Consider the following 57,671-nt stretch of genomic DNA (forward strand, 5'->3'; position numbering starts at 1 on the left):
GTGCGCGCGCGACGCTCTGCAAGCGTACGCTCCAGCGGCTTCTGTACCAGCACGTTGTAAGCGATCACCAGCAGAACGAAAAAGATCATGGTCGGCACGGAGCCGAGCACAAGTTCACCAAGTTGATTGAGTATTTCCATGAATTTTCTGGGTCTTGCAGAGGACGAAGGGCATAATCCCATGCCCCTTGCCGGCTCTCGCGCGGCGAGTAGAGATTGCGGCGCAAATTACTGGTGTTGTTACGTGTTAGTTGTAACAAAGCCCTACGTGGAAAGTCAAAAACGCGGTGCGATAAGCGATCATTCTGTCCGGTTAGCAACCACGCACGGAGATCAAAAGAAATCCCGATTCCAGCACTGAAATTTACGCCATCTTGACCCAGAAGGCATACACTGAGTGCACCAGCCGGGACCCGTTCCGGGTCGTGCAGGCCGCGTGACAAGGGGACACCACCTCCGCTCCCCCCTCAGGCGGCCTGTATTCTTTTAATCGCCCAACTTTTCGACACCATCAAGCTCTGCCCCATTTCGCCACAAAAACTGATGGTACCGCCGCAACAGCGTCGTTGGCCCCACCGCCGTAAGGTAAACCAGGTTCCCCTCAAAGCGCTGCCTGGTAAGGGTCGCACCACGCTCCAGAGCCGCCAGAACTCTCCCCTCCGACTGCGGAATCCGAAACCGAGCCTCCACCAAAGGGTCGGCAGTCAACGCCGCGTCGATGGCACGCAGCAGCTCATCCAACCCAGCCCCCGTAAGGCCGGAGACAGGGATCGAATCCGCCGCAAAAGGTGTATCCGGCGGCAAAAGATCGGTCTTATTCAGCACCTGCAGGGTCGGCTTGCGCCCTACATTCAGCTCAGCCAGCACCGCTTCCACCTGCGCCCGCTGCTCGTCGAGCGTCGGGCTGGCGGCATCCCGAACATGCAGCAGCAGTTCGGCCCGCTCCACCTCTTCCAGCGTGGCGCGAAAGCTCGTAACCAGTGCATGCGGCAGATTGCGTAGAAAACCAACCGTATCCGACAGCAAAACCTTGCGCCGGGAAGGCAGAGTGAGCTGCCGCAGCTTCGGGTCAAGCGTGGCAAACATCCGCTCGGAAGCCAGCACCTCCGCGCCCGTCAAGGAGTTGAAAAGGGTCGACTTGCCTGCGTTGGTATAGCCCACCAGCGCAACCGTGGGCACAGGCACAGCCTCCCGGCGGCCACGCTGCTGTCGGCGAATCCGCCGCACCGCTTCTAGCTGCTGCTTGATGCGGTCGAGCCGGAGATTGATCCTGCGGCGATCGGTTTCGAGCTGTGTCTCACCAGGACCGCGCGTTCCGATGCCGCCGCCCAGCTGCGACATCGACTTGCCTTTTCCCGTAAGCCGGGGCAGCTGATACTCCAACTGCGCCAGCTCCACTTGCAACATACCCTCACGGGTTCGGGCGTGACGGGCAAAGATGTCGAGAATCAACTGGGTGCGGTCGATGACCGTGCACGGCAGACGAGCTTCCACATTGCGTGCCTGGGAGGGCGTCAAATCGTGGTCGAAGAGCACAAGGCTCGCGCCGGTAGCGGCCACTGTAGCGACGATCTCGTCGAGCTTGCCGCCGCCGACCAGCGTGGCCGGATCGGGATGAGGCCGGTGTTGAATCAGTACCGCCGCGATCGTCGCGCCCGCCGACCGTGCCAGTTCCTGAAATTCGGCCAGCGAGGCATCGAAGTCCAGGTCCACAGGCGGGCGCGAGGAATTCGTCAGAACCTCCGAATCAGGCTCTAGCCCTGCGGTTGAACGCTCGAGAATAGCGGCCGCAGCTCGTGCCTGCTGCGCGGCCGGAGAGGGGCGGCGGCGGTCCGCGGTGAACTCGACCGCGACCAACACAGCCTGCTCTCTGGTCGCCTGCTGGCGTGCATGCAGAAGCGCCTGCTCCTGCGCTGCAACGAGACGGGAGTCCTTAATGCTCGATGAGTATCTGTTCGGCAAAGTCTGAGACAGCCTATTTCTTGATCGATTTGCCTATTGTCCGTTGCGCAGAGCCGCTTCCAACGGCACAGCACCTGTTGCTGGAACGCGATGATCGCGCACCTCGCCAGGCCGGCTCTCGCCATGCAGACCGGAACGGCCACTTACTACCGTAGAGATCGCATGCTTGAAGATGAGCTGCTCCTGCGCATTGTTTTCCAACAGCACGGAGTATTTATCGAAGGAACGAATCTTGCCCGTAAGCTTGACTCCGCTGACTAGGTAGATGGTGATGGGGCTCTTGTCCTTGCGGACCGTATTCAGAAACGTGTCCTGAATGTTCTGTGCCGGCTTTGAATCCATGTGGCCGATCTCCTTTTTGCATCCGGTCGAGCAGTTCGCCTATTCGACATAGGGCGAACCCTTGGTGTTGACACCGTTTTTCCTGAGGGAAAACGGCACTTGCAGAACTCATTCGCTCTCACGAATAGAAGAACTGCTCTGAATCACGAATGAAGGCCCGCTTCACACTCAAATTACGAGCCAAAGACGTGCAGCCCTGCAGGCCTCCACACTAACAAGCTTCCCCGAGGATAGACAAGTACTGCGGAGAAGGTTCCAACCCTTCGCAAATAGTTAGACGAGACAGCCAGGCAATTGTTCGCAATACAATATGAACGATGACTCAGGACGTTCGACGAAGCTCTCTGCAACCTGTTCCGATGCTCGATTTCTCGCGCGAGTTTGCTGTGATTCGCGAGGAAGTAATGGCCGCAATCACCGAGGTCTGCGAGTCGCAGCGCTTTATCCTTGGGCCGGAGGTCGCACGGTTCGAACAAGCCGCTGCTGCGGCCTGCGAGGTAGAGTTTGCCGCCGGATGCGCCAGCGGTACCGACGCCCTCTGGCTGGCGATGGCTGCACTTGAAATCGGCCCTGGCGATACGGTCATTACATCGCCCTTCAGCTTTTTTGCCACCGTTAGCTCGATCCTCCGCGCGGGCGCAACCCCTTTGCTGGCAGACATCGACGAGCGCACCTTCAACCTCTCGCCGCAGGCCGTCGCAGAACTCCTCGGTAAGGTTTCCGGCAAGGTAGCCGCCGTCATGCCGGTGCATCTCTACGGCCAATGCGCGGATATGGGCGAGTTCACCACCCTTGCCACAAAACACGGCTTTCGATTGATCGAAGACGCCGCCCAGGCCTTCGGGGCACGCTGGAATGGAGTCGCAGCAGGCGGTCTCGGCGACGCTGCCGCCTTTAGCTTCTATCCGACAAAAAACCTCAGCGCCTTCGGCGACGCGGGGATGATGACCACTCGTGACGCCCACACCGACGAACGCGCTCGGATGTTGCGCGCCCATGGAATGCGACAGCGCTACTTCCACGACGAAGTCGGCTGGAACTCACGACTGGATACGCTGCAGGCAGCCATTCTCAAAGTAAAACTGCAGCGCGTGGCCGCAGGAAATCAGCGCCGCCGTGAACTTGCCACCCTGTACGACCAGCGCCTGCATTCGGCCGGCTTGATCGGCTCATCAACAGCCGAAGGAGTAGTGCTTCCCTTCATCGACCCACGCGCCGAGCACGTCTTCCACCAGTACGTGATTCGCGCACCGCGCCGCGATGAACTTCGGGCCTTCCTCACCGAAAACAAGATCGGCACCGAGGTCTACTATCCGCTGCCACTGCACCTGCAGGAGAGCCTCAAGTCGCTCGGATACAAGCGTGGCGACTTCCCCATCAGCGAACGAGCCGCAGACGAAGTGCTCGCCCTGCCAATCTACCCAGAACTGCGTGAGGACGAAGTCGAGACAGTGGTGGAAGCTATTCGGCGGTTTTACTAGTTTCAATTGTCAGTTGTGAAATGCCCTTAACTGGCAACTGAGAACTGACAGTCCGTTACCGTCGCCGTCTTCCGGCATCTTTCTTTTTCTCAGGCTCAGGATCTGGATGGGCCTCCGCTGGCGGCTGAGTCCCAGGAGCGATCAGAATCCTCCGGCAGAGATTGCCTTCAAGACGATAAGTCTTTTCAATCGTCCTGCCTGGCGTGAGAAGCCCCGTTGTAGGGTCGGGCGTGGGGATAGCTGCGTCCCCTGCCAGCACACGGTAGGCGAACGCCGGAAGCTGTACCTTGGAGTTCTCCGCATGCCCATACGGGTCGATATTGGCTCCGATGACGACCGGCAGATACCCCACAATATTGTGCTCTCGGAACGCCGTCTCATAGCGGTGCTTCTTCGTATTCCAGATGAAGACCCGGACCTGGTTGAAGTCATACGGCAGGCCCGCCTTATAGGGGCTAAACACAGCCAAATACTCCGGAATACTCGTGACGGTCTGCCCATTGTTGAGAATGCCCGAATCGGGGTCATCCACCTGAGTTAGGACGTAGGCTCCGACAATCCTCTGCCCTTCGGCATAGCGCACCAGGGTGTCAGGGGCATCGACGTCGATCATGCGCGAATAGACCCAGCCTGTCTCTCCCTTCGCATTGCGGACCAGCCACCAGTCCTCCATCACAGGGGGAGGCGGCCCTTCAGGCTGGGCTGCGTCTCCGGCTCCGGCTCCGGCTTTGCGGGCGTCTCCCACAGGCTTCGCCGTCGCTGCAGATGCTCCCGGAACCACCGGTTTTACGACACTCGCGCGCTTCAACAGGTTCAGTTTGTCGCCTTCGGCAAGGAGGAAGAACCTGTCTGTCTTCAGGCCGGGAGCGGCGTGCAGGTAGACCTCATCCCGCGCCACGGCGGAGGCAATAGCGGGGTCGTGGAGATGCTTCTGCCGCAATTCCTCAAACTGGTCCGCCAATCCCTGATCGGCGGTCTTATTCTCCTCGATCCAGCCGACTTCACCGCGGGGAGTCCGCACCTTCACCCAGCGCCTGGCACGCTCCAAAACAACCAGTTTCTCGCCGCTCGAGACACTTCCCGTGCGGTTGGAGACCGCGGCGACGCGGTCGCGCAGGAACATCTGCTTCGCGGTGACATAGACATACTTATCCGCAGGCTTGACCCTGAAATGCGAGCAACCCGCCAGCCCCAGCGAAAGGACCGCGATTGCCGCAAGCAGCGCAACTGACTTCGAATTAATACCAAACATGTTCAGGTGATGCCTTTGCGCAGCGCTACGTTGTTTCGCGGAGGAGAAACGGGTAGTTCAAGGATACCGCGTGATGCCCCTCATGGCTGCGTCATTGCTATCACAGCTGGATTGGTAGTGGCTGTACCCGTCGCTGCTGTGGTACTTGCAGCTGTCAGAGCCCCTGCGGAACCAATCGTATACAGCTTGGTTCCGATGCTTGAGTTGTAGCCCGATGCAACAATGTACTTGCCGGTGTTGTCGACCCCCAGGGCACTGACTAACGTGGGAGCCGAATAAGGTGATCCGGTCAGCGGAGTCAATATTCCAGCGGAAGTGAACGAAAACCCAGAAATGGTGCCATCTGTGGCGTTTGCGGTGTAGAGGTAGCTCCCCGTCATCAGAATCGCGTGATCGCCTTGGCCCGTGTCAGAATTGGCAGTCGTATTCGTAACAGATGTCCACTTACTCCCGTCGGCAGCAACGCTATAGACAGCAATAAAGCCTGTTCGGGAGAAGTAAACGTTGTTATTACTATCGATAGCTGCCCCGAAATCAGCCTCGGCACTGGTACTGCTAGGGATTGGGATGGCTAAGGGATTAAGAGTGGTACTCAGTTGATCGTCTGTAAGCGGAACGATAACGTCCCCAGCCGAGCCAAGGGTCACAACCAAATAGTTGCTGCCAGTAGGGCCTGCCGTTATGGAAGCGCCACTGGTGGCTAGTGCCAACGTAACGGAAGGTTGGGACGCAGGGGTAAGAACGCCATTCGTGCCAATCGAGTAGAAAGAAACAACACTACCCACCGAAGTGATGTCCAGAGCGTACAAATACTCGCCATCCGGAGAAATGGCCATTGCCGTCGCAATTTGGGATGCTACTGCAGTGCCACCGGTTAAAGCGCCACTGGATCCAATGGTATAGGCGTTGATCACACTGGCAGCCTGGTTGGCAACAAACATGATGGTGTTGGCTGGGTTAATCACGATGGCACTGGGCACGTAGCCCAGGGATATGGGGGAGCTCGAAAGTGGATCCAGCGCTCCGGTTGACACATCGTAGACACTCAGATCATCAGCATTCGACGAGTTGTTGGAGATGTAGGCATAATCCCCACTGGCGGTTCCCGTTGTTCCCGTGGTTGGACAATCGGTCTTCCCTTCGCATTGGAAGAAACCGGCGCAACCCGTCAGAGAGAGTGCGCCTGCGGCACCCAAAAGGGCGATAACGAAACGGATTGGGGTTTGCCGAAGGGTGCGGGCCATGCGTCGAGTCTCCATAAAAGGTCGTTCCATTATTTTCTCAGGGATTGCTGCCGGGGCCGCCGGGACATATCCTGGACAGGATTCCAGACGACTGCAATCTCCACATAGAGATAGGACGAAGTTGCGCGGCAACCGTTTCGAACTTTCTCGTATATCAAAGAACTGTATGCTCATAGCATTGTCCTGACAGGATGCCTTCCTGCGAGGCGAAGCACGCAGGCAATGCCGTATTATCTAACTCTGTATGCCCAGTTTTTCCGACAGCATCTTTCTATTTATCCTCGCTCTTCTGCTGTTTGGGCCGAAGAAGCTGCCGGTGCTGGCCCGCGAGCTCGGCAAGTGGATCGGCGAGTTCCGCCGCGCCTCCAACGAGTTCAAGATGCAGATGGAGGACGAACTCCGCCAGGCCGAGCAGGCCGACCGCCAGAAGCAGATCGCCGCTATGGAGTCCGCCGCACCCGTTACCCCTGCGATAGCGGAACCCGAGCATCCCCACCTGCCCAGCCCTTCGGAGACCAATCCGGAGGAAACCGGTCTTGCGGTTTCTCCCACCGAAGCGGCAGAGACCCCAAAGCCGCTGCCTATCGCTACCTCCGGCGAGCTGAGCCTTATGCCTCCGTCAACCGGTCTGCCTGTACCGCAGAGCAAGAGTTCCGAAACGGGCAGCGATGCCCTGGGGGGGCTGCTGGAGTCGATCCCAGTTGCTGCAGAAAATCCGTCCACAACCGGGAATCCGGCTGGAGAACCTGCGGCAGACGCCGTTTCACCTGAAATGCTTGAATACGCCAGGGAGAGTGCCACACATGGCGACTGATCTCGTCGATCGCGCACGCTCAGCCGTGCAGGACCGCGCGGAACTTCCGGGTATGAGCCTAATGGAGCACCTCGAGGAACTGCGCAAGCGTATCTTTTGGTCCGTTGGCTACCTAGCTATTGGAATGGTGATCGCCTATGCCTTCCACGTGCGTATTATTGCCGCGCTGCAAAAGCCGCTTACCGATGTCGGTCAGAAGATGACCATGACGCATCCCACCGATTCAATCGATATCCTCATCAAGTCTTCTGCCATCGTCGGCGCTATCCTTGCCTCCCCGTTCATCCTCTATCAGATATGGCTCTTCATCTCGCCCGGCATGTATACCAACGAGAAGAAATATGTCTGGCCCTTCATGGGTGCAACCGTCGGCCTCTTTCTCTCCGGATCATGGTTTGGGTATCGCTATGTCTTGCCAGGCGCCATGAAAGTGCTGCTACTGGAAATAGGCAAGGATTACAACCACATGATCACGATCGACGAGTACACAGGGTTTTTCCTTGCTGTGATTCTCGGGCTGGGCATCACCTTCGAGTTGCCGGTTCTGATCTTCTTTCTGGCACTCTTCGGCATCGTCGACGGCAAGTTCTTGCTTAAGCACTTCCGCTACGCGATTCTCGCGATCTTTCTGATCGCCGCGATCATCTGCCCAACGCCGGAACCCATCGGCATGTGCCTCTTCGCCTCGCCGATGTTAGCGCTCTACTTCCTTGGCGTAGCCGTGGCCTTCCTCGTGCACCCCACAGCACGCAATAAACGCAAACAGAAAAAGGAAGGAGCCTAATGAGGGCCCCGGGAAGCTGGATAGTACAAGCCCGTTCAAGAGTTCTGGCGGTTTTAGTCGCACTTGCAATGAACTGCGCGTCGACAGCCTCCGTTCAAGCACAGGCCCACGGCGTCTCCGGGCAGGCCGTCTACAAGCTTACGCAGGAATACCTTGCCGCCGCTCCTAAGCGTTACATCGGTTCGCCCGGGCATGCTGCCGCGGAAAACTTTATCAAGGCCCACTTTGCCCCTGAAGCCGCTAAAGGGAACCTCATTGCGGATAATTTCTCTGCGCGCACGCCCATCGGCCAGCTCAGTATGACGAATTACATCGTCAAGTTTCCCGGCAAAAAGGATGGCGTCATCGTCTTGGCCTCGCACTACGAGACCAACTACCCGCTCAAGGACATCGACTTCGTCGGAGCCAACGACGGAGCCTGCACCACGGCCCTGCTCATTGCGCTAGGCCAGTACTACCGGGCGCATCCGCCGCAGGGCTACTCCGTCTGGCTGGTCTTCGACGACGGCGAAGAGGCCGTCAAGGAATGGTCCAGCTCCGACTCCCTTTACGGCACACGGCACCTCGCTGCCAAGTGGTCTGGCGACGGCACCATTAGCCACATCAAGGCCTTCATCGTCGCCGATATGATCGGCTGGAAGAGTATGAACATCACCAAGGAGAGCAACTCAACTCCATGGCTGCTCGATCTACTGGCAAAAGCGGGTAAAGACACAGGCCACGTGAGCTATCTCTTCCGAGATTCGCAGGCGATCGAGGACGATCATCTGCCATTCAAGCAGCGTGACGTTCCTGTCCTCGACATCATCGACTACGAATACGGAACGCCCAAAGATCCGGAAGCCTTTCACCACACAGAGAAAGACACCCTCGACAAGCTCAGCCCGGTAAGCCTGCAAGTCTCGGCTGACCTCTTCCTCGATGTGGTCAAGCTTATCGATCAGCATTAATGCCTTTGCCGACGTCGACAAAATATAAGCAGCGGCAAAAGCAGACTGATCTATTATCAGGATCACGGCTATCTTGACGCCCCTCTCCCATTGGATCTGGTTCCACGTCGCCATCGTCGTTTTATTGGCGCTTGAGTACCTTCTGCACCGTGCAGTTCCCGACACCAGACGCAAAGCCATTTACGCAACCATTCTCTGGGTCGCAGCGGCACTCTCCCTTGCGGCGATTCTGGCGCGATTCTATAGCTCTGCCGGTGCTGTGCAGTATCTCGCCGGTTATGCGATAGAAGAAGCACTCTCCATCGATAACCTCTTCGTCTTCCTGCTGCTCTTCCGTCTCTTCCGGGTGCCGGACGTGCGTCAGCCACGGGTGCTTTTCTGGGGAGTCGCCGGAGCCATTGTCATGCGTGGAGGGTTCATTGCTGCAGGTCTTGGCCTGCTGAACCGCTTTCACTGGATCAGCTATGCCTTTGGTGCGATTCTGCTGTTCGGCGCCATTCGCCTGCTCCGCCCCGAAGATCCGAACAACGACAAGCAGACTCCCGGATGGATTCGATGGCTCACCAAGCTTTCGCCTATCAGCGAGAACTATGACCACTTCTTTGTCCGCGAGAATGGGCGGATGATGGCTACCGTTCTGCTGCTGGCGCTGGTCGCTGTCGAGCTCACAGACGTCGTCTTCGCGCTCGACTCCATTCCTGCGGTTCTCAGCATTACGCGCCAGCCGTTCCTTGCCTATACCTCGAACATCATGGCGGTCATGGGACTGCGTTCGCTCTATGTATTGCTGGCGATCATGCTTGCGAAGTTGCGCTTCATCCACTATGGCCTTGCAGCGCTGCTGGCCTTCGCTGCTGTCAAGATGCTGATCAGTGCGTGGGTCGAGATTGGGCCTCTGGTATCGCTGGCCGTCATTGCGGGGCTGCTGGGGGTGACGATTGGAGCTTCGCTGCTGATGGCTCGTGACAAGGCGGTTTCGTGATCGGGTGCGAATGACATAAAGGCGCTGTCTGGCGTGGTGCAATCTGGAGAATTCTAGAGATGTGTCCCTGGGATTTCTAGAATTGTGGGCTGCAGCTTGTTGATTCTATGGTCCATCATTTTTTGAACATAACGACTTCAGTGCTTATTTCGGAGCCATCGATTTCCATAAGCCGATAGCCGAAGCTCTGCTCGTCGATTGCAATCTCGTCTGATATTTTTACTATCTGGTAGGAAGCCGCAGGGGTCACAAACTGACGTATGTTTCCGTCGATGGCATCGTCTTCCATGTGATAGTGGCCGCAAAAAATGACGGTTTCTCTTTTCGCTTCCAGAAGCGCGGCTCGTATCTTCTCTCTTGCGTTCAGGGCAGCGCCGGCTCTATCCAGTGGGGTGTCGATTTCCAGGACGGGATGATGCAAAAAGAGGATCATTTTTTTCTCGGTATTCATCTCCTGTTGCAGCCAGCGGAATTGATGGTCGCTGATGGAATTGGAGGAAGAATCCAAGTAGATGTATTTGAAAGAGCCCTCTTCGTAGGCGTACTTCAATTCATCGTCGCTGTTGGGCGAGCTGTAATGTTTGCTGACTTCCGAGAAGCTGTCGTGGTTTCCCAGAACCATTCGCAGTTTGAAGTTGTATTTTCCAATCAGGTTGAAGAACCACTCGTTACCGTCTTTTGTGCCGATATCGCCGCCGAACACCACCTCCGTAATCCCTCTTTTAGCGATGTCATCGAGAATCAGCTTCAGATTGTCTTTGTGCTCTTCGGACTCGCGCAGGTAGCGCATTTTGCCTGATTCTGCTTTTTCGCCTAATACGATTTTTTGCCCGATATGCGCGTCGGTTACATAGGCGATTGATTTCCGCTTCTCTGTCATTTTCAGATCATAGGCCGTGCATGAGGTCAGATGTTTCGGTGCGGGCCGAACTGTGGGGTGAGATGGGGCGTTGGCTTCTTCGGTAATACAAGCATCCGCAAAATACAGAGGTTTCTCCGCTCCCGTTGGTCGGTCGAAATGACAGGCTTGGGGGGGAAGGAATAGGGAGCAAGAACAGAAGCAGATTCCCTGCGGGAATGACAAAAAGAAAAGCTGAAGCAGAGGCCGCGACAAAAACCGCGACGGAAGCCGAGGCAAAAGCCACGGCAGGGGCTGCGGCAAAGTTATAGATAAACCGCAGTGTGATGACAGGCCCTAGCGCGATATCCTTATAGAGATGAGCAACAACACTAAAATTACGGTACGGGCTGCCTCCGCTACCTATGAGGTTGAAATCGGTAGTGGGTTGCTGGCGGGCGTTGGTGAGCGTGTCGATGCGCTGCTTAAGGGTGGACTGAGCGCGGGTAAGCAGCGGGTCTTCGTTGTTACCTCGCCTGAGATCTGGAAGCTCCACGGCGAGCGTCTTGCCAGCGGCTTCCCTGCCGCTCCCGCGCTGCTCAGCGTGCCGGCGGGTGAGCAGCATAAGCGCCTTGCCACGGTGGAACGCCTCGCCGAAGAGATGGCCCAGCATGGCGCGGATCGCGATAGCGTGCTTCTGGCCCTGGGCGGCGGTGTCATCGGCGACATGACCGGCTTCCTTGCCGCGATGTACATGCGCGGCATTCGATATATCGGCGTGCCGACCACGCTGCTTGCACAGGTCGATAGCTCCCTCGGCGGCAAGACTGGCGTGAACCTCGCCGCAGGCAAAAACCTCGCAGGCGCGTTCCATCATCCACTGGCGGTGTATGCCGATACCGCGACGCTCCACACGTTGCCCGCCGCAGAGATCCGCGCCGGACTTCAGGAGTCCATCAAGGCCGGGATCATCCGCGACCGTGCGCTGTTCGACTTTCTGGACGAGAACAAGGCCGAGGTGCTGAGCGACGGTCTGGATAGCGACCAGGCGGCTATCACCCACGTCGTCGCCGCCAGCGTGCAGATCAAGGCCAATGTCGTCGGCGCTGACGAGAAAGAGTCTGGCGAGCGCATGCTCCTCAACCTCGGACATACGCTGGGTCACGCCATCGAAGCCGCAACGGAGTATAAGCAGTTGCTGCATGGCCAAGCCGTCGCCTGGGGCATGATCGCGGCCATCGGCATTGCGCAGCGGCGCGGCATGGTGAGCAGCAGCGAAGCGGAGCGTATGAATCGCGTCATCCGCGCCTATGGACCTCTGCGAGGCTTCAGCGCAGACGCCGCAGAGCTCGTTGCACTAACAGCCAAGGACAAGAAGAACCGCAGCGGAGCACGTTCCTTCGTGCTGCCCATCGGCATCGGCGATGCGACGGTCGTGCGCGATGTGAGTGAAGCCGAGTTGCTCGCAGCCGCCGAAGAGATGATGGCTGAAGTGAACAACCTGCAGGTGCTGGCGTGAGTATCCTCGAACAGGAGAGCGCGCTGGGAGCTCGGCCTTCCGGCGAAGCCACCGAAACCGCAGCGGCGGAGCACGTTCGGGACATCTTCAACTCCATCGCGCCGAGCTACGACCTGTTGAACCATCTGCTCTCGATGGGACTCGACCGTCGCTGGTGGTCGCGCACCGCGCGCAGCTTCAGCGGCATTCTTATACGGCCCGAAGCCCGCGTGCTCGATATCTGCTGTGGAACCGGCGACATGACCTCCGCGCTGCTCGCACAGCGTCCTGCTAATAGTGAGCCCATTACAGGTCTCGACTTTTCCGCCGAGATGCTCGCACGCGCACGCATCAAATATGCGAGCGCCAATGCGCTTTGGGTCGAAGGAGACGCGATGCACCTGCCGTATCCGGACAACAGCTTCGACCTTGTGACCTCTGCCTTCGGCTTTCGCAATCTCACGAACTATGCGGAGGGGCTCACGGAGATTCACCGTGTTCTCAAGCCGGGCGGCCGGATCGGCATTCTGGAGTGCAACCAGCCGGATGGCCTGAGCGGTGCGCTCTACAACCTCTATTTCAAGCACATCCTGCCTATCGTCGGCGGCATGATCTCGGGCGACCGTGCCGCTTATCGCTATCTTCCGGCCTCGGTGGAACGCTTTCCACGCTCGCCACGGATGCTGGCGCTTATGGCTGAAGCAGGCTTTGCAGATTGTGCGTGGGATGGCTACCTGTTGCGTGCGGCAGGACTCTATCGAGGGGGCAAGAAGTAGATTCGTGGCGACTCCAGACGAAAAGCCTTTAACGCAGAGGGCGCGGAGGTTTCGCGGAGGCCGCAGCGGAACCCTTTTTCCTCTACGAAACCTCCGCACAGCCGGCGTTAAAAGCTTTTCTTCTGTAGCTGCAACGAATTCTTCTACGCGTGTATGCTCAGGGCAATACAGGGCGGGTCGATGACAGAACTGGAACAGCGCAGCTCTGCTAAGAGCGCGGCGGCGCTTTCGTCGCTGATGGCGGCTCTCGCCATCACGCTGCTGAAGCTCATCACCGGTGTCCTTACCGGCTCGCTGGGTATGTTGAGCGAGGCCGCGCACTCGGCCATCGACCTTATCGCCTCCGGCATCACGCTGATGACGGTACGTGTCTCCGACCGCCCCGCGGATGAAGAGCACAACTACGGTCACGGCAAACTCGAGAACCTCTCCGCTGCCCTTGAGACTTTATTGATGGTTGGCTCCTGCGTATGGATCGCGCAGGAGGCGGTGCGGCGCATTCTGTATCACCGGCATCTCGATCTTCGCTGGTCCGTGTGGCCATTCCTCGTTCTGCTGCTGTCGATGTTTGTGGACTACACGCGCTCCCGCGCCCTGCAGCGCGTAGCGGAAGAACAGCGCAGCGACGCGCTGGCAGCAGACGCCCTTCACTTCGGCACCGATCTCTGGTCGGCAGGGGCTGTCTTTCTGGGACTGCTCGCGACATTTCTCGGCGAGCGTCTGCATCTGCCGTTGCTGGAGTATGCCGATCCCGTCGCGGCTCTGCTGGTAGCCGTCATCATTCTGCGGGTAACGTGGCGACTCGCGCGGAGAACCATCGATTCCCTGCTGGATGCTACGCCTCCAGAGATCCGCGAGCAGATTCGACGTGAGTTGTTCCATGACCTGAAGTCCACGGACGGGGTCCTTGCCGTGGAACGTGTGCGAGTACGCCGTGCGGGTTCGGACTACTTTGTCGACCTCACGCTGGGCCTTCCGCGCAATCTTACTTTTCAGCGCTCCGAGCAGATTGGCTTTGCCGCAACCGCCGCGGTGCAGAAGCTGTTGCCTGGAGCCGATGTCGTCATCCACACGGTACCGGTCGCGGCCCTGGGTGAGAGCGTCTTCGATCGTGTCCGTGCCGTAGCCGCGCGATCCAACCTCGCGATTCATGACGTCAGCGTGCAGCAGTATGATGGTGCGCTGCACGTTGAACAACACCTTGAAGTGCCTGAGACGATGTCTTTGAGAGAGGCCCACGACATTGCGACACACCTCGAAGCCGGGATGCGGCGCGAGATTCCCGGCATTGCCACCGTGCTGACACACATTGAGAGCGAACCGGCAACGATCGCGCACCCGGCACCCATCGGAGCGACGGAGAACCTTACGAACCAATTGCTGGCGACAGCCCGCGTCTTCCCGGAGATACTGGATATCCACGAGATTGTCGTGACTCGCGGCCATGGAGGCGCGGCGAACAGTGTGCAGATTAACTGTCACTGCACGCTGCCTGACGACCTCCCCATGGCGAGCGTGCATGAGGTCATTACCGAGTTCGAGAGCGAATTCCGCATCAAACACCCGCAGGTCGCCCGCGTGCTGATCCATCCAGAGCCCGCGACCGACAACCGGAGATAAGTCATGAAGATCCGCATACGCTTGGAGACACGATCCTTCGAAGAGGCCATGAAGCGGTACTTCCAGCTTGCCCTCACTGCACTGTCGATGATCGCGGTCATGCTCATCACCGCAGCGCTGACGCTGCGGATTGCGCTGCATGGGCATGAACTCTCCGTACCAAACTTCTCGGGCATGACGGCGGCCGAAGCCAGCGATGCCGCGTTGCACAGCGAGCTCGACCTCACCATTGAGAACAAGTTTTACTCGACGACCGTGCCCGCCGGGCGCATGTTGTCACAAGCTCCGGCTGCAGGCTCGCGCGTGCGGCGCGGATGGCAGGTGCGCGTGACCGAAAGCCTCGGACCACAACAGGTTACGATCCCCGATGTTGCGGGTGAGCCGGTACACCAGGCTGCTATGGACATCCGCCGGATGTCGCTGGATCTGGGCACGATGGCGCATATCGACGCGCCGGGAGATCCCGACATTGTGCTGGCGCAGACGCCTCCGCCGAATGCAGGCGTGGACCAGCCGCGTGTGAGCCTGTTGCTCAGTTCCACGGCCAGTGGCGCTTCCAGCGCGTTTGTGCTGCCGTCGTTTGTGGGCCTCAGCTACTCCGCCGCGAGCAAGGCGGCGGCGGCTCTCGGCCTGCGGGTCTGGTATATAGCGGATACGCCTCCGACGCCTCCGGCTGCTACGCAGCAGACTGTAACACTCAATGCCAATGGACAGTCCATCACAGTGCCGGTACCGGCAGCGCCTGTCGTTGTTCCGCCCCCGGTAGGAGCTGTGACAGGACAGAAGCCGGAGTCGGGATATCGTGCCAATAAGGGCGATGCGGTGCGGCTGATCTTTGGCGCACGGTAGATTAGAGCGTTCGGCATCAAGAGTTCACTGCGTGGTTGAGCAGGCACGGAAGTGCTGCTAATTCGGTGAAGGTTGCTTCACATGATCGATGACAGGAACTTGAATCCGAGCTCTTGTGGGCTGCAGCTTCAGTCCGAGCTGCTCTTTCAGGGCTTCCGAGAAAGTCGGTGCTCCCGTATCAAGCTGAGCGTTTGTACTGGGAGGCGAAGGATCGTTGCGCTCAGGCACGGAATCGAGTGAGAAATCGTAAGTCCCGGCCAGCCCAGTCCGGTCCACTACGGGCCGGCCAGAATCCTGCCAAAGCGGCATGTAATTGGCAATGTACTGCATGGTGATGTCCCGGGCCCCCACCAAGAACGAATGGTGTGGCGTAATCATCAGCACGTTCGCGCCGCAAAAGCGCAAGAATCCACCCGGCGCAACAGATGGCGAAGCGGGATCTGGCGGGGATGTCCACTTCGCGTCGCACGGGAGACCCTCTGCATGGGGCCGCAGCCTTGGCCCAATCTTTCCCGGCCGATCAAGCACGAGAGCGAGCGCTGGCATCTCCTGCGTCTCAAAATGCAAAGCTAGATTAAAGCGGTCGGCGAGGAGCGACTGTATCATCAGGCGCATCTGGTCCTTGGTGGGATTGCCTTCTGCCTTGGCTTCGATGACGAAGCTATCGCTTGCGACCCACTTGGGCAGGTGCGCGAGCATCGCGTTTTGCTGCTCGCGCGTGGATATGATTTTGTAGGCAAACTCGATGAGACTTGGAAGCGTTCCCTGCACCAGCAAGCGTCCTCCTGGCGGAATAGGCTCATCATCAATGTTCAGGCCGACGTTTTGCTCGACGCGCTTGCCGGGCTCGGCGGGTTTGATGGTGGCGACCTCGAATGCCATCTTGCCGCCTGCCGCCTTTTGCCAGTTCGGCATTTCTTTCGTTGCTTGCGCCAAGCCAAATACGACTGGCACCGCTATGGTTATCAATCCAACTGCACCCAGCAGGATTTTCATGCTGAAGCCCAGCCTTAGCCCCGCGTGGCGGGCTCCAATGCGAACAATCCGTTCTTTCAGATCCGAACCCGTGACGCCAGACGCACACTCCAGCGGCGACTCTACATAAAACCTGCATACATTCAGAATTCCCTCGGCATAGACCTGCGCGTCGCTGCCAGCAGCGAGAACGGCCTCGTCGCAGGCGCGCTCGCGTTCATCGACTAACCGCGCCCCGATCCACCATACTGCGGGATGAAACCAGAACAACGCTTCCGCGATCATATGTACGGCGAAGGTTAGATTGTCGCGCCGACGTACATGGCACATCTCATGCGCGACAATTGCTTTCAATTGCTCCGGCGTGAGCCGTTCCAAAATTCCCTCCGGCAATAGCAGCACCGGCCGGAAGATTCCATAGATGCCCGGCTCAATCATCGCCGTCGACCACAGTGCGGGCACATCTGCCGCAATCTCAAGAGGCAATGCCGAGCGCACCGCAGCTCGAATGCTCCGCCATCCGCGTATCCAGCGGAGAACGATGATCAAGGCTCCGCAAACCCAAATCGTTAGCAGCAAGACCGGCAGGCCGTTCCCGTGCGTCGCCGCAGACGAGTGTTCCGTCACACCAAAGAACCGCACCTGCGGGAACGGCTGCGCCATCTGTCCCATAACGTTTGCGAGTGCAGGCTTCGCGACGATCGGCGTCGCAACCAGCGACTGGAACAGCTCGCCCACAGCCATCAACAGTGACAACGGAAGCAGAAACTTTACCGAGGCAATCATCCACAAGCAATATCGTGCTCTTGCGTGATTCTTCCTGAGCGCCAGCGCCAGTGCCCACGCGATGCCCGCTACGACGGTTGACTGCCAAAGATGATTGACGACGGCTGCGGTCCAACTTCCGTCCCAGAATGCTGGCATCATGACTGCTTCTCCTCTCCGGGGAGTTTGCGCAAGGCATTCTCCGCTTTCTTCACGTCATCGAGAGACAATTTACCGGTCTCGACGAGGCGTGCCACCATAGGCTGAGATCGCCCGCCAAAGAGATCCAGCAACTCGTCAATCAGCCGACGCTGCGCTGCGTCGCGCGAAATGGAGGCTGCAAAAACATGAAAGTTTCCTACCTTCTTGACGCGCCGCGCCACTCCCTTCGGTTCCATCCTGTACACCATGGTTTGGATCGTGTTGTACGCCGGTCTTGCTTTGGCGGGAAGTGAATCCAGAATCTCGCGGATGGAGGATTCTCCCTGGGTCCAGAGCACCTCCATGATTTGAAATTCGAGTTTGGACAATTTTGGGGTAGCCATCAGTTCTCCTACTCACGTAGGAATATCACCTACAGAAGTAGGTGATGTCAAGAAACTTTTTCACGGTGTGATTGAGACTCCTGGATTACCAGCTAACCGGAAGTTGAGTCTCAAGTGGCGAGAACAGGCCAAAGCGCTTATCCATACGAACTCCCTCGGAGACGGAATGAGGCAGGATTGGGCGGCCGCAGAGGCCGAAGCAGTGGCCTGTCTCCTTCCTCGCCACCCCACTCATGACATGAAGCTGTCATGAATGGGGCACACACCCTGTTCAGGGTACGTGTGGGCTGCGTGATCCAGTTACTTTCGCCAACTTCGTAACATGCTCTAGAAGGTGAGTTTCAGCGCCACCTGGATATTGCGAGGTATGTTTGTTTGGGTAAAGACCGTCTGTTGTCCGAAGGTGGCATCATTCACATTGGTATCGGGGCCTGGAAATACGGGAGTATTCGTCAGGTTGAAGAATTCAGCCCGAAACTGCAGATTTAATCTGTCGTGGATTGGAAAGGTCTTGAAGATCGAAGCGTCTTCTGTCCAAGGAATTGGCGACCGGAATCCACCATAGGTGGGAATCATGCGATTGAGCGTAAACGGTGGGGTGATTGCCCAAACAGGCGTTGGTTCACTGGCTGAGCAGTTTTGCAGGGTGCCGCTGGTTGTAATGGTGCAGGTGTTGAACGCGTGCGCCCACGTCGGGTGCGCCACGTGCGGATTGACGCCCGTGGCCTGGACACCCCCCGGAGCACCATAGATCTGCCCCGACGACTTGCGGGCGATGAGATTGACAGCCCAACCACCAAAAGCCTGCTTTTCGACTCTGTTCTTGCTGTTGGAGAAGAACGGCAGACTATAGCTCCCAGATATCGTCAAGACCTGAGGAAGATCATTTCCATCAACGTAGTGGGCCTGAACCGTATCCTGATCATTGAGGTAGCCAGTATCTATCGGCTTCTGGTACGTGTAACCAACCAGGAACGATAGCCCGTGCGAGACGCGTTTCTCATACCTCATTTGAAGTCCGTTGTAATTGATGCTGCCGTTTGTCACAACTTCTGTGAATGATCCGTATTGCGGATAAGGAAGCAGCGATTGTTGGAGGCTCCACGTTGCGCTGTTCAAACTGGTTCCTGGCAGAAGTCCTGCAAAAGGATTCGGCAGTTGGGTATTCAATTGGTTTCCAAGCGCTAGATCGGCGACAGAGGTGAAGTTCGGATTTCTGTAGTTGGGGAGGCGGGTGGTAAGTTGACCGACATAATGCACGTCCAATATCGATCGGAACGGCAGTTCGTATTCAATGCCCAGAGAATACTGAGTAATGCGTGGAATGTTGCGGGTATTGTTATCCCAGTATTGCCATCCGCCCTGACCATTGAGGTTGCTGCTGGCGCCTCCCGGCTGCACAAAACCTGACGGATAGGGGTTCGACACGACGGTAGGAAGGGCAGGAGTCAACAAGTTGTTCGTGGAGGCCAGGTAGTTTGTGTTGGCGCTGAAGCCCACATCGCTGGAATTATCGAAGGTTGGCGAGTAGAGCATACCCAAGCCTCCACGCACCAAAAGATTCTTGGTTGCCGCATAGGAGAATCCAAAGCGTGGTCCGAAGTTACTTCGATTCCAGTTATAGGGATCGCCCTTGCCGAAGAGGACTTGCCCTTTCAATGCTTGCCCCGCAAAGGAATAGGAGGCATTAGGATTGAAGCCTGTATTTGCCTGCCCGTGCGCCTCGGTCATGGGACTCTCCGTATCCCAACGCAGGCCAAGGGTGAGAGTGAGATGATCAGTCACGCGCCAACTATCTTGAGCGAAAAGCGCATAGTAACCGTCTCTCCAGCCCACGCGCGGATTTGTCGAAATGCCGCCACCATCGGCGTATCCCAGAAGGAAGCTGGCGACGGAGTTTCCGGAGACATTATCGCTGGCCAATGGGTTGGCCTGCGTAAAGTCTCTGCCAGAACTCAAGGATGAGTACCCCGCGTAGTAGTTGTAGTCATCGCGCATCGCGCGGTCTTCGCCGCCGAAGCTCAGATTGTGTCTCTTGAGGGTCTTGACCAGGGTTTCCCTGAGATCGTAGTTATCGTCTGTATTGAGTGCTCCCGTACCATAGCCTGAGTTACCGAATGACGAATAGCCCGCCATATTAATTTGCGGAAATAAGGTGGGCGCTGGCGAGTCAGACATGTAAGAGGGAAATCCAAGCGTGGATAGGTCGTAAACGGGTTGCTGGTTGAGGATCGCAAATCTGTGTTCGATCCAACCAACACCAAAGCTCGACACCAAAGTTGGCGAGATAACCCAGTCCCAGTTGACGTGAGCGCCATTGTTGATACGGTAGTGTTGATAGTTCGGTGTGATTGCCACCGGGTAGCCGTTCGTGCCCGAGGTTTGTTGGCGGTGGCTGTACAAGTACACGACATCGATGCGATGTGCTGGGTTGATGGTGTGATCGATGCGGGCAGTGTACGCGTTATAAACATCCAGCGTATTATTCGGACCTGCGAACAGATCGTTGGAATCACCATTTCCAGAGATGTATGCGTTTGGATCTGGAAGCAGGGAGATGATCTTCGACGCAACTGGATCGATGCGCCCCGTGGGAAGGCTGCTCCCAAACGCGGTACGCGAGTAACTTCCATCGGGATGTTGAACTGTTGTCAACGGATCGTAGAGGATTGCAGGTTGGTTGCCTGCAAGGCTTTGGCTAAAGTTTCCCTGCTTTTCGAGGGCGGTTGGGACAGTTGAATAGGTCGGCTCCGGGGTGGTGGTGCGTATGTCTTCCCAGCCGAACATGAAGAATGTCTTGTTGCGTCCGTCGTAGAGTTTCGGAATGTAGACAGGACCGTCGATCACCACACCAGGCTGGTTCCAATGAAATCCGGACTTTGGGTTGCCTGCCTTGTCGTCCGCATAATCGTTAGCGTTGAGTACCTGGGAGCGGTAGTACTCATAGGCTGCTCCGTGGAGTTCGTTGGTACCGCTTTTGAGATTAAAAGCCATAAATCCGCCGCCCGATCGTCCATACTGAGCATCGTAGACAGAGGACTGGACCCGAAACTCCGAGGTCATATCCGGCGACGGTACGAAATTGATATTGGAGATCTGACCTGCCGAAGCCTGTTCGCTTCCTGTGTCGGCGAGACCGTCCATTGTTACCTCGGTGGTGAACCCACGACCACCATTGACCATGATGTAATCGAATCCGCCGTTGTCGAATGGCCGTTGGGAGATGTTGGCAGGTTGCCCCGGCTGAACAATTACGCCTGGGGTCATTGTCGCGAGCATAAACGGATTCCTGCCAAGTAGCGGCAGATTTTGTATCTGCTCTGCACTTATCGTCATTCCGGAATCACCTGTTTCGGCCTCCAACAACGGAACCTCTGACCGCACCGTAACCATTTCAGATGTGCTGCCGACATGAAGCGCAAGATCGATCTGCAAGTGGTCATTGCCGTGAAGTTCGAAGTGTTGGACCGCGGTTTGGAATCCGCTAGCGCTGATACTTAAATCGTAAGCGCCAATCGGCAGGAACAAAATGGAATACAGGCCCTGGTCATTTGTCTTCGTTTTGAAGATGTTTTGAGTCTGTGTATTGGTTGCCGTCACGGCAGCATTGGTCACAATCGCCCCGCTGGGATCCTTAACCGTGCCACTGACTGCACCGCGCTCTTGTTGGGCATGCAGTATGCATGGGCTTAAGACCGAAAGCAGGAATATCCATAGATATCCGAGCGAACGCCGACTCCGGATATTGCTCGTCCGTTGCTTAATCACGTTGGTCCCTCCGATTAACTTTTCAAGCCTTCGACTCAAAATTCAATAGAGTAATTTTGTTATTAATGGAATCGGCCTCATACTAAGAGGGCATGGTAACGTTGTCAAGGCAATAAATTTCACTAATTCTTCAATACCCAGTGACATGGAGGCTGCACGAGAATAGGGCGTGTTTCGCCTGCTTCTGGCCTGAGTTGACAATTGCACTTTGAGAGAAGAAGTTGTCTTACCGGTTTGAGGCGATTGCAAATGCTAGAGCCATTGCGGTCCACACCGCGCACGTGCCGGGTGCTCGTTCTTTGAGCATGACTGGGTGGCCACGGAAGCTGAATCAGACTTTCTCGCCACTCCACTCATGACATGAAGCTGTCAGTCGCCATCCGCCCATTGATCGAGGGACCTCTAGCGTTCGGTTGAAAAGGAACCAGCGGCATCACGGAGACAGAGCATTGGGGACTCTTCGACTCCGCAACTCGCAAAGTATGCGAGTTGCTTCGCTCAGAATGACGGGCTTATAGAGGGTTCGTAAAGACAAACTCTTTGGGTTAACACCTATGGGGTTTTGCCCTGGGCGCAGAGCGCGATGGCAATCGTTGTGACGTTTTGCGTTATTACCTCAGAGGCTAAAAGCCTACGGTGAAGTATCATACCCCCCTATGGTATATTTACCCTATGAGCCACATCGACAAGGAAAAGCAGAAGCTCGTCGCTCGCATCAAGCGGATTCGCGGACAGGTCGATTCCATCGAACGCTTCCTCACCACCGGGGACGATTGCACAGATGTATTGATGCTGCTGGCAACGGTGAGAGGCGGCATTAACAGCCTCATGGCCGAAGTGCTTGAAGACCACATCCGCCATCATCTTTTATCGGGGGAGCGAAGCTCTGCACCGCCTCAGGAGTTGGCGGAGGACCTAATCGACCTGGTTCGGGCTTACCTCAAATAGTGGTTCTGTCCAGGGCATGCTTCTGCGCCCAAAGTGAAGAATTCAAGAGCAATTGATGTTTATTACGGTGCTGTCAATTTAGGCTTCAACGACGGGCGTCATTTCTAGCGGGGGTTGGATGCATTTTTGGTTGTCGGTCTTTGCCGCCGTGCGGCACATGAAAATCAGCGAGGCAGTGACACGAACACACGTTTCCAGGACTCCGAATCGGAGTCTTGACAGAGTGAATCCCCCGAGCATGTTTGATGTCACAAAATCTGTCATTGCAGTGCTCGCAAGTTTGATACTTGCGGTCTCGGTGGCGAGCGCCCAAAATGGCGCGCCGGCGCCTCGCCCTGACGATGACTTCAGCCTCATGAAGATGCTGTCGGACAAGGGCGTGCACGACATCGACAACGAGGGGTGGAACGCCTACGGGCAGTTCACCTATATTTCGAGCTGGAAGCCGGCGTTCAACGCCCCTTACACCAATCTGAACGGCAGCATCAATTCGCTTCTTCCCACGGCCGAAAGGAGCTTTACAGGGACTGCGACTCTTTACCTGGGGGCCCGGCTCTGGAAGGGTGCGGAAGGCTACCTGGTTCCCGAGGTGATTTCGGAACAACCGTTCTCGCAGCTCAGAGGATTGGGCGGCGCTATTCAGAATTTCGAGTTGCAAAAGGGCGGAGCGACCGTACCTCAGGTCTATAGGTCCCGTTTATTTCTCAAGCAGACGATTGGGCTCGGCGGCAAAAGCATCGTGGAGGACTCAGGCCCGCTTCAACTGGGGACGCATTACGACAGCAGAAGACTTGTCTTTGTCGCCGGGAATTTTACGGTTCTGGATTTCTTCGACACGAACGCTTTCGACATCGATCCGCGCCAGGGCTTTCTCGGGCTGGGATTTATGACCTATGCGGCCTACGACTTTGCCTCCGATGCACGCGGTTACTCGTATGGAGGCATTGCGGAGTTCCATTGGGATGACTGGGCAGTACGTTACGGACGCATCACACCTCCGAAGCAGCCCAATCAACTTCCAGTGGACTTCAGGCTCCTGAAATACTACGGAGACCAGACGGAGATAGAACACAAGCACAGCCTTCACGGGCAGGAAGGCATGGTGCGTGTGCTGGCGTATCGCAACCGCGAAGATATGGGACGCTTCAGTGACGCCATTACTGCGTTCGAAGCAGACCCCGCGAAGAACGCCACCACGTGCACTACCTTCAACTATGGATCCAACAATTCGACGGCTCCCGATCTTTGCTGGGCTCGAAAGCCCAATGTCAAGGAAGGCGTAGGCGGGTTTGTAGAACAGTACATCGGACATGACATCGGAGTGTTCGCTCGCGGAATGTACGCGGACGGGAAGACGGAAGTGTATGCCTACACCTCCACCGATCGTTCTGCCACCGTGGGGGTATTAGCAAAAGGCACCTCCTGGTCGCGGCCTAAGGATCTAGTGGGAGTGGGCACTAACCTCGGATGGATCTCGGATATTCATGCGAAGTATCTGGGGATGGGAGGTGTCGATGGATTCGTCGGCGACGGCGCTATCACCGCGGCGGTGGAGAGGTCTGTGGATCTCTTCTACAGCGCCAACTTCCAGAAGATCTATTGGCTGTCAGGTGACTATCAGCACATTACAGATCCGGGGTTTAACGCAGCGCGTGGCCCGGTCAACGTCTTTACAGTGAGAATCCATGGCGAGTTTTAAATCAATACGCGGCAGAGTCTGGCCTTTGCTAGCCGCATTGTCTGTGTTTTGGTGCTTTGTCTCCAGCGCTGAGGCGCAGCAGCAAGCCTCTGGGTTCGCAGTCGAACGTTTCTATCAGTCCGCTCCCGGTGGCGGATGGTTCGTCATGGATGATCTCGATATCAGTGGCCGGCTGGGGGGCGCGATATCAGCGACCTCGGGCTATGAACGAAATCCTCTGGTCATCACAGGTCCGGATGGCAAGCAGAAGCTTGCTGTCGTATCGCAGGAAGCGTTCCTGGATATCGGAGGCTCGGTCACACACGATCGCTTTCGGGCATACCTCAATATCCCCATGCCCCTTCTGGTTACGGGAACGAGCGGGAAGCTTGGACCGTATCAGTACACGGCTCCGAACTTAACCCTCGGAAGCAGTCCAGATACCGTGTCCGACGGACGTATAGGCGTCGATGCTCGCTTGTTTGGCCAGCCGGGAGACTTGCTTCGTCTGGGTGCTGGAGCCCAGCTAATCTTCCCTTCCGGAAACCGCTCGGATTACGTGTCGGACGCAAGGTATGGCGGAATGTTGCGATTTCTCGCTGCCGGCGACGCCGGTGCGTTCAGGTACGCAGGCCAACTCGGTGTCCATCTGCGACCGCTCAATGATGCTCCTGTGCCCGGCAGTCCCAACGGCAATGAGTTTCTCTACGGCATCAGCGGAGGACGTACGTTTGCGGGGCCGAGTGGATGGGCGGTCATTGCAGGGCCGGAAATATTTGGGGAGACGGCTTTCCACTCTTTCTTCAGCGGGGAGACAGGTACAGAAGCACTCATGACAGGGCGGCTGGAGCAGACTGGCACGGAGCATAATCTGCGGATAAAACTGGGTGTCGGCCATGCACTGCAGCAGAACTTCGGAGCAGCACAATGGCGAATCGTTTACGGTGTAGAGCTTTTCGGGCACAAGTAGATCGAACCGGCTCCTATCGAGTTGGAGGAGAATTCCTGTCATGAGCGTTTCCAGGCTACGGTTCATCGTTTGTTTTGCTTTGTGCTGCGGAATAGCCGGACCTGCGCTCGCCTGGCAGACAGGCCCTATCCCTCCAGGCAGACGGATTTATGTCGAGCCGTTCGCTACCCGGGAGGGCTCCGAGAAGTTTCGCGAGGGCATCGTTTCGGAACTTCGCAAGATGAAGTCTGTGTCGCTTGCTGCAGATGAATCGAGTGCGGACGAAATCCTTGGGGGTGGTGGCGAGGTCTGGATCAAAGGATACCGAAGCCACAACCCGCAGTTAGGCAAGGTGGCACCCAACGGCACACCCATCTATACAGGTTTCCTCTCGATTGAATTGAGAGACAAGAACGGCCAGACGTTATGGTCCTACCTGGCGACACCACCAGCGGCGTCCGGAGATGTATCCAAAGATCTCTCACTGCTGATTGCAAAGAAGCTGAATGAAGCCCTGGAACAGGGCGAAGCGCCGATCTACAGCACATCTCCGTCCCAGCCAACGACGCTCTTGTCAGGAGCTGGTGCTACCTTTCCCTTCCCTGTCTATGAGAAGTGGTTTACAAACTATCGGCGCGAGAATTCCGCGGTACAGATTACGTATGAACCCATCGGGTCCGCAGCAGGAGTCCGCAAGCTACTTTCAAACAGCGTTGATTTCGGAGCTTCGGATAGCCCTGAGGTGATCCACGATCTTGCGCCGGGAGACGACGATAAGTATCTGTTTCTTCCGTCGGTGGTCGGTGCGGTGGTGCCAGTAGTCAATCTGCCCGGCGTGCAAGGCGATATCGCATTCACACCCGAGGCGTTGGCCGGGATTTATCTGGGGAAGATCAAGAAGTGGAACGATCCGATTTTAGCCCGCAGCAATAAGAACCTTCGCCTTCCCGATCTGGATATCGTGGTTGTTCATCGCGCCGATGGAAGCGGCACCAGCTATGCGTGGACTGACTTCCTCTCAAAGACCAACTCCGAGTGGAAGACCGAGGTTGGTACAAGCCTGACTCCAAAGTGGCCAGTAGGACAGGAAGCAAATGGGAATGACGGGGTATCCAAATTGGTGAGCGAGCAGAGCGGCTCCATCGGGTACGTTGAGTTTATTTACGCCTTGCAGAATCACCTCAGCTACGGCAGAGTGCGAAATCGAAATGGTGAGTTTATCGCGGCCAGCTTGGAAAGCATCGCGGCGGCTGCGAGCCGTTCCACAAAGCTTGATCATGCCTTTAAAGTCTCCATCGTGGATGCTCCCGGTGCAGGCGTTTATCCCATCAGCTCTTTTACCTGGATGGTTATCCCTGCCCATATGGAGGACGACACCAAACGGAAGGCGCTCACCGGGTTCCTTGCATGGATGCTGGGGTCTGCGCAGCGTCAGGCAGCTGCTTTGGGCTACCTCCCTATCCCAAAGGACTTGGTCACAGAGGAAAAGGCGGCAATCGCGAGGCTTCACTAGGAGCACGCAAAGATGAAGTTCGTGCCCCTATAATTTGGGTTTGAGCGCCGAATCCAATCGCACATCCACAAAGATGCCTGCACTGGCTGTTGCTGCCGGCATTCTGCTTAGTCGAGTTGTCGGGTTAGTACGCGACCGTGCTTTTGCCCACTACTTCGGCAACTCCGACGCCGCCGATGCCTTCCGTGCCGCGTTTCGAATTCCAAACTTTCTACAGAATCTCTTTGGAGAGGGCGTGCTGTCTGCGTCCTTCATCCCGGTCTATGCCCGTCTGAACGCAGAGGGCCACAAAAAAGAGGCCGCGCAACTAGCCGAAGCAGTGTTTGCGCTTCTCCTCTTCATTACGACGATCTTAGTTGTTGCGGGGATCTTCGCTACGCCCTGGTTGATCGATCTCATCGCGCCCGGATTCCATGGCGAGAAACGTCTGCTCACCATCCAACTGGTTCAGGTTCTCTTCCCGGGTGCTGCCCTGCTGGTGCTCTCTGCATGGTGCCTGGGCATATTGAACAGCCATCACAAGTTCTTTCTCTCGTACGCCGCTCCTGTCATTTGGAACGTGGCCATGATAGCCGCCTTGATCTGGGGCGGACGCCAACAACACACCGAATCGCGCCTAGCAGTGATGCTTGCCGTTGGCTCAGTCATCGGCAGCGGACTTCAGTTCGTCGTGCAACTTCCAACCGTGTTGCGATTCCTGAGACCACTGCACCTGCACCCTGATCTCACCACCATCCATGTGCGCGGGGTTGCCCGCAATTTTTTCCCGGTATTCCTTAGCCGGGGCGTGGTGCAGATAAGTGCCTACATCGACTCGTGGCTGGCGAGTTTTCTCGGTACTGGAGCCGTCTCCGCGCTGGGGTATGCGCAAACGCTCTACACGCTGCCGGTCAGCCTGTTCGGTATGGCCGTCTCAGCCGCTGAGTTGCCTGCTATGTCCAGCGCCCTGGGCACGCCAGCTGAAATTGCCGACGCACTTCGCCAACGCCTCACGCAGGGACTACAGCAGATCTCCTTTTTCGTCATACCGTCCGCCGTCGCGTTCGTCCTGCTCGGCGACGTGATTGTCGCTACTATCTATCGTTCTGGACACTTCCAAGCGGGGGATGTGCTCTATGTCTGGGGAGTTCTGGCGGGCTCCGCTGTGGGCCTGCTCGCATCTACTTCGGGACGGCTCTATTCCTCGGCGTTCTATGCGCTACGCAACACGCGCACACCGCTCAAGTTCGCCGTTCTCCGGGTTACGCTCACACTGGGTCTAGGCTATCTCTGCGCGCTGCCGTTGCCGCGGCACCTTGGCCTAGACCAACGCTGGGGTACCGCAGGTCTTACTCTCTCGGCCGGTATTGCGGGTTGGCTGGAGTTTCTTCTGCTGCGCAACGCTCTGCACAAACAGATTGGGAAAGTACAATCATCGGGATCGCGCATTGCCAAGTTATGGCTCGTCGCACTGGTTGCGGCAACTATCAGTTTTGGCATAAAGAGGGTACTTCCATTTCACGCGCCGTTGCTCTTAGGGCCCAGCGTTCTCCTCTGTTATGGAGCGATCTATCTTGGTGTGACGCAGGGACTAGGTATTGCCAGCCTGGGTGCGGTCGGACGTTTGTTCGCGCGTCGTCGGTGAGTCGTGGCATTTGTTTGCGCACCTTGGCGGGTGGCAAGCGTTCTGGTTGAAAAGGTACTGACGACATCGGTGAGGCAGAATGTTTCGGGGTTCTTCGACTCCGCAACTCGCAAAGTACGCGAGTCGCTTCGCTCAGAATGACGAACTTATAGGGGAATAAAAGCAGCTCTATTCCGTGGCCTAAAGGCTGCGGCTCCCATTCACGCTTGTTCGCCGAGATAATAAGCCCTGACGTTTACGGCCTGTTGGTTGGTGTTTAGCTCGACCACGTCAAGAACACGATTGCCGTTATCTCGCCTGTACAGCACCGCGTAACCGCTCGGCGAGAGAAATATTTCTTCAAGCTCAAAGTACAGCTTCGGAGCGAGTTCCAGCCCGATACGGAAGTGCTCTCGAAGTTCGTTAGCTCCGTGCAGTCTTCCGTCCGGACGGTTCCACCGCCGAACTACGGTGTTTGCTTCGAATTCGACAGAGGGCGCGTAGTGCGCCATGATTCGATCGAGATCTCTGGAGTTCCAGGACTCAATCCATTCTTCTATCAGTAGTCGATGACTTTTCTCGACTCCCATTCATGTCCTCCCTTTGGCTTAGCTTCCTAAGAATAAATAGAGATCGATGAATCAGAGATTCTCGGCGGGCGATATCTGCGGTTGCACCCAGTGCAGAAATACTTGACTATCTACTATGACGAATGCTACATAGGGTAACAGCAGGAACATTGGCGTCTTGCCCTACGTAAGACACAAATGTCTGCTCTTGTTCGTCGAGTCTCCGCAACATCGGAGTTGAGTCAACAAACACGTGCCTGAGGATTCTTCATGCGTCGGATGCAACTACGGCCCTCTCTTAGATCGGTACTTGGAATCCTCACGGTGTTCTTTATGGCTCTTGCTCCCTGCTCGGTCTGCGCGCAGGCGACGGGTGGGATCCGCGGTTCGGTGCTCGACCCAAGCAGTGCTGTCATTCCTGGGGCCACGATCACGCTGACAAGAGGCAGCGAAATCCGTAAGACCACCTCGGGTTCGGACGGCTCCTACTCTCTTCGCGATCTGGAGCCTGGCAGCTACCGGATCGCGGTCAAGGCTCCCGGATTCGTGCTTCCGCCAGACACAACGGTCACGATCGCATCGGGTCATACCAGGCAGCTTAACCTCACTCTCTCCATCGCCGTTGAACAGGAGAACGTGCAGGTCAATGGACAATCTTCCGGTGTCAGCGTCTCTCCCGATGAAAACGCCGGGGCTATCGTCATCAAAGGCAGCGATCTGGATGCGCTCTCGGACGACCCTAATGAATTGCAAAATGAGCTGCAGGCGCTGGCCGGGCCGGCAGCGGGTCCCGATGGCGGGCAGATCTACATCGATGGATTCTCCGGGGGCCAGCTTCCGCCCAAATCATCGATCCGGGAGATCCGGGTCAACCAGAACCCCTTCTCTGCTGAGTTCGACCACATCGGCTATGGGCGGGTTGAAATTCTTACCAAGCCCGGCTCGGACAAATTCGGCGGCCACATCACGTCGCTCGCAACCGATTCCGCGCTCAACACGAACAACGCACTGGTTCCTGACACCCCCGCATATCACCTCTACTTTCTTCAGAGCGATGTCACAGGCCCACTCACCAAGCATTCTTCCTATTTCATCAGCGTTTTCGGTATGCGGCGGCAGACGCAAAGCATCATCGACGCGACCAACCCATCGAACGTATCGACACAGCTCCTCGCGACCAGTCCCAATCCGTCGTCCATACTGGACATCGACCCGCGCATTGATTTCCAGGCAGGCGCGAACAACACCTTTTCCATCCGCGATGCCTTCCACCGCAACGTGGCCTCCGGCAACGGTGTCGGCAACCTGAACCTGACAAGCCAGGCACTCAATGCAACGAACTATGAGAACGCCCTGCAGATCAGCGACACGATCGTCGTCAATCCGCACCTTATCAACGAGACACATTTTCAGTGGCGACATATACGAAACAATCAGTACGCGACTGTCACGACACCAACGCAAACGGTGCAAGGCGCATTTACCACCGGCGGCAACTATGCCGGCACCAATACGGATCACCAGGATGTATTGGAACTGCAGAATTACTCCACCGCCACCGCGAGCAAACATACCATCCGCTTCGGCACCCGGCTTCGCTCTTACCGCGACGCCAATGTGACAACTTCAGGTAAGAACGGTCAGTACAACTTCCAGAACACCTCGCAATACGAGGCCTGCCTTCAACCATCCAGCCAAAGCTGTGCGCCAGACCAGTACCAGGCGGTAGTCATTAATAATCCGCTCGCACGCGCCCTGATCTTTGACGCGGCGCTTTTCTATCAGGACGATTGGCGCGTCAATCCCGGCCTCACCTTCAGCTATGGTTTGCGGTATGAAGGCCAGAATCGCATCCGCGATCACGCAGACTTTGCACCGCGCCTCGCTGTAGCCTGGGCTCCGCACTTCGACAGCAAGAAGCCACCCAAGACGGTCCTGCGCGCAGGTTACGGCTGGTTTTACAGCCGCTTCACTATGCCGGGCCAGTTAGGTTCAGGTACGGGTACGCCCTACGTCATTCAGGCCATTCACCAGAACGGAGTCAATCAACAGTCCTACGTCATCAATAATCTGCAGCCGCAGCCCGGGGGCTACAACCTGGATGTGTCTCTCCCCGCGAGTACGCTACAGAGCTATCCCGGTTCGACGCCCGCCATCTACACGATCGACCCGCACTTTCATGCTGCTCTTAATATGCAGGGCGGCGTCGGTGTCGACCGCACACTCTGGAAAAATGCCACGTGCAACGTTACGTATCTCTTCACGCGCGGTGTGCACCAGTATCTTACGAATGTCGTCACGGCGCCTGCGTTCGATGCGAGCAGCTACACGATCACCGGCACGGCGCCCGCGGTCTACAACAACCAGTTCCAGTCCGGCGGCATCTTCAACGAAAACCAGATCACCGCTACGTTCGGTACGCATTACAAGAAACTCAGCATCAACGCCAACTACGCCTTCAGCGATGCGAAGAGCGATACCTCCGGCGTAACGTACGTCCCTTCTGTAGCTCAAAATCCCGGACTCGACTATGGGCGCGCCAGCTTCAGCATTCACAACCGGCTTTTCCTGCTTGCGACCTACACAGCACCGCATGGCATCACCATTGCGCCGCTACTCGCAGCGCAGTCCGGCACTCCCTATAACATCACCATCGGCGACGACCTGACCGGCAACAATCAATACAACGCACGGCCCACCTATGGAACCTGCGGCGCAGCGGATGTCGTCTCGACACCCTTCGGCTGCCTGGATGAGAACCCAGCTGGAAAAAATGAACAGATAATCCCCTACAACGTTGGTACGGGTCCGACAAATGTCATGTTTCACATACGTGTCAGCAAAGCTATCGGCATTGGTCCTCATATCAAGACACAGACCGGAGGCCCTAACGGACAGACGGGTGGAGGAGCGCTGAGCGGCAATCAGCAACAGGTCAAGCTCGACGCGAGCGTCCCACGGCGTTACAACCTGACTTTTATCGCCGGCGCACTCAACGTGTTCAACCTCGACAATCGCGGAACCCCGAACGGTACCCTCAAGTCTCCCCTCTTTGGTCAATCCGTCACCCTCGCAAGCGGGCCCTTCGGCTCGCCAGCACCAGGAAATCGCGTCGTCTTTCTGCAAGCGCTCTTCAGCTTCTGAGACTTCCGCAGAGGCTAGCCCTCGATTTGTGCTTGCCCAGGACAGGTGCTCAACGCTTCGAGCGAAATGTTGTTCGCTGCACAAATGCGCGGGTTCCCTGCAAATCGCTGGAATGCCAGCCTTGGAGGTGTCAACGTGGCAGATGAGAGGGCCCAGAGCACCCAGGTCGAAGACGTACTACAGCCGGTTGCGACGTGGCTGTGACTGAACGTTGCGAAAAGTGGAGGACGACAGGATGTGGATGCGTCACGCCAACCCGTTGAGCGCGGCGAACGTTGACTGCATACTCAGAACTATTCAATCGTCTCTGGCAAGACTTGGGTTCGGGCCATACAGCCATGCCGCTTCTCTATGGGTGTTCTTTGCTGGATGCGGGGTCGCCGAACTGTCTATCAGCTTTCTCATCTGTACTCCTCTCGAGCGATTTTGGCCGCTAACCAATTGGCCGAAACGAAACTCTATCGCTGCGGATGTAGCCTATGCGTTTTTCGTCCGCATCGTCTTGTTTCCGCTCATCGCCTACTTTGAATTCCATTGGCTGCGCCAAACTCTGGATGGGTTTCTGCATGCCCGTGCCATTACCCCGCTGTCGCTTACGGAGTTGATCCCGAAACTCGCTTCCTGGCCCGCCATTGCCTTCATCGCAAACTTCGCGATTCTCGATCTCGCCGACTATTGGCGTCACCGTTTGTCTCACCGGATTGGGTGGTGGTATGGAATCCACTCACTGCATCATGCCGAGGAGCAGTTGACCTTCTGGTCTGACGACCGGTCGCATGTTCTTGAAGACGCCATCACCTATGTGTGGCTCATCGCTGTGGGGCTGGCCATCGGTGTTCCCTCGATGCAGTTTCCCTTCCTGATTCTCTGCTTCCGGTTTCTCGGCAGCATCTCTCACGCAAACACAAGGGTCGGTTATGGATGGCTCGGAGAACACATATTCGTCTCCCCGCAATTTCATCGTACGCACCATGCACTGCGTGCCGCTGGAAGGCGCAGTTGCAACTTCGGAACGGCTTTGTCCTTATGGGACTTCTCTTTTCGGACCGCCAGGTTTCGCGACCATACCGTTGAAACCGGCGATGCCGGGGCCGAACCAGCTCTAGTCAACGGCTCATGGGGCGAACAGCAGCTTGCAGGTTTTCGCCGCATGGCCCGCTTAGCACGGCGAGGGAAGAAGACGCCCGCCCCGAGGACAACATGATCTCTACTACTCCCCAGGATTGGATGGGCCGTGTTCTCGATCAAAGCAAGCTGGGAGTCTCTGTGGAGGATGCCTGGAAGCTGGAGGCGTATGAGCAATACAAAGCCAGGCTTCGCGCTCCGGAGTATCCATGTTTCTTCGGCCAAAGCGGCGAAGCGCGGGGCGAAATGCTCTACACGTTCATTAAGGAGGGCGGCCTTGATGAATTTGTCACGAACATGCGGCGGTTTGTCAGCCTCATCGCTGCACCTCCCCATGAGCGCTCGAGTCTGGCTGCATTCTTCGCGCCCGATACCTCGATTACGGACCACACGTCTTTTGTCGCGCACTTTTGGCAGATACTGCAGTTCCTTCATGATCACGACAGCAATCCAATTGCAGACAAGACACCCGATCATCCGCTTTGGGAGTTCTCGTTTGAGCGCTGCGAGATGTTTGTCGTTGGAGCGTCCCCTACCTACCAGCACCGACGTAGCAGAAATCTGGGTCCAGGTATCGTGCTCGTGTTCCAACCCAGGTCTCTTTTTATTGATCCGGAAACGTCGCAACCGATCGCTGCATCGGTCCGGCAACGCATTCACAAGCGCATGCTGGCTTATGACGGGATGACAGTACATCCCGACATAGGGTTTTACGGGAGCGCCGGCAATCGCGAATGGAAACAGTACGCACTTCCTGACGACAACGAACCGGAAACTGGCGTCTGCCCATTCCATACGAGCATGAGTCATGCGTAACTGACATATCGCATTCTCTCGAAGTGATGTGACCAGCCGCTTCGCAATTCACTACTCGGCGCGCAGGGCTTCCACTGGATTCACAGAGGCTGCTCGACGCGCGGGCAGGAAGCTCGCCGCCATCGACGCCAGCCCAAGCAACACGGCCACCCCACCCAGAGTGATCGGATCCCACGCCTGTATGCCGAACAGCAGCTTGCGGATCAACATCGAGGCACCCACCGAACAGACCAGCCCAATTGCCAGTCCGGCTACTGTGAGCCATCCCGCCTGCCGGATAACGAGTCTGTACACTGAGCCGCGCTGTGCCCCAAGAGCCATACGCACGCCGATCTCACGCGTCCGCTGGCTCACCGAGTACGAGATCACTCCGTAGAGCCCCACCAGACCAAGTACCAGAGCGATCGCCGCGAATCCACCCACCAGCCACGCTGAGAACCGGTGCAGGAGCGCCGCCTGCGTGCCGTCGATCTTCTCGTTCAAGGTGGCTTCGTCGGATAGCGCCAGATCGGGGTTTATCTGATGCAGAGTATGCACCAGCATCGGCAGCAGCATCGCGGCGTCCTGCCGTGTGCGCACCGCAAGGATGAAATAGTTGTTCGGCGTCTGGTTGATCGTAAGATACTCCGCTGGTGGGATGTCGACATCCAGCGGGCCTTCGCGAACGTCGTTGACCACGCCGACAATCTCCCACATGGACGGACGCCCAGACTCCTCATTGGCGATCCTCTGCCCTACCGGATTCTGGCCGGGAAAATACTTTCGAGCCAGCGCCTGATTGATCACGGCCACTCCAGGCTTCGAAGCATCGTCGTCTTCCGTGAAGAGCCGTCCGCGCACCAGCGTAGCCTTGAGCGTAGACAGATACTCCGCGCTCACAATGCGCTCGTCCACGTCATTGTGTTCACCGAGGTACGGCCTGCCTGGGATCTGGATTCTATCGATGGCACAGTCACACTGCGCCGGGAGCATGCTGGTCATACCTGCTGACTCCACACCCGGCAGGCTGGAGACTCGGCGCACAACCTCTCGGTATAGCCCTACCGTCTGTTCATCACTCTTGTAAATAGTGTCGGGGGCCATCACCTGCACGGTCGCGAGATGGTTTGGATCAAAGCCCAACGGAACGTGCAGCAGGCGATAAAGACTCTGTCCCAGCAATCCCGCGACGGCCAGTAGGACTGCCGCGATTGCCAGTTCAACGACCACCAGGTTCGCTCCGAGCCTGCGCCAGAGCTGGCCAGCGGCCCCGCGATCTCCGTCGCCTAATCCGTCGCGAACATCATGAAGCGAAAGCCGCAAGGTTGGCGTGGCGGTCACCAGCAAAGCGGCCAGCAGCGCAACAACCGCGGCAAATGAGCCCGTATGTGCGTTCAAGCCGACGCCTCCAAGAAAGGGCATGTTCGATGCCATATCCTTGGGAACCAGGCTGCCAAGGAGTTTCATGGCACCGATGGCAACGATCACTCCTGCCAGACTGCCGAACCCTGCAAGCAATAACCCCTCGGCGACAAACTGGCGCATCAGCCGCGCTGGCGTCGCGCCCAGCGCGCCTCTGACGGCAATTTCACGCCTGCGGCTCTCCGAGCGGACCAACACAAGGCTGCCCACGTTGACGCACGCTATCAACAGCAACAACCCGGCTCCGCCCAGCAGTGCCAGAAGGATAGGCCGCACATCGCCGATCATCACTTCAGAAAGGGGAACGACACTGGCGCTCAGACTGGGGCCTGCCACGGCGTATTGCTGCTGGAGCTGCTTGGCGATGGTGCTCATTTCAGCCAGCGCTACCGAGATGGTGACGCCATCGCGCAACCTTCCGATTCCCCAAAAATTATTGAAGGTCCTCATCTTCTCATGAGTGCTGAAGCTGTTGAAAGGAACCCAGAACTCCGCGTTGCCGCTCGGGGCAAAGGAAAACTCACGCGGCAAGACACCGATGATGGTGAAGGCCCTGCCGTCCAGATCCACGGTCTGGCCCACCGCACCCTTCTGCGCGCCGAAACGATGGAGCCAGGCCCCATAGCTCAGGAGCAGAACGTTTGGCCCGCCGGGCCGATTCTCGCCGGGATAAAAATCGCGCCCCAGCATGGGATGCACGCCGAGGGTTTGGAAGAAGCCGCCGCTCACGCGCTCGGCCGGCACCGGCTCAATACCGGAAGGAGTGCGCAGGAGATAGCCGGTGTCGCTGAATATATCGAGTGAGCTAAACGATGTATTCAATCGCTGCCAGTCAAGATAGTCCGGATAAGAGAGCGGCCAGCGTGGCGATTCAGTGTAGCTTTCGTTCACCGACATCAGCCGGCCGGGATTTGCATAGGGAAGCGGCTGCAGCAAAGCCGCATCCACAAAACCGAAGATGGCCACGCTCACGCCCATGCCAAGAGCCAGCACAATGATTGCGGTAGAGGCGAAGCCAGGATTTCGTACAAGCTGACGCATCGCAAATTGCATATCGCGCACCAGATTGTCGAACCACACCATCCGTTTTCTCAGATAGAAACGCTCTTGCGCCACACGCACATTGCCGAAGTTGAGCCTCGCCCGCCGGCGTGACTCAGCTTCACTCAAGCCTTCACGCTTCAACTCATCGGCTTCAAGTTCCAGATGCGCCTTGATCTCCTCAGCAAAGTCATCCGTGCTCCGTGGGCGTTTGAACATACCTATGCCCCCTCGCCGGGGAGTCCCTCGCTACTGCCCAAAATCAATCCCATGGCTCTCGTCAGCCGCTGCCACTCGCTCGCCTTCTGTACAAGCTGCTCACGCCCTTTCGGCGTCAGCGAATAGAACCGTGCCTTGCGGTTGTTCTCGCTCACACCCCACTTGGCGCTGATCCACTTCTTGTCTTCGAGCCTCTGCAAGGCCAGATAGAGTGAGCCATGATCGACGAAAAAGACCTCTTCGGATTGGCGCTGTATCGACCGCGCCACACCCTGTCCATGGCACGATCCCTGCACAAGCGTCTTCAGGATGAGCAAGTCCAGCGTCCCTTGCAACAGAGCGATACGGTCATCGGCATTTTTTTGGGAAGGCATCCGACCTAAGCATCTCACCGGTTGGGTCGGATGTCAACACGAGCCAGAGAATCGAACTCTTGCCCACATTAGCAAACGGCCCGGGGCTAAAGAGGTTGCTGAAAAAGTCGATGACTTCACTGAAGACGATTTTTGCTGTGTACTTTGCGTATGTAAAACCCTCAAAGATTTCGCAAACGTCGTTTGTAGGGCCTTCTGGAGAGTCGTTATTTCGAAGCAATTTCTAACTGCTCACAAAGCTAGACTTTTTCAGCACCCTCTAAAGCCCGATTCTTGTGTGGCTTTCTTCCGTAGCCTAAAGCTACGGCCCCCTCCGTCTCCCTGACGCTAAAGCATCAGGGAACGCGATTCGCGCTGTGGTGAACAGGCCATCATCATCGAACGAACAAATGACTCAGGATGCTAAAGCCTTTCTTCCAGATGTATAGTGTTGCTTGCCTTGCCCCGGAAGGATCACCGGAATCCAGCTTGCCACAAACCTGCTCATAAGGCCCTTCATGCGTTTTTCGCGAATTCTCTTTGGCAGCGTTATCTTCTTTTCAGCCTTTCTTCTTTTCCTGGTTGAGCCTCTCGCCGCCAAACAGATTCTCCCTGTTCTGGGCGGCTCGTCAGCAGTCTGGATCACGTGCCTCGTCTTCTTCCAGCTCATGCTGCTGGTCGGCTATCTCTACGCACATTGGCTCACGCACCGTTTCTCCCGAGCTGCGCAAAGAAATATTCATATCGCCATGCTGGCGATAGCCTTCGCTTTATTGATGGTGCAATCGCATCTTCATCCAGGCATGCAGAGTGCTGCTGCACATCCGGTAGCGGCGATTTTCATCCTGCTTATGGCCAGCATCGGGCTGCCCTTTTTTCTGCTGGCCTCCACCAGCCCGCTGCTCCAAGTCTGGCTCTCCTGGCAGCAACAAAATCGCATTCCCTATCGGCTGTTCGCCTTGTCGAATGCAGGCTCTCTGCTGGCTCTGATTGCTTACCCCACGCTGGTCGAACCTTATCTCAGCCTGCGGCACCAGTGGACGATATGGTCGGTGGGCTTTGCCTGCTATGCGATTCTTGGCTTTATTCTTGCGCGGAAGATGTATGCCTCGGCACCAGTGACAGTACCCGCTCCAGCAGATGAGGCGATCGGCGAAACGGAGACCTCTTCGCGCCGGCAACGATGGCTCTGGTTCTTGTTGCCCATGGCCGCAGCCATGCAGTTAAGCGCCGTCACCGAACATCTTACGCAGAACATCGCCGCGATTCCGCTGCTATGGATTCTGCCGCTAGCCGTCTACCTGCTTAGCTTTATCCTCGCTTTCGATGCGCCCTCTCTCTATCGCCGATGGATCGTTGTGCGCTTGTTAGTAGTGATGCTGGCCAGCCTCGGATACATGCTGACCAAGACCGACATGACTCTCGCGATCGGCATCAGCATTCTGTTCTTTCTTCTGGAAGTCTTCGTGGCCTGCTACTTCTGCCATGCCGAAGTATGTGCTCTGCGTCCGCGTCGGGCCTCCGAGGCTACCAGGTTCTATCTCTTGCTCGCAGCCGGAGGCGTCGCCGGAACATTTTTCATCGGCATTGTCTGCCCTTATCTTTTCGCCGCCAATTACGATACCGCCATCGCCTTTGCGGTGACCGCGGCGCTCGCGCTTGCCGTAACCTGGCGAGACGGATGGGCACAGCGCCTGCTGTGGTCTACCGGCACGATCTTGTTGTGTGTGCTCCTGGGGATGCTGCACATCGCCTACGCCAGACAATCGCTCATCGAGATGCGCAGCTTCTATGGATCGCTGCGCGTGACCCAAACCAATTCCCCGCCCCAGGCACAGACGGTAAGGACTCTGCTGAATGGCGCTGTGCAGCATGGAATCCAGTGGTTCGGTCCCGAGTTTCATCGCAGGCCGACAACCTACTATGCCGAAGACTCTGGAGCCGGCCTCGCGCTCGAACATTGCTGTGCAGGCCGCCCGCGAAATATCGGCGTCGTCGGGTTAGGCGCAGGAACGCTCGCCGCCTACGGTCAGCCCGGAGACCGCTTCCGATTCTATGAGATCAATCCAGAGGTAATAACAATCGCACAGCATCTCTTTACCTACCTCCGCGATTCTCCTGCGCAGGTAAGTATTGCGGATGGCGACGCGCGCATTTCGCTTACGCAGGAATCCTCGCAGCACTTCGACGTGCTTGTCGTCGACGCCTTTTCCGGCGACGCAATCCCGGTGCATCTGCTGACCCGCGAAGCGATGGCGCTGTATCAAAGGCATCTTGCGCCTGGTGGAATCGTGGCCTTCCATATCTCTAATCAATTTCTCAACCTCGCTCCCGAAGTGGCTCTGCTTGCCTCTTCCGCCAACATGCAGTCCAGGATCATCGATTCCCCGGCTGACAGCGCACGAGGAGAACTGGCGGCAAGCTGGGTTCTGGTCAGCAACAACATGGATTTCTTCCAGCAACCCGAGATTGCGAGTGTAGCCCGATCCATCCCAGCCGAATCCGGCTTGCAGCTCTGGACAGACGATTACTCCAGCCTGTTGCCGATTATGAAATGGCTGGGCCATTAGAGTGACTGCGCGATATCGGTATATAGAACAGATCTCTCGAGAACGAGCGGCCTGAACCTCTGGAAGCAGCGCTCCAGGATAGTCCCACTCCTGGACGCGAGGTCGGCATGAAATAGGTTCGCGCTAAAGTGAGCAAAATGAGACAGACCGCGCTCATATCGGCGGAATACTATTCCTTCACTATGGATTCCCGAATCGGAACGTGGTTTCCACATCGGCACAATTCGAATGGGTCGTGGGATTCGATCTGCTCTGTATGTCTAGCTACTATCGCGACTGTGAAGGTTGAATCTGAACTGAGCTTTCGTGAACATACCCACGTCTGCGATCCGAAGCGTCTACATCAATTCAGCGCAAAAACCCTGACAAGCGACTACTAGCGCAGTTTTCGTAATGCTGTTAAGCGGAAGGACCCTGCGAGTGTCGTTTTTCCTGGGGAAAAACGACGTAGATATCCTTGACTCGCTCTACACCATTACGAGAACTGCTCAAGCCGCACGATCAGGAACGCCTAAGCGGTGACAACTATCTCAAAATCCACCACTACTGCACTTCCCGAATAATTGACTGTCCAGACGCTTATTAGTATATTGGGTTGTGTGGCAAGGCCAAAGAGTGACGATAAGCGGAACGCTATTCTGGCGGCGGCGACCCGCGTGATCGTTACGCAAGGGCTGAGCGCCCCGACGGCGGTGATCGCGCGAGAAGCCGGCGTAGCGAATGGTTCCCTGTTCACTTACTTCGAGACCAAAACTGAGCTATTTAATCAGCTCTATCTTGATCTGAAAATCGGGATGGGGTCCGCTGTCCTGGAAGGGCTTCCGGCAGGGGGCGAGCTGCGGGAGCAGTTCTTTCACATCTGGTCCAATTGGATGAGATGGGCGGTGTCCAATCCTGAGAAGCGACGCGCGCTGGCGCAGCTCGGCGTCTCCGACGAGATCACACTCGAGAGCCGTGCCGCGGGGCATAAGGCCATGGCAGGCCTCCGAGATCTGCTGGAGCGGGGGCGTGCCCATGGTTCCCTGCGCGAAGCTTCCATGGGGTTTGTCCTCGCGATCATGAACTCGCTGGCGGAAGCAACGATGGATTTCATGGTGCAGGACCCCGCCAATGCGGACAAACACTGCAAGATTGGATTCGATGCCCTGTGGCGTGTATTTGGCTGATTTCTTGAATGAATTAATGACTGACTAGACACACTCTTAAAGGAGAAATATGTCAAAGAGCAATTTGAAAGATCCCTCAGACCGCAAGGCATACATCATCACCGGCCCAACCTCCGGCATCGGTCGCGCCACGGCGCTTGAGCTGGCCAAGCACGGCACGGTCGTACTCGTGGGCCGCGACACCGTCAAGCTCGACGAGATACAGATGGTCATCGAGCAAAGAGGACAGCATGCGGTGCCGGTCGTGTGCGACTTGTCGGATCTTGCGAGCGTGCAACGCGCAGCTGCGGAGATTGTCGCGCTCCCTCTTTCGATTGCCGGGCTGCTCAATAACGCGGGCATCTTCCCGATGCGCGCCACGAAGAATGCACTGGGCTGGGACAATGCGTTCGCGACGAACCACATCGGACCGTTCGTGCTGACCGAAGCGCTCATCCCGCATCTTCCTGACGGCGCGAATGTGGTCTTCGTCGCCTCAGGGGTGGAAGATCCCGAGCGTAAACCAGCCAAGATGGCGGGCTTCCGTGGCAGCCGTTACATCTCAGCCGAGGCGAGTGCACGCGGCGAGTGGAAGCCGGGCGGATCGAAGATGCCGGGATCGGACGCCTATGCGACGTCGAAGCAATGCACCCTGGCCACGGCGCTGGCGTTCGCTCGTGAGACTCCGCGGTTGCGTATCAACGCGATCGAACCGGGATTCAGCCCGGAGACTGGCCTCGGGCGCGATGCCCCAGCCTTCCTGCGCTTCCTCTCGAAGTACGTCCTCTCTCTGCTCGCTCCTCATATCAAGTACTGGAGCACTCCGAAGCTCGCCGCACCCGTTATCACCAAGGCACTGCTCAATGAATCGGGTGAGACCGGCATCTACTACGACGAGGTCGGCCGCCCCATGCTCGGCTCCGCGCTTGTGCGCGATGCGAAGTTCCAAGACCGTGTCGTCACCGAAACGCGCGCCTTGCTGGCGACCGTTCCCTCTACCAAAGCGGCATGAATATATCTGAACTCACATGTCGTATCACCGCTGTCAGCAGCGGCTTCGGCCACCTCACATCGGTCCTCGAAAGCCGGTATCCCTCATCAACCAGTACAGCCGAAAAAGGAGCTCTAAATGTCGATAGAAACTGATGTCATTTCACAAAACAAGATTGCGATTGTCACAGGTGGGAGTCGCGGTATTGGCCGCAACATCGTGCTGAGTCTGGCCAAGCGCGGCGTCGATTCGATCTTCACCTATAACTCCAATCAGACAGAAGCCGAAAAGGTCGTCGCACTGGTGGGCGAGACGGCGCAGAAGGCCATCGCCCTGCAGCTCGACACCGGCAACGTCAGTGTCTTCGAGATGTTTGTGCAGAGTGTGCAGTCAGCGCTCAAGAACCTTGGAGCGACGCACTTCGATTATCTGGTCAACAATGCAGGCAACAATCACCACAACATGTTTTTCGACAAAGCGACCGAGGAAGAACTCGACAGCATCTACAACGTCCACTTCAAGGGTGTCTTCTTCCTGACCCAGAAGCTTCTTCCTCTCATCAACGACGGAGGACGTATCGTCAACGTATCGACAGCGCGAACGCGCCTCATCTCGCCGGGAGGCGCTGCGTATGGCTCGATGAAGGGAGCGGTTGAAGTGCTGACGAAATATATGGCGAAGGAACTCGGGCCGCGAAGGATTGCGGTCAACGTTGTCGCTCCCGGCGCCACGGAAACGGATTTCAGCGGCGGCATCGTTCGGGATAATCCTGTCATGAACAAGAGGGTGGCCGATGGGACGGCTCTGGGCCGGGCAGGTGTTCCCGACGATATCGGTCTCATGATTGCCTCGCTACTCTCTGAGGACAATCGCTGGATCAATGCGGAGCGGATCGAAGTCACGGGCGGCTACGTTTAGCTCGCTGACCTCCCGTTCCCGATCACGTGCGCTCTTGAATCAGAGGCACCAAGAGAGAATACCTTGGTCCATAGCCCTCATCGGCAAAAAGGCCCGGGGTGAAGTCCTATTCGCGCCTGGCTATATATCCGTAGCCTAAAGGCTACGGCTCCCTCCCGCCCCGCGACGCTAAAGCGTCGCGGTTTGCGGTTTGCGCTATGTCTCGTCCGGCATTCCATTGTGTTAAATTTCTCTTGACGAAACCATAACCGTACAGTTATGGTTTCATGCGTGAAGCAAGCCAATGCCCATCCCGTGTTCCGTGCTCTTGCCGACCCTACTCGCCGGGCCATCTTCGAGGAGTTAACCCGGCAGGGCGAACAGACCGTGCACGCGTTGACTGAGTATGCGGGGGTGTCTCAGCCTGCTGTCTCCAAGCACTTGACGGTGCTGAAGAGGGCGAAGCTGGTACAGCATCGCCGCGAGGGACGCGAGACTCACTATCGCGCGCAGCCCGAGGCGCTGGCGCCGATGGTGGACTGGCTGAATCACTATGGCGCCTTCTGGCGTGACCGGTTTGACCGTCTCGAAGCACTTTTAGAAAGGATGGAGCCATGAATCAGGAATCAACGAGTCAGGAATCAACAACCAATCCAACAGAGAGCACTCGGACCCTTGTGATCGAGAGGGTATTCCAACACCCGCCAGAAAAGCTGTGGCGCGCGCTCACCGAGACCCCACTCATCGCGCAGTGGCTGATGAACAATGACTTCGAACCGGTGGTCGGGCGGAGGTTCCAGTTCCGGGCGCCCCCCATGCCGAACTGGAATGGGATTATCGACAGCGAGGTGCTGGTCGTCGAACCGTTAAAACGGCTCTCCTATCGCTGGAGTTCTTTGGGGCTCGACTCCGTTGTGCTCTGGACGTTGACTCCAGCGGAGGGCGGTACCCATGTTCGCATGGAGCACTCCGGATTCGGTCCCGATCAGCAGAGAGCGTATCAGGGTGCAAATTATGGCTGGCAGAGATTCCTTGGCGCCCTGGAACGGGTACTCGATGGAGGTGCCGCATGAAGACCTCCAAAGGACTGGTCGCCAGCTTCTGGATCTTTACCGCGCTCTTCTGCCTGGAGATGAGCTTTACCGCCTACTACGAACTGTTGCCACAGGGAGCCGAGGCCTTCACCCGCCTCGGCTTCCCTGCCAGCTACTTCCGGATGGAGTTGTCGTTGGCCAAGGTAGCGGGCGTGGCCGCGCTACTCGTCCCGATGGTCCCCGCGCGGCTCAAGGAATGGGCCTACGCCGGCTTCGCCATCAACCTCGTCTCGGCGCTTATCACCCATCTTTCGCTGGGCCAGGGCCCACGGTCGTGGAGCCCGTCGGCAATCACAAGCGTGCTGTGGGGGCTCTCGTACTTCTTCTGGCGTCGCCTGCAGGCAAAGCCAGCACGGCTATCGAACTAGAAGAGCTCCCCTTGCGAGGGTTGCAGGTTACGCTGAGCGCAGCTAAATTAGGTGCGAGATTTGGAGCTGTATATGAAAAGGACTGTCCCGATGGAATCTGCCTCTGCATTCATCGACGCGAAGATCAACGAACTTGGGGACTGGCGCGGGAAGACGCTCGCGAAGGTTCGCGAAGTCATACACAAGGCAGATCCTGAGATCGTCGAAGAGTGGAAGTGGATGGGGACTCCCGTCTTTTCCCACGGCGGCATCGTCTGCACGGGAGAGACGTACAAGAGTGTCTTCAAGATGACCTTTGCCAAGGGAGCTGCGTTGGAAGACCCTGCTGGTCTATTCAACTCCAGCCTCGACGGAAATGTCAGGCGGGCCATCGATATCCACGAAGGCGAGAAGATCAATGAGGCAGCCTTGAAGGCCCTCATCCGCGCTGCGGTAGCACTCAATCTCAAGGGCAAGAGCAAGCCTCAGACGGCTCAGAAGTCGTGAATTCGAGTGGGTCGCAAAACAATGCACCGACCGCACTCGCAAAGAGAGCCATCAACGCTATTCTTTTCACAAAAATGATTGTGCCTGGACGCCTCCTGGTAATCGACGATGTACTCCTCCTAAAGTAGGAGGTATCGCCGTTCGCTGTCTGTTACTGTCCACGACTGGAAGCATTCTGACAGGTGTTTGAAAGGAAAGACTATGGACCGTCGCGAATTTGCAACTCGTTCCCTGGCCGCCGCCGCAGGCGCTGTGCTGTCTCCGCATGCTGGCTATACCGCTGTACCACGCTCTGCAGATCAGGTTCCCGGTTCGGTGCCTGAAGCGTTGATACAGAACGCTCGCTTTCCAGAGGGCTTTCTTTGGGGCACCGCTACAGCCTCCTACCAGGTGGAAGGCGCGTGGAATGAGGACGGCAAGGGCGAATCGATATGGGACAGATTTACCCATACACCCGGGAAAGTAAGAGGCGGCGTAACAGGCGATGTTGCGTGCGATCAGTACCATCTCTACCGGCAGGACATTGCATTGGCTAAACGCCTTAATCAGAAGAGCCAACGCTTTTCCATCTCCTGGCCGCGCATTCAACCTACCGGGACCGGCGCCCCGAACATGAAGGGGGTGGATCACTACAGCCGCTTCGTCGATGCTTTGCTTGAGGCCGGCATCCGGCCCTGGTGCACGATGTACCACTGGGACCTTCCGCAGGCACTCGAAGATCGGGGAGGCTGGCCGAATCGGGACCTGGCTAACTACTTCGCAGACTACGCCGGCATTCTCGCCAAGCATCTCGGTGATCGAATTACGACGTGGGCCCCCTTTAACATGCCCTGGGCGATAGCCTTCATGGGCTATGCCGCAGGCGTGTTTCCGCCTTGCCGAACCAGCTTCAGTGACTTTCTGAAAGCAGCACACACGCTGGCTCTTGCGCAGGCAGAGGCGCATCGCGCAGTGAAAGCAGCCTCTCCCAAGGCAACGGTGGGAAGCGCGTATGAGATGGCCCCCGCCTACCCGAAGACAGACTCGGACGACGATCGCGCAGCCGCTGCTCGATACCATGCGATGAACAATGTCTTCTTCCTGGAAGCGGCCATGCATGGCCGTTACCCGAAGGCCTTTATTGGAGAACCGCCCTATGAGGTGATGGGTTTTAAGGCGGGCGACGAAAAGCTCCTCTATGCGCCGTTGGACTGGGTGGGCTTTCACTACTACACGCGCCGCATCGTCTCGGATGCGAGCAAGGAGCAATTTCGGAGCGGAGGCAATTTCAGCGGCACTGAGATTGAGAGCAATTCACCGGGCGGGCGCGATCCGTACACACGCTTCCGCGCCGGGATGCCCACTGAGGGTCCGCTTACCGACGCCGGTTTGGAAGTATGGCCGCGCGGCATCTACGATCTGGTCTCCCAGATTTCAAGGGACTACAACCACCCGATCATCGAGATCACCGAGAGCGGATGCGGTTATCTCGATGGCCCCGATGAAGAACAAAACGGACGCATACCGGATGGGCGGCGCATCCAGTGGTATCGCGAGGTGCTCGCCGAACTGGCTCGCGCGATTGCCGATGGAGCTAAGGTTCGCGCCTTTCATGCCTGGACCCTTCTCGACAACTTCCAATGGGGCGAGGGTTATACCGAGCGCTATGGGTTGATCTATAACGACTTTCGCAACCAGAAGCGCACAATCAAGGATTCGGGCCTTTGGTACGGTCGAGTTGCTGCCTCCAACCGGCTCGATGTGTGACTACTCTTCCCAGTCCTGCTCGCAGGGAAGACCGATGCTACGACGTTTCGTATGGCGCACCATCATGACCGGGTAAAGAGTGCGGCAAAGAAACCGTCGCCCTCAAAGCCTGAACCCGGCAACGTCCGGAGAAAACCATCGCGCGTGAGTTTCGTAAGATCGGCTTCGGGAACGAGAGTTCCCTGCTCCTTCAGCTTAGTGACCGTTGGCTCTACGGGAATGCGAGAGATCGCGACTTTGGTTGCAAGCCCTTCAAGGACAGCAGTCACGATCTGCTCGTTCTCCTCCGGCTCCAGCGAGCAAGTGGAATAGACGAGTCGACCTTCTGGAGCGAGCCGCTGCAGTGCTGCGGAAAGAATCGTCCGCTGACGCTCGGCCTGGCGAGACAGATCACTCGGGCGCAAGTGGTGACGAATCTCTGGGTTCCGCGCGAGGGTTCCAGTACCACTACAGGGGACATCACAGAGAATCAGGTCGAAGAGGCCTTCGTCTGCTGAGAGCGTGGCAGCGTCGGATTCAACCGCGCGAATTTTGCTGCCGGGAGCGTCTCGCTGCAGCCGTTGGGAGAGAGCAAGCAGCCGTCGGGGACTTACATCGGTTGCCAGCAGATCCGCCTGCGGATGCCGCTGTGCCAGCAAGAGGGTCTTGCCTCCAGGCGCGGCGCAGCAGTCCCAGATACGCTGCGCTCCGGGCACACAAGCTGCAGTAAGCTCCGCCACCAGCCGCGAGCCGTCATCGAGTCGAGGGAGGCTTGCGGATTCTGCGCTATCTATTGGCTGGAATAGATTTCCAGATTGCGGCTCCTGCTGGTCGTACTCGCAGATTGCCTGCGCGGCTGCCCGGCCATAGTTTGCGACCCATCGCTCGACGAGCCAAAGGGGATGCCCGAGGCGCTCGGCAAAGACTCCGGTAGATTCGTGCAACCGCTGGCCCACCGGCTTGGCCGAAGCCAGCTTGCGAAGCACGGCATTCACCATGCCCACGGCGTGCGGATGCCCGGCGGAACGAACGAGTTCGACACTCTCGCTGAGAGCTGCATGGGCTGGAATGCGATCCATGTGCAGCAACTGGAAGGCACCAAGCCGTAGCGCTGTCAGGATGGGCTGCGCCAAAGCGAGTTCAGGACGCTGCAGCAGAGGCTTGATGCGGGCGTCGAGTGCGATCTGCCAGCGCAGTGTGCCCAAGACCAACGCCATCGTCAGATTACGATCGGCTTGCGAGAGCTGCGACATCCCAGGCGCATGCAACAGGTCATCGCTATGCGCAGTATTTGTGGCGACTCGCTGCAAAATCTCGAAGGCTGCCGAGCGTGCCGGGGTGATGCTGGCTAACGGTTTCTGGGTGGATTTTGCGGGACGCCGCTGTGGCGGTCTTCCCGGCCTGCGAGGTTCAGTCAAGACGTTCACCCGATTGAAGCTGGAAGTCACGCACGAAGTTCATACCCTTAAGTTTAGGCTTCCCTTCGAGTTGCACCTCGTCGAGAGCGAGCAAGGTCCCTCCGGCAGCTCCCACTAGAAGCTCACCAGTAGAGCCATCGAGATCCCCCGGAAGCAGCTTTTTGTCAGCCGACGATAGGTGCATTTGGTGGACGAGGAAGCGCTTGCCGCGCAGCGTCGCATGAGCGCCGGGCCAGGGATAAAATCCGCGCCAACGGTTGTAGACCTCCTGCGCTGTGCGTTCAGCCAGGTTGAGCCGGCCCTCCTCACGATTCAGGATGGGGGCGAGCGTAGCTTCGGCGTGATTCTGAGGTTTCCCGACAAGGGTGCCCTGTCCAAGCCCTTTGAGGGTCTGGATCATCAACTCGGCACCGACGAGGGAAAGCTGTGAAAAAATGTCGGAAGCCGTTGTGTCGGGACCGATAGGAACCCGTTTTTCCAACAAGATATCGCCCGTGTCGAGTCCGACGTCGAGACGCATCGTTGTCACTCCCGTCTCGATTTCGCCGTTGGCGACAGCCCACTGGATCGGAGCAGCGCCCCGATATTTCGGCAGCAAAGACCCGTGCAGATTGATATTGCCCAGGCGTGGCAGCTCGAGCATCCAGCCCGGGATGATGCGACCGTACGCGACGACCAGAATGGCATCCGGCTGCATGGCTTCCAACGTCCCACGAAGTTCCTGGTTGTTTTTGATGCGCTCCGGCTGCAGAACGCGCAGCTTACGTTCTAGCGCCAGACGCTTTACCGCTGGAGCCTGCAACTCCATCTTGCGACCGGCGGGGCGGTCCGGCTGGGTAAGAACCAGCGCCACCTCATGCCCAGCGTCGAGGACGGCGCGCAAGGTCGGAACCGCAAACTCGGGGGTGCCACAGAAAACTAGCTTCATTGGGTGTCTACCACTCGCCGTTCTTCTGGAGCTTACGAATGCGCCTGTGGACGAAGTCCCGCTTCAGACGGCTGAGGTGGTCAATAAAGAGTATGCCGTGCAGATGGTCGATCTCATGCTGCAGTGCCCGGGATAACAGCTCTTCACCTTCTACTTCAAAAAACTCACCTTTTACATTCTGAGCACGAACTTTAACCTTGGCGGCACGATGTACCTTCTCGCGAATCTCGGGGAGACTGAGGCAGCCTTCCTCTTCGAACTGCTTGCCCTCGCGGGTGATGATCTCGGGGTTAATAAGGGTCAACTTATCTTCGGGTCGTTCTTTAAAGCTTACGTCTATCACTGTGATTTGTTTGGAGATACCAATCTGCGGTGCAGCCAGGCCAATCCCCTGGGCCGCATACATGCTGTCGAACATCTCATCGACGAGCTGGGCCAGCTCAGGGGTGAACTCGGTGATTTTCTCACCGGGCTTGGAGAGGACAGGATCCGGGTACTTTACGACTTCGTGGATCTTGTTCGGCTTGGTGTCTTCTTTAGGCATCGATCAAAAGGCTCGTATCTGTTCGCAGTAGCTACTGAAGTTGCGGTGAAGCTCACGGAGGCTGTCGCCACCGAATTTTTCGATCACCAGCCGCGCAACTGTGAGCGCGACCATCGCCTCGGCGGCGACTCCGGCTGCCGGAACGACACAAACGTCGGAACGCTCGTAGGCAGCTTTGGTGGTCTCACGGGTTTCGAAGGAGACGGAGGCTAGCGGACGGCGCAGCGTCGAGATCGGCTTGAGATAGCCACGAACGACCAGATCTTCCCCGTTCGAGATACCGCCCTCGATGCCGCCTGCGTTGTTGTGCTCTCGGGTGAAGCGGGTAAACTTTCCGGCATCCTCCGGCACGGGTTCGGCTTCGTATGCGATCGCGTCGTGCACCTTCGATCCGGGCGACTGTGCTGCCGTCACCCCCCTGCCGAGTTCTACGGCTTTGACAGCCTGGAGGCTCATCACTGCCTGGGCCAGCAGACCGTCGATCCGCTCGTCCCAGTTGACGTGGGTACCAACACCCGGGGGGAGGCCGTGAACCACGACCTCAAAGACGCCGCCGATGGTGTCGCCTGTACGGAGGGCGTTGTCGACCTCGGCCTTCATGCGGGCCTCGGACTCAGGGTCGACGCAGGCCAGCAGAACCTCTTCGCGCTGGGCAAGAGCCGCGATCTCCGCGAAGCTGGCTTCGCGCGAGAGCTCCGCAGAGCCGACACGGATGACGTGGCTCGCGACCTCAATACCGAGTGCGCGGAGGAGCAGCTTCGCGACTGCACCGCAGGCCACTCGTGCCGCCGACTCGCGGGCCGAGGCGCGCTCCAGAATATAGCGCGCATCTTTAAAGTCGTACTTCAGAGCGCCGGCGAGGTCGGCATGGCCAGGTCTGGGGCTGGCGACTGCCTTGTGCTTTTCGGCGTCGCCCTCGCCGACGGGAAGAATCTCTTCCCAGTTCTTCCAGTCGCGGTTGGCGAGCGTCATGGCGACAGGCGAGCCGATGGTCTTGCCGTGGCGGACGCCGGAGAGGATGTGCGCGGTGTCGCGCTCGATACGCATGCGGCCACCACGGCCATAGCCCTGCTGGCGGCGCCAGAGCTCATGGTCGAGAAACTCCTGATCGACGGGAACACCCGCCGGAAGTCCGCTGATAAGGGCTACGAGGGATTCGCCGTGGCTTTCGCCGGCTGTTGAGAAACGAAGCATGAAGAGTTAATTATAGCGAGACACACGTAAGTTCTGGGCCAGACCACTGTGAGACAGTTTGGTTCAGCGTTGATCTGCTGGAAGTCGATACGAAGGAGTAGCTGGGGCTGAGACGATCTCTATCACTTTCAGCAGGGCTTCACGAGTCGTCCCTCCCCTAAAACGGTGGTTAGGAGCGAATACTCCTGCTAATGTTCTGCTACAAGATAGAATCTCTCTCGTTTTAGACATTTTCGCGAATCAAAAGCCATGACCATGATCAACCCACCTATCTCGTCCACATTTTTGACATACAGGAAGGCGCTCTCTGTGCTGTTGGCGCTATTCCTGTTTGGATATCGACCTTGTCCCGCTCAAATTCCCAGTAAAACAGCTGTCCTTCCCAGTAAAGAAGAGATTCTCGATGCAATCGGGAGCAAAGAACTGGCCCATGATCCGCATCTGCACTTTCAAATCAAGCCCTGGAACAATCGTCCTGGCAGCTTCCTGGCGATGGTGTACATCACAGCCTCAGTCAGTGACGACCTGGGCGAGAGTGATGCGGTGGAAGTGGTTCGCGCAGCCCGTCTTCAGCCTACGCTGGCACTTTTGGAGTTCGTCAACGGTCGATGGATCACCTCTGCGAAGTCCAGCGGGCCGCACGGATTTGGGAATCATTGCCGCGAATTACCCCGAGGAGCAGATCAAGTGGATAAGACGCCTGATACGCCGGGCGATCCCGGCCACAGTCCGGACGGCGACTTATGCAAGGAATTTGATTTCGACTTTGCCCCCTATCGGATCACACCAACAGAAACCGTCATAGGCGTACGGACAAAGTTTCACTCTTTTTACATTGCAGGTGAAGGTGAGTACGAAGATCTCACGTTATTCGAACTGGTTGGGCATGAGTTAAAACCAGTATTTTCCGAGATCATGAGTTCCAGCATGGAGGAGAGGGGCCCCAATGAAATGGATTCTTCGAAAACAGTCCTGCAGGTAAGCCCCCAGAAGACCAGAGATCACTTCGATCTCTTGGTTGTCGAGCATCACAATGTAGAAACTTTGACTGATGGTCCAAGTACAAACCGTCCTGGCCGTACTTTGTCCAAACGGAGATTTGTTTGGAATGGTACCGCTTATGTGGAAGTGAAATAGGGATCGCTTGTGCAGGTTGATCTGATTAGCGTACTTGCATACCCAAGTGCGTTGCTATTTCTCTATGTTGGCGGGTCATGAGTGTCCGACTCACCAGTTCCTTCCGTTCTGCGCTTCTACATCTGTATGGGCATTCCTCTAATTCTCCGAAGGCCGCTCCGCGCGGTCGATTACGAACACATCAGTAGAGGCCTTCTCCGGTAGTAGCTTCAGCCCAAGCTGCTCCTTGATCGCAGTAAATAAATTCGGCGGTGCAGAGGCATCCTCCTGGGAATCGCCAGGTTTGCCGTTCGCACGAAAGTTGTCAGGCGTCCATCGCAGCACAAGATCAAAGCGCCCGGCAATGCCCGTCTGATCAACCGCTGGCCGATCAAGCACGAAGCGCTGCAAAAACGTAGCGAAGTTTGCCATCGTTGCATTGCCCACCTGCAGGGTGCCACCTGGGCTATAGCCGACCACGGGTATCCCGTTCGGATCGGCAGTGCTCTTGGTGAGCTTTGGTGCCTCCGCCGTTTTCACCAGCGCGTACACCGGAAGAATCTTCTGTTCGTGATGCATCGCTATGTGAAAGCGCTCCACGAGAAGCTGCTGAACCATAATCTTCATCTGATCGGAACTTGGCCGCTTTTCTGTCTCGGGGTCGGCAAGGATGTCGAACTTCTCTGTCCGTAGCCACTCAGGCCCGCCAACAAGCTGATCCGGATGCACGCTGTATGCATATTTGAAGACATCCACGAACGTAGTGCCTTCTGTGGCAAAGCGATTGCCACGAATCTGCGTAACGGCCACGGCATCCGGCTCGCTCGGTTTGATTGTCGCGACAGCAAACGTCGGTGACGCTGAAGGGACTTGCTGCGCCGGCAGCAACCCACAAACTAGAAAGCACCATGAAAGTAAAGCCGCACTCCGCATCCACCATCCTCCGAACAACCTTGCAACTTCGGTTCAGGCCAAGTTCGTCGCAGGCATTGGCGACAAGATCTCAATAGAACGCGTCGAAACCGATGACGATATCACTTCCCAGTCTAAAGCTTCAACATTCCACACTCGTAACTTTACGATGCGGATGAAAAGTAGTCACATCCGATGAAAATTATCTGGCTAAGGGATGAGTGCGTTTATTTTTTGGAGAGAGTATGAAGTCGTGTAGTAGGATGTCAGGCATTAGAACGATTGAAACTCCAGCATATAAGCGTATCTTTGGTGATCAGTTCAAAACCACGTCCAACGAGGAGGAACTTTGGCTATCCCCGATGCAGGCTTCCGCAGGTGTATTTCGTCAGGAAAATTTCTCGTGCTGGTTACCCTGTTGGTGTGGACGTTTTCACTCAAAGCTCAGGTAAATGTTGTGACGTACCAATACGACAACACACGTGTCGGCTCCAATCTACAAGAAAAGACGCTTACACCGAGCACCATAAGCTCTACCCGATTCGGCAGACTTTTCCGGCAACCCGTCGATGGAACGATCTATGGGCAACCGCTTTATCTTTCAAAGGTAAAGATCAAAGGGAAACACGTGCACAACGTGGTCTATGTTGCCACGGAGCATGACAGCGTTTATGCCTTCGATGCCGACGACAACCGAGGCGAAGATGCAAACCCGTTATGGCATGTAAGCTTCATCGACCCAGACAAGGGGATAACCTCTGTACCTTCGCGGGATTACCTTCGCTGCCCGGCAATTGTCCCCGAAGTCGGAGTTACCAGCACTTCGGTCATTGATATAGCGACAGGAACACTTTATGTCGAAAGCATGACTAAGGAGTCGGACAGCAACACGGCCTCCTATGTGCATCATTTGCATGCTTTGGACGTGAAGACCGGCAAAGAACGTCCCGGAAGCCCTGTAAAGATAGAGGCAACCGTGCCCGGCACCGGAGATGGATCAGACAAAGTCGTCTTTACGCCTAAGAATCAAAGGCAGCGACCTGGGCTGTTGCTCCTGAATGGCGTGGTGTACACCGCATGGTCGCAACAATGTCAGGGACTAGACCCCTACCACGGGTGGTTGATTGGGTACGACTCTAAAACGCTTCGTCAGGTGTCTGTGTTCAACAATACTCCCAACGGTGTGGAGGCCTCTTTCTGGAACAGCGGCGCAGCACCGGCGGCAGACAACAACGGGAATATCTTTCTGGCCGCCGGCAATGGGAGCTTCGATTACAACACAGGTGGAGGTAACCTTGGGCAGAGCTATATTCGGCTTTCCACCCAGCATGGCCTGAAGTTCGAGGACTACTTCGCGCCATTCGACGTTGTGCATATGAATCGTCACGACATCGATCTAGGCTCCAGCGGCATTCTTGTACTGCCTGACGATGTGGGAAGCGCATTGCATCCTCATCTCCTGGTTGGAGCCGCGAAGGATGGCCGAATCTACCTGATCGATCGCGATCACATGGGCGGTCACCATTCGGATTCCGATAGCCAGGTTGTGCAATCGTTTACGGGAGCTATCACCCAATTTGTCTATCTCGGCAAGCCTGCGTATTTCAATGGATCGGTCTATTTCTGTGGCACCGGCAATAGCTTGAAGCAATTCCCCATCTCCGATGGGAAGCTGGAAACAAGTGCCCGTTCTCAGACCACAGCACAATTCGAGTTCCCCGGATGCGTGCCTACTATTTCAGCGAACGGCAAAGCGGATGCGATTCTCTGGCTGCTGGAAAGCAAAGGCGTATTGCGCGCCTACGACCCTTCCAACCTCAGCAACGAGCTCTACGATAGCAACCAGGTGGCAACACGCGATGCCCTTGGAGCGTATGTGAAATTCTCAGTCCCGATTGTGGCTAATGGGAAGGTATACGCTGGCACCCAGGACGCCCTGGTAGCGTATGGCCTGTTGTCCCAGGACATGAGATCCGCATCGCCGACAAGCTCCAAAACACCCCATTAAACAAAGATCAAGAATGAAACGATGTCTGACAGGATGTTTTGGGTAGCTGTATTAAATCGTTACAAATATGGATTAAATGCTTGACATCGCCAGTTTCCGTCACGATACTGGCTAGCTACCGGTGGAATTACCTTGATTCAACCGGATGAAGAAGACGGCCCGAGGCGTTGATGCGTCGGGCTGGGCTGCATGAATTGCGAGAACAAAGATTAGCTTCCTCCCGGGCCCCAAAATCCAAATCACTCAGCAGTAAAAGGAGGCAACATGTCACGCATCAGCACTGGCGCAAGCCACTTTATTGAATCAATCTGTCGAAGGCGCTCGTCACAGCTTTTTTTCCTCTCACTGGCAACAGCGTTTCTGGTTCCACTTACGCTGCACGCTCAAACCGTTTACGAAGGTAACGCTAGTGCCAACGCTATCGAAGGCACCGCCGTAGTCGAGAGCTGTTCGGGATGCCTGAATGGCGAACGAATAGGCAATATCGGAAATGGCAGCGCTAACTACCTGAGAATCAAAAGTATCAGTGTTCCAAGCACCGGAACCTATACGGTGACGCTGTATTACACGGAAGGTAGTGACGGTGGTGCCCGCACTTTCACGACACAAATCAACGGCGTGGCGGGCCCAACCCTGAGTAACCTGACAGGCAGCAGTTGGACCTCTCCAGCGGCGCCAGTCACCTTCCAGGCTAGCTTCACAGCAGGCAGTGGTAACTCCGTTGGATTCTTCAATGCGAGTGGGCCTGCTCCTGATGTTGACCACATCACCGTAAGTGGCGGCGGCAGTAGCGGAGGTGGCGGCACAACCCTCAGCAACGTATACGTTACCTTGTACGGCTGGCCTGATAACTCACCAGCAGGAGACGCGATTGCGTATCCGGCGAACGGGGGCTACCCGACGATCCATAACGTAGCCACAGCGGGGCAAAGCTACAGCAATCCGGGCACCTTTGCGACAGATGCTCTCTCGAACGGAGAGATGCCAGTCGGCGCGATCGTCTATGACCCGCATTTCCAGAAATACTTCATTCTTGAAGACGAATGCAGTGGTTCTGGACCCGATCCCGGTAATTGCGAAAACGACTGGGTAACCAAACAGAAATATCACATCGACCTTTGGATCGGCGGCAATCCGCCAGCCAACGATAATGATGTGGATAACTGCGAAGACTCCCTGACGCTTGACGGACAGACCATCATTGAGAATCCGCCGAGCAACGAGTCCGTCAACACTACCCCCCTATACAACAGCAATACAAATACATGCTGGTAACTAGTAGCAAGTGAGTTGTTGCCAGGCCCTGCACAACGTGGGGTCTGGCAGCTTTTCGATCCCGATCGCAGAGGAAATCGAGGCCTATGAGACCCAGCGTGTTGTGTTTGATCTTGTTCTTAGCATCCGCATTGGTAATCCCCTTCGCGCAATCCGCAAAGAGCATATACGAACAAGGGATCGTGGCAAAGCGAGGTGACTCGCGCACGCTCAATGAGACATTTCTGTCGATCAAGCGACAGATGAAGTTCAGTGGCTCAACCCACGACGTGTCCCGCGCGGACAAGGGATACAACTGGCATCGCACCACCAGCTACAGCAATCTCCAACTCAACAATTGCCAACTGACGATCGACAAGGCATCCGTGAGCAACGGCCGGCATAGAGAGGTTGTGTATACGATCCCGTTATGGGACTTAAATTCAGTAACGTACCAGGTAGACGAAGGCAGCAAGCAATTCAAATACACGCCCACGGTCCCGGCCTTATTCTTCAGGAACCGCACGAAGAGCATGCATTGGGGGAGACCTCGAAGCTACGTTGCAACCGATCTCATAGAGATCGAGTTTGGCCGCGACCCAGGCTTTGGAAAAGAAAAGATCATTCAATTGGGCGATGCCTTTCAGCATCTCGGGAATTTGTGTGCTTCACAGAAGCCACAGATGCCCGCGGGAAAACCGTCAAAGCCATTCCCTTTGAATTGAGAAGACGCAAGATAACTACATCAGCTTCATGATGATGAGCAATCATTCCTTGCAGAAGGTTATTGCCTTATGCCTATAAGTGCCAGCTCCGACGAAGTACAGCTTCTACCCGCAGTCCGAAGCTCGTTTCACGTTGAACTACTTCGCGTGCCGGTGTTACTTCTGTTGTTTTCGTGGGCTGGTATTTATGAGGCTTACCACCTTACGGCACTGAAAGATTACGACATCTGGTGGCATCTGCGCACGGGTATCTGGATTCTCCATAACCACGCTGTGCCTCATACGGCGCTCTTTACGCAGTACTCAAGGCAGCCCTGGATAGCCTATAGTTGGGGGTTCGATGTCCTAACGGCCTTCTTTTACAAATTGTTTGGTCTGAGGGGCATTCCAATTCTTCAGGTGTGTTTTAAAGCCGCCTTCGCCCTCGTGGCATTCCTCTTAGCGCGCGGATCGTTTCGGAGTTTCTTGCCGGCAGCCCTCCTTTCCGCTATCGGACAGTATGCGATTCCGGATTTCAAGGTGCGTCCCGGCTCTCTGTCGATCCTATTGCTTGGGATTACACTGATCGTACTGTTTGAAGTTCGCCGGACAGGGAGAGTACGCAATCTACTTTGGCTGCCGTTGCTCTTCATCCTTTGGGCAAACCTGCATATCCAATTCGTATACGGACTTTTCGTAATCGGTTTGTTTGCAGCGGTCGTGCTACTGGAAAGCTTTGCGCGTCGATTGGGTACAAACTGGTTTACCAGCCAAAGCCCTCCTTTGAGCGCAGCTTATGTAGTGGCCGTAATGAGCGTCTGTGGACTCGCTACGCTGATCACGCCGTATACCTATCACACGTATCAAGTCGCCTGGCAATACGCTCATAGCACAGCAGTCTACGATTACATTCTCGAGATGCGCGCCATGAACTTTCATTGGCCAGAACACTATGTGCGCTTGTTGCTCGTCATGGCGGCGTGCTTCGCGTTGGGCCAGCGGCGTTCCAGGAATTTGTTTGCTATCGCGTTGCTAGCCATCTCTGCGCTGATTGGTTTTCACCAGCAGCGCGACACCTGGTTCATGGTATTGGTCTCTATTGCAACCATTGGAGACGCCTACTTTGCAGAGAAGCAAGTCTGGCAAGAAGGCTTGCCTCGTTTTACCAGGGAAAAACATATCGTTGCCTCGTTAGTCGCGGTGCTGCTCATCGTATCCATCGTTCGGTATATTCCCTCTAGCCAAGAATCACTTTTGCTCAAAGTCGGTGAAGGCTTTCCGGTAAAGGCCTGCAATGCAATTTTAGGAAACCACCTTCCCCCACCCATCTTCAATCCTCTAAATTGGGGCGGCTTCCTTACCTGGTATTTGCCGGATTACCCCGTAGCGATTGACGGACGTACCGACCTCTATGGCGACGAGATAACAATTCGACAATACAAGGTCTGGGATGGCGAACTTCCGCCCGGTAAAGAGCCAACACTCGTTCATGCGCGTACTCTGCTCCTGGGGAG

47 protein-coding genes (1 of these 47 only partly in view) are annotated in these 57,671 nt (G+C 56.6%); 31 read left to right on the forward strand and 16 right to left on the reverse strand.

Annotated features, from left to right (window positions below):
• Positions 1 to 485: 485 nt before the first annotated feature.
• On the reverse strand, positions 486 to 1,961 hold the full coding sequence (gene hflX, locus GSQ91_RS07060) for a GTPase HflX (protein WP_158820567.1): 1,476 nt from the start codon (positions 1,959 to 1,961) through the stop codon (positions 486 to 488).
• Positions 1,962 to 1,994: 33 nt separating this feature from the next.
• A complete protein-coding gene (gene hfq, locus GSQ91_RS07065; RefSeq protein ID WP_158820568.1) occupies positions 1,995 to 2,303 on the reverse strand; it encodes an RNA chaperone Hfq in 309 nt (102 codons plus the stop codon).
• Positions 2,304 to 2,662: 359 nt separating this feature from the next.
• On the opposite strand from hfq, the gene GSQ91_RS07070 reads away from it, so the two are divergent.
• Positions 2,663 to 3,784, forward strand: coding sequence for a DegT/DnrJ/EryC1/StrS aminotransferase family protein (locus GSQ91_RS07070; protein WP_158820569.1), 1,122 nt, complete (start codon positions 2,663 to 2,665; stop codon positions 3,782 to 3,784).
• Between the two features lie 55 nt (positions 3,785 to 3,839).
• Here the strand turns inward: GSQ91_RS07070 and GSQ91_RS07075 are convergent, their stop codons facing one another.
• On the reverse strand, positions 3,840 to 5,036 hold the full coding sequence (locus tag GSQ91_RS07075; protein WP_158820570.1) for an SH3 domain-containing protein: 1,197 nt from the start codon (positions 5,034 to 5,036) through the stop codon (positions 3,840 to 3,842).
• A gap of 80 nt (positions 5,037 to 5,116) precedes the next feature.
• Complete coding sequence (locus GSQ91_RS07080; RefSeq protein WP_158820571.1) at positions 5,117 to 6,280, reverse strand: beta-propeller fold lactonase family protein; 1,164 nt, start codon at positions 6,278 to 6,280, stop codon at positions 5,117 to 5,119.
• A 244-nt stretch (positions 6,281 to 6,524) separates the two neighbouring features.
• Between GSQ91_RS07080 and GSQ91_RS07085 the strand changes: the two genes are divergently transcribed.
• The 4 genes from GSQ91_RS07085 to GSQ91_RS07100 all read left to right on the forward strand — a co-directional run bounded on the left by GSQ91_RS07085 (position 6,525) and on the right by GSQ91_RS07100 (position 9,810).
• Complete coding sequence (locus tag GSQ91_RS07085; RefSeq protein ID WP_158820572.1) at positions 6,525 to 7,094, forward strand: twin-arginine translocase TatA/TatE family subunit; 570 nt, start codon at positions 6,525 to 6,527, stop codon at positions 7,092 to 7,094.
• Positions 7,084 to 7,878, forward strand: a complete 795-nt coding sequence (tatC, locus tag GSQ91_RS07090) for a twin-arginine translocase subunit TatC (RefSeq protein ID WP_158820573.1) — start codon at positions 7,084 to 7,086, stop codon at positions 7,876 to 7,878. The genes GSQ91_RS07085 and tatC overlap by 11 nt, the downstream gene beginning before the upstream one ends.
• Positions 7,878 to 8,828, forward strand: coding sequence for a M28 family peptidase (locus GSQ91_RS07095; protein ID WP_158820574.1), 951 nt, complete (start codon positions 7,878 to 7,880; stop codon positions 8,826 to 8,828). The genes tatC and GSQ91_RS07095 overlap by 1 nt, the downstream gene beginning before the upstream one ends.
• A 73-nt stretch (positions 8,829 to 8,901) precedes the next feature.
• Positions 8,902 to 9,810 carry a TerC/Alx family metal homeostasis membrane protein gene (locus GSQ91_RS07100; RefSeq protein ID WP_158820575.1) on the forward strand — a complete coding sequence of 303 codons (909 nt, stop codon included), beginning with the start codon at positions 8,902 to 8,904 and terminating at the stop codon, positions 9,808 to 9,810.
• Between the two features lie 115 nt (positions 9,811 to 9,925).
• On the opposite strand, the gene GSQ91_RS07105 is transcribed toward GSQ91_RS07100, so the two are convergent.
• Positions 9,926 to 10,690 carry a metallophosphoesterase gene (locus GSQ91_RS07105; RefSeq protein ID WP_158820576.1) on the reverse strand — a complete coding sequence of 255 codons (765 nt, stop codon included), beginning with the start codon at positions 10,688 to 10,690 and terminating at the stop codon, positions 9,926 to 9,928.
• A 337-nt stretch (positions 10,691 to 11,027) separates the two neighbouring features.
• Here GSQ91_RS07105 and aroB point away from each other — a divergent pair, with 337 nt between their 5' ends.
• The 4 genes from aroB to GSQ91_RS07125 all read left to right on the forward strand — a co-directional run bounded on the left by aroB (position 11,028) and on the right by GSQ91_RS07125 (position 15,391).
• Positions 11,028 to 12,167 carry a 3-dehydroquinate synthase gene (gene aroB / locus GSQ91_RS07110; protein ID WP_158820577.1) on the forward strand — a complete coding sequence of 380 codons (1,140 nt, stop codon included), beginning with the start codon at positions 11,028 to 11,030 and terminating at the stop codon, positions 12,165 to 12,167.
• The gene (gene ubiE, locus GSQ91_RS07115) at positions 12,164 to 12,922 is read left to right on the forward strand and encodes a bifunctional demethylmenaquinone methyltransferase/2-methoxy-6-polyprenyl-1,4-benzoquinol methylase UbiE (protein WP_158820578.1); all 759 of its coding nucleotides are present in this window, start codon (positions 12,164 to 12,166) and stop codon (positions 12,920 to 12,922) included. The genes aroB and ubiE overlap by 4 nt, the downstream gene beginning before the upstream one ends.
• 180 nt (positions 12,923 to 13,102) lie before the next feature.
• The gene (locus GSQ91_RS07120; RefSeq protein ID WP_254064397.1) at positions 13,103 to 14,542 is read left to right on the forward strand and encodes a cation diffusion facilitator family transporter; all 1,440 of its coding nucleotides are present in this window, start codon (positions 13,103 to 13,105) and stop codon (positions 14,540 to 14,542) included.
• A 3-nt stretch (positions 14,543 to 14,545) separates the two neighbouring features.
• Positions 14,546 to 15,391 carry a PASTA domain-containing protein gene (locus tag GSQ91_RS07125; RefSeq protein WP_158820579.1) on the forward strand — a complete coding sequence of 282 codons (846 nt, stop codon included), beginning with the start codon at positions 14,546 to 14,548 and terminating at the stop codon, positions 15,389 to 15,391.
• Positions 15,392 to 15,448: 57 nt separating this feature from the next.
• Here GSQ91_RS07125 and GSQ91_RS07130 read toward each other — a convergent pair whose 3' ends face one another.
• From GSQ91_RS07130 to GSQ91_RS07140, 3 genes are all read right to left on the reverse strand, one after another.
• On the reverse strand, positions 15,449 to 17,293 hold the full coding sequence (locus GSQ91_RS07130) for a M56 family metallopeptidase (protein ID WP_158820581.1): 1,845 nt from the start codon (positions 17,291 to 17,293) through the stop codon (positions 15,449 to 15,451).
• On the reverse strand, positions 17,290 to 17,676 hold the full coding sequence (locus GSQ91_RS07135) for a BlaI/MecI/CopY family transcriptional regulator (RefSeq protein ID WP_158820583.1): 387 nt from the start codon (positions 17,674 to 17,676) through the stop codon (positions 17,290 to 17,292). Before GSQ91_RS07135 ends, GSQ91_RS07130 begins: the two co-directional genes overlap by 4 nt.
• Positions 17,677 to 18,003: 327 nt before the next feature.
• Complete coding sequence (locus tag GSQ91_RS07140) at positions 18,004 to 21,444, reverse strand: carboxypeptidase regulatory-like domain-containing protein (RefSeq protein WP_158820585.1); 3,441 nt, start codon at positions 21,442 to 21,444, stop codon at positions 18,004 to 18,006.
• Positions 21,445 to 22,116: 672 nt separating this feature from the next.
• On the opposite strand from GSQ91_RS07140, the gene GSQ91_RS07145 reads away from it, so the two are divergent.
• The 5 genes from GSQ91_RS07145 (at position 22,117) to murJ (ending at position 28,156) form a co-directional block, all read left to right on the forward strand.
• Positions 22,117 to 22,392, forward strand: a complete 276-nt coding sequence (locus tag GSQ91_RS07145; RefSeq protein ID WP_158820587.1) for a metal/formaldehyde-sensitive transcriptional repressor — start codon at positions 22,117 to 22,119, stop codon at positions 22,390 to 22,392.
• 238 nt (positions 22,393 to 22,630) lie between these two features.
• A complete protein-coding gene (locus tag GSQ91_RS07150; protein ID WP_216845122.1) occupies positions 22,631 to 24,091 on the forward strand; it encodes a carbohydrate porin in 1,461 nt (486 codons plus the stop codon).
• Positions 24,078 to 25,040, forward strand: coding sequence for a hypothetical protein (locus GSQ91_RS07155; RefSeq protein ID WP_158820589.1), 963 nt, complete (start codon positions 24,078 to 24,080; stop codon positions 25,038 to 25,040). Before GSQ91_RS07150 ends, GSQ91_RS07155 begins: the two co-directional genes overlap by 14 nt.
• 40 nt (positions 25,041 to 25,080) lie before the next feature.
• Positions 25,081 to 26,532 (forward strand): phosphate ABC transporter substrate-binding protein PstS, encoded by a 1,452-nt coding sequence (gene pstS, locus GSQ91_RS07160; protein WP_158820591.1) that lies wholly within the window; start codon positions 25,081 to 25,083, stop codon positions 26,530 to 26,532.
• A gap of 40 nt (positions 26,533 to 26,572) precedes the next feature.
• Entirely contained in the window at positions 26,573 to 28,156 is a 1,584-nt protein-coding gene (murJ, locus tag GSQ91_RS07165; protein ID WP_254064398.1) for a murein biosynthesis integral membrane protein MurJ, read from the forward strand.
• A gap of 200 nt (positions 28,157 to 28,356) precedes the next feature.
• Here the strand turns inward: murJ and GSQ91_RS07170 are convergent, their stop codons facing one another.
• A complete protein-coding gene (locus GSQ91_RS07170; protein WP_158820593.1) occupies positions 28,357 to 28,725 on the reverse strand; it encodes a nuclear transport factor 2 family protein in 369 nt (122 codons plus the stop codon).
• Between the two features lie 249 nt (positions 28,726 to 28,974).
• Between GSQ91_RS07170 and GSQ91_RS07175 the strand changes: the two genes are divergently transcribed.
• The 3 genes from GSQ91_RS07175 to GSQ91_RS07185 all read left to right on the forward strand — a co-directional run bounded on the left by GSQ91_RS07175 (position 28,975) and on the right by GSQ91_RS07185 (position 33,789).
• Positions 28,975 to 31,848 carry a TonB-dependent receptor gene (locus GSQ91_RS07175; RefSeq protein ID WP_158820595.1) on the forward strand — a complete coding sequence of 958 codons (2,874 nt, stop codon included), beginning with the start codon at positions 28,975 to 28,977 and terminating at the stop codon, positions 31,846 to 31,848.
• Positions 31,849 to 32,089: 241 nt separating this feature from the next.
• A complete protein-coding gene (locus GSQ91_RS07180) occupies positions 32,090 to 33,052 on the forward strand; it encodes a sterol desaturase family protein (protein WP_254064399.1) in 963 nt (320 codons plus the stop codon).
• Positions 33,049 to 33,789: a YqcI/YcgG family protein gene (locus GSQ91_RS07185; protein WP_158820598.1), complete on the forward strand. Its 741-nt coding sequence runs from the start codon at positions 33,049 to 33,051 to the stop codon at positions 33,787 to 33,789. The genes GSQ91_RS07180 and GSQ91_RS07185 overlap by 4 nt, the downstream gene beginning before the upstream one ends.
• A gap of 51 nt (positions 33,790 to 33,840) precedes the next feature.
• Here GSQ91_RS07185 and GSQ91_RS07190 read toward each other — a convergent pair whose 3' ends face one another.
• Together GSQ91_RS07190 and GSQ91_RS07195 are read right to left on the reverse strand one after the other, a co-directional pair.
• Positions 33,841 to 36,450 (reverse strand): ABC transporter permease, encoded by a 2,610-nt coding sequence (locus tag GSQ91_RS07190; protein WP_158820600.1) that lies wholly within the window; start codon positions 36,448 to 36,450, stop codon positions 33,841 to 33,843.
• 2 nt (positions 36,451 to 36,452) lie between these two features.
• Complete coding sequence (locus tag GSQ91_RS07195; protein ID WP_158820602.1) at positions 36,453 to 36,824, reverse strand: PadR family transcriptional regulator; 372 nt, start codon at positions 36,822 to 36,824, stop codon at positions 36,453 to 36,455.
• A gap of 497 nt (positions 36,825 to 37,321) precedes the next feature.
• Between GSQ91_RS07195 and GSQ91_RS07200 the strand changes: the two genes are divergently transcribed.
• The 9 genes from GSQ91_RS07200 (at position 37,322) to GSQ91_RS07240 (ending at position 46,100) form a co-directional block, all read left to right on the forward strand.
• Complete coding sequence (locus GSQ91_RS07200; protein ID WP_158820604.1) at positions 37,322 to 39,373, forward strand: fused MFS/spermidine synthase; 2,052 nt, start codon at positions 37,322 to 37,324, stop codon at positions 39,371 to 39,373.
• Between the two features lie 599 nt (positions 39,374 to 39,972).
• The gene (locus GSQ91_RS07205) at positions 39,973 to 40,539 is read left to right on the forward strand and encodes a TetR/AcrR family transcriptional regulator (RefSeq protein ID WP_158820606.1); all 567 of its coding nucleotides are present in this window, start codon (positions 39,973 to 39,975) and stop codon (positions 40,537 to 40,539) included.
• Between the two features lie 49 nt (positions 40,540 to 40,588).
• Entirely contained in the window at positions 40,589 to 41,530 is a 942-nt protein-coding gene (locus GSQ91_RS07210) for an SDR family NAD(P)-dependent oxidoreductase (protein WP_158820608.1), read from the forward strand.
• 117 nt (positions 41,531 to 41,647) lie between these two features.
• Complete coding sequence (locus GSQ91_RS07215; RefSeq protein WP_158820610.1) at positions 41,648 to 42,427, forward strand: SDR family NAD(P)-dependent oxidoreductase; 780 nt, start codon at positions 41,648 to 41,650, stop codon at positions 42,425 to 42,427.
• A 270-nt stretch (positions 42,428 to 42,697) separates the two neighbouring features.
• Positions 42,698 to 43,024, forward strand: a complete 327-nt coding sequence (locus GSQ91_RS07220) for a helix-turn-helix transcriptional regulator (RefSeq protein ID WP_254064400.1) — start codon at positions 42,698 to 42,700, stop codon at positions 43,022 to 43,024.
• Positions 43,021 to 43,479, forward strand: a complete 459-nt coding sequence (locus GSQ91_RS07225; RefSeq protein WP_158820613.1) for an SRPBCC domain-containing protein — start codon at positions 43,021 to 43,023, stop codon at positions 43,477 to 43,479. Before GSQ91_RS07220 ends, GSQ91_RS07225 begins: the two co-directional genes overlap by 4 nt.
• Positions 43,476 to 43,868: a DoxX family protein gene (locus GSQ91_RS07230; RefSeq protein ID WP_158820614.1), complete on the forward strand. Its 393-nt coding sequence runs from the start codon at positions 43,476 to 43,478 to the stop codon at positions 43,866 to 43,868. Before GSQ91_RS07225 ends, GSQ91_RS07230 begins: the two co-directional genes overlap by 4 nt.
• A gap of 72 nt (positions 43,869 to 43,940) precedes the next feature.
• Positions 43,941 to 44,354 carry a DUF1801 domain-containing protein gene (locus tag GSQ91_RS07235; RefSeq protein ID WP_158820616.1) on the forward strand — a complete coding sequence of 138 codons (414 nt, stop codon included), beginning with the start codon at positions 43,941 to 43,943 and terminating at the stop codon, positions 44,352 to 44,354.
• A gap of 201 nt (positions 44,355 to 44,555) precedes the next feature.
• Entirely contained in the window at positions 44,556 to 46,100 is a 1,545-nt protein-coding gene (locus tag GSQ91_RS07240; RefSeq protein ID WP_158820617.1) for a glycoside hydrolase family 1 protein, read from the forward strand.
• Positions 46,101 to 46,162: 62 nt separating this feature from the next.
• Here GSQ91_RS07240 and GSQ91_RS07245 read toward each other — a convergent pair whose 3' ends face one another.
• Genes GSQ91_RS07245 through aroC form a run of 4 tightly spaced genes read right to left on the reverse strand, consistent with a single transcriptional unit; the run spans position 46,163 to position 50,163 of the window.
• Complete coding sequence (locus GSQ91_RS07245; RefSeq protein WP_254064412.1) at positions 46,163 to 47,506, reverse strand: RsmB/NOP family class I SAM-dependent RNA methyltransferase; 1,344 nt, start codon at positions 47,504 to 47,506, stop codon at positions 46,163 to 46,165.
• Complete coding sequence (gene fmt, locus GSQ91_RS07250) at positions 47,490 to 48,425, reverse strand: methionyl-tRNA formyltransferase (RefSeq protein ID WP_158820621.1); 936 nt, start codon at positions 48,423 to 48,425, stop codon at positions 47,490 to 47,492. Before fmt ends, GSQ91_RS07245 begins: the two co-directional genes overlap by 17 nt.
• Before the next feature lie 7 nt (positions 48,426 to 48,432).
• Entirely contained in the window at positions 48,433 to 48,969 is a 537-nt protein-coding gene (gene def / locus GSQ91_RS07255) for a peptide deformylase (RefSeq protein WP_158820623.1), read from the reverse strand.
• A 3-nt stretch (positions 48,970 to 48,972) separates the two neighbouring features.
• Entirely contained in the window at positions 48,973 to 50,163 is a 1,191-nt protein-coding gene (gene aroC / locus GSQ91_RS07260; RefSeq protein WP_158820625.1) for a chorismate synthase, read from the reverse strand.
• A gap of 249 nt (positions 50,164 to 50,412) precedes the next feature.
• Here aroC and GSQ91_RS07265 point away from each other — a divergent pair, with 249 nt between their 5' ends.
• Complete coding sequence (locus GSQ91_RS07265; RefSeq protein WP_158820627.1) at positions 50,413 to 51,300, forward strand: hypothetical protein; 888 nt, start codon at positions 50,413 to 50,415, stop codon at positions 51,298 to 51,300.
• A gap of 138 nt (positions 51,301 to 51,438) precedes the next feature.
• Here GSQ91_RS07265 and GSQ91_RS07270 read toward each other — a convergent pair whose 3' ends face one another.
• Complete coding sequence (locus GSQ91_RS07270) at positions 51,439 to 52,212, reverse strand: TIGR03435 family protein (RefSeq protein ID WP_158820628.1); 774 nt, start codon at positions 52,210 to 52,212, stop codon at positions 51,439 to 51,441.
• A 328-nt stretch (positions 52,213 to 52,540) separates the two neighbouring features.
• On the opposite strand from GSQ91_RS07270, the gene GSQ91_RS07275 reads away from it, so the two are divergent.
• The 4 genes from GSQ91_RS07275 to GSQ91_RS07290 all read left to right on the forward strand — a co-directional run.
• Complete coding sequence (locus GSQ91_RS07275) at positions 52,541 to 54,199, forward strand: pyrrolo-quinoline quinone (RefSeq protein WP_158820630.1); 1,659 nt, start codon at positions 52,541 to 52,543, stop codon at positions 54,197 to 54,199.
• A 264-nt stretch (positions 54,200 to 54,463) separates the two neighbouring features.
• Positions 54,464 to 55,474, forward strand: coding sequence for a hypothetical protein (locus tag GSQ91_RS07280; RefSeq protein ID WP_158820632.1), 1,011 nt, complete (start codon positions 54,464 to 54,466; stop codon positions 55,472 to 55,474).
• Positions 55,475 to 55,656: 182 nt separating this feature from the next.
• On the forward strand, positions 55,657 to 56,178 hold the full coding sequence (locus GSQ91_RS07285) for a hypothetical protein (protein ID WP_158820634.1): 522 nt from the start codon (positions 55,657 to 55,659) through the stop codon (positions 56,176 to 56,178).
• A 465-nt stretch (positions 56,179 to 56,643) separates the two neighbouring features.
• A protein-coding gene (locus GSQ91_RS07290; RefSeq protein WP_158820636.1) for a hypothetical protein crosses the window boundary here: on the forward strand, positions 56,644 to 57,671 show its 5' portion. It continues 118 nt past the right edge of the window; only the first 1,028 of its 1,146 coding nucleotides appear in the window; its start codon is at positions 56,644 to 56,646; the stop codon falls past the right edge of the window.

The organism is Granulicella sp. S156 (assembly GCF_009766105.1).
Classification (GTDB): domain Bacteria; phylum Acidobacteriota; class Terriglobia; order Terriglobales; family Acidobacteriaceae; genus Granulicella.

Bases quoted from the DNA above. Each gene is read 5' to 3' on its own strand.
- hfq (WP_158820568.1), bottom strand. From the start codon at position 2,303: ATGGATTCAAAGCCGGCACAGAACATTCAGGACACGTTTCTGAATACG.
- GSQ91_RS07070 (WP_158820569.1), top strand. From the start codon at position 2,663: ATGCTCGATTTCTCGCGCGAGTTTGCTGTGATTCGCGAGGAAGTAATG.
- GSQ91_RS07075 (WP_158820570.1), bottom strand. From the start codon at position 5,036: ATGTTTGGTATTAATTCGAAGTCAGTTGCGCTGCTTGCGGCAATCGCG.
- GSQ91_RS07080 (WP_158820571.1), bottom strand. From the start codon at position 6,280: ATGGCCCGCACCCTTCGGCAAACCCCAATCCGTTTCGTTATCGCCCTT.
- GSQ91_RS07085 (WP_158820572.1), top strand. From the start codon at position 6,525: ATGCCCAGTTTTTCCGACAGCATCTTTCTATTTATCCTCGCTCTTCTG.
- tatC (WP_158820573.1), top strand. From the start codon at position 7,084: ATGGCGACTGATCTCGTCGATCGCGCACGCTCAGCCGTGCAGGACCGC.
- GSQ91_RS07095 (WP_158820574.1), top strand. From the start codon at position 7,878: ATGAGGGCCCCGGGAAGCTGGATAGTACAAGCCCGTTCAAGAGTTCTG.
- GSQ91_RS07105 (WP_158820576.1), bottom strand. From the start codon at position 10,690: ATGACAGAGAAGCGGAAATCAATCGCCTATGTAACCGACGCGCATATC.
- aroB (WP_158820577.1), top strand. From the start codon at position 11,028: ATGAGCAACAACACTAAAATTACGGTACGGGCTGCCTCCGCTACCTAT.
- GSQ91_RS07120 (WP_254064397.1), top strand. From the start codon at position 13,103: ATGACAGAACTGGAACAGCGCAGCTCTGCTAAGAGCGCGGCGGCGCTT.
- GSQ91_RS07125 (WP_158820579.1), top strand. From the start codon at position 14,546: ATGAAGATCCGCATACGCTTGGAGACACGATCCTTCGAAGAGGCCATG.
- GSQ91_RS07130 (WP_158820581.1), bottom strand. From the start codon at position 17,293: ATGATGCCAGCATTCTGGGACGGAAGTTGGACCGCAGCCGTCGTCAAT.
- GSQ91_RS07135 (WP_158820583.1), bottom strand. From the start codon at position 17,676: ATGGCTACCCCAAAATTGTCCAAACTCGAATTTCAAATCATGGAGGTG.
- GSQ91_RS07145 (WP_158820587.1), top strand. From the start codon at position 22,117: ATGAGCCACATCGACAAGGAAAAGCAGAAGCTCGTCGCTCGCATCAAG.
- GSQ91_RS07150 (WP_216845122.1), top strand. From the start codon at position 22,631: ATGTTTGATGTCACAAAATCTGTCATTGCAGTGCTCGCAAGTTTGATA.
- GSQ91_RS07155 (WP_158820589.1), top strand. From the start codon at position 24,078: ATGGCGAGTTTTAAATCAATACGCGGCAGAGTCTGGCCTTTGCTAGCC.
- pstS (WP_158820591.1), top strand. From the start codon at position 25,081: ATGAGCGTTTCCAGGCTACGGTTCATCGTTTGTTTTGCTTTGTGCTGC.
- GSQ91_RS07170 (WP_158820593.1), bottom strand. From the start codon at position 28,725: ATGGGAGTCGAGAAAAGTCATCGACTACTGATAGAAGAATGGATTGAG.
- GSQ91_RS07175 (WP_158820595.1), top strand. From the start codon at position 28,975: ATGCGTCGGATGCAACTACGGCCCTCTCTTAGATCGGTACTTGGAATC.
- GSQ91_RS07180 (WP_254064399.1), top strand. From the start codon at position 32,090: ATGCGTCACGCCAACCCGTTGAGCGCGGCGAACGTTGACTGCATACTC.
- GSQ91_RS07185 (WP_158820598.1), top strand. From the start codon at position 33,049: ATGATCTCTACTACTCCCCAGGATTGGATGGGCCGTGTTCTCGATCAA.
- GSQ91_RS07190 (WP_158820600.1), bottom strand. From the start codon at position 36,450: ATGTTCAAACGCCCACGGAGCACGGATGACTTTGCTGAGGAGATCAAG.
- GSQ91_RS07195 (WP_158820602.1), bottom strand. From the start codon at position 36,824: ATGCCTTCCCAAAAAAATGCCGATGACCGTATCGCTCTGTTGCAAGGG.
- GSQ91_RS07200 (WP_158820604.1), top strand. From the start codon at position 37,322: ATGCGTTTTTCGCGAATTCTCTTTGGCAGCGTTATCTTCTTTTCAGCC.
- GSQ91_RS07210 (WP_158820608.1), top strand. From the start codon at position 40,589: ATGTCAAAGAGCAATTTGAAAGATCCCTCAGACCGCAAGGCATACATC.
- GSQ91_RS07215 (WP_158820610.1), top strand. From the start codon at position 41,648: ATGTCGATAGAAACTGATGTCATTTCACAAAACAAGATTGCGATTGTC.
- GSQ91_RS07225 (WP_158820613.1), top strand. From the start codon at position 43,021: ATGAATCAGGAATCAACGAGTCAGGAATCAACAACCAATCCAACAGAG.
- GSQ91_RS07230 (WP_158820614.1), top strand. From the start codon at position 43,476: ATGAAGACCTCCAAAGGACTGGTCGCCAGCTTCTGGATCTTTACCGCG.
- GSQ91_RS07235 (WP_158820616.1), top strand. From the start codon at position 43,941: ATGAAAAGGACTGTCCCGATGGAATCTGCCTCTGCATTCATCGACGCG.
- GSQ91_RS07240 (WP_158820617.1), top strand. From the start codon at position 44,556: ATGGACCGTCGCGAATTTGCAACTCGTTCCCTGGCCGCCGCCGCAGGC.
- fmt (WP_158820621.1), bottom strand. From the start codon at position 48,425: ATGAAGCTAGTTTTCTGTGGCACCCCCGAGTTTGCGGTTCCGACCTTG.
- def (WP_158820623.1), bottom strand. From the start codon at position 48,969: ATGCCTAAAGAAGACACCAAGCCGAACAAGATCCACGAAGTCGTAAAG.
- aroC (WP_158820625.1), bottom strand. From the start codon at position 50,163: ATGCTTCGTTTCTCAACAGCCGGCGAAAGCCACGGCGAATCCCTCGTA.
- GSQ91_RS07265 (WP_158820627.1), top strand. From the start codon at position 50,413: ATGACCATGATCAACCCACCTATCTCGTCCACATTTTTGACATACAGG.
- GSQ91_RS07270 (WP_158820628.1), bottom strand. From the start codon at position 52,212: ATGCGGAGTGCGGCTTTACTTTCATGGTGCTTTCTAGTTTGTGGGTTG.
- GSQ91_RS07280 (WP_158820632.1), top strand. From the start codon at position 54,464: ATGTCACGCATCAGCACTGGCGCAAGCCACTTTATTGAATCAATCTGT.